This window comes from Vagococcus sp. 211 (assembly GCF_056322705.1).
The window spans coordinates 115,344-173,014 of record NZ_CM150475.1; the positions used below are offsets into that span (position 1 = coordinate 115,344).

Annotated in this window: 57 protein-coding genes and 3 riboswitches (2 of these 60 cut by a window edge); of the genes, 35 read left to right on the forward strand and 22 right to left on the reverse strand. The window is 37.5% G+C overall.

The features are described 5' to 3' along the window. The 7 genes from smc to gshAB all read left to right on the forward strand — a co-directional run. On the forward strand, positions 1 to 3,171 hold the 3' portion of the coding sequence (gene smc, locus ACVWM0_RS00660; protein WP_476472728.1) for a chromosome segregation protein SMC. The gene continues 426 nt to the left of window position 1, outside the view; the window shows 3,171 of its 3,597 coding nt (coding positions 427-3,597); its start codon lies off the left edge, out of view; the stop codon is at positions 3,169 to 3,171. Then, positions 3,164 to 3,982: a Cof-type HAD-IIB family hydrolase gene (locus ACVWM0_RS00665; RefSeq protein ID WP_476472729.1), complete on the forward strand. Its 819-nt coding sequence runs from the start codon at positions 3,164 to 3,166 to the stop codon at positions 3,980 to 3,982. The genes smc and ACVWM0_RS00665 overlap by 8 nt, the downstream gene beginning before the upstream one ends. Position 3,983: 1 nt before the next feature. Next, positions 3,984 to 5,279, forward strand: a complete 1,296-nt coding sequence (gene ftsY, locus ACVWM0_RS00670; protein WP_476472730.1) for a signal recognition particle-docking protein FtsY — start codon at positions 3,984 to 3,986, stop codon at positions 5,277 to 5,279. A 104-nt stretch (positions 5,280 to 5,383) separates the two neighbouring features. After that, the gene (locus ACVWM0_RS00675; RefSeq protein ID WP_476472731.1) at positions 5,384 to 6,133 is read left to right on the forward strand and encodes a DeoR/GlpR family DNA-binding transcription regulator; all 750 of its coding nucleotides are present in this window, start codon (positions 5,384 to 5,386) and stop codon (positions 6,131 to 6,133) included. Position 6,134: 1 nt separating this feature from the next. Then, positions 6,135 to 7,046, forward strand: coding sequence for a 1-phosphofructokinase (pfkB, locus tag ACVWM0_RS00680; protein ID WP_476472732.1), 912 nt, complete (start codon positions 6,135 to 6,137; stop codon positions 7,044 to 7,046). Positions 7,047 to 7,064: 18 nt separating this feature from the next. Then, complete coding sequence (locus ACVWM0_RS00685) at positions 7,065 to 9,023, forward strand: PTS fructose transporter subunit IIABC (protein WP_476472733.1); 1,959 nt, start codon at positions 7,065 to 7,067, stop codon at positions 9,021 to 9,023. A gap of 128 nt (positions 9,024 to 9,151) precedes the next feature. Continuing rightward, positions 9,152 to 11,431: a bifunctional glutamate--cysteine ligase GshA/glutathione synthetase GshB gene (gene gshAB, locus ACVWM0_RS00690; RefSeq protein ID WP_476472734.1), complete on the forward strand. Its 2,280-nt coding sequence runs from the start codon at positions 9,152 to 9,154 to the stop codon at positions 11,429 to 11,431. Between the two features lie 41 nt (positions 11,432 to 11,472). On the opposite strand, the gene ACVWM0_RS00695 is transcribed toward gshAB, so the two are convergent. The 3 genes from ACVWM0_RS00695 to ACVWM0_RS00705 are packed head-to-tail and all read right to left on the reverse strand — an operon-like array spanning position 11,473 to position 12,593. Beyond that, positions 11,473 to 11,736, reverse strand: a complete 264-nt coding sequence (locus ACVWM0_RS00695) for a hypothetical protein (protein ID WP_476472735.1) — start codon at positions 11,734 to 11,736, stop codon at positions 11,473 to 11,475. Positions 11,737 to 11,748: 12 nt separating this feature from the next. Beyond that, positions 11,749 to 12,126 carry a hypothetical protein gene (locus ACVWM0_RS00700; protein ID WP_476472736.1) on the reverse strand — a complete coding sequence of 126 codons (378 nt, stop codon included), beginning with the start codon at positions 12,124 to 12,126 and terminating at the stop codon, positions 11,749 to 11,751. A gap of 11 nt (positions 12,127 to 12,137) precedes the next feature. Continuing rightward, positions 12,138 to 12,593 carry a YueI family protein gene (locus tag ACVWM0_RS00705; protein ID WP_476472737.1) on the reverse strand — a complete coding sequence of 152 codons (456 nt, stop codon included), beginning with the start codon at positions 12,591 to 12,593 and terminating at the stop codon, positions 12,138 to 12,140. A gap of 153 nt (positions 12,594 to 12,746) precedes the next feature. Between ACVWM0_RS00705 and ACVWM0_RS00710 the strand changes: the two genes are divergently transcribed. The 4 genes from ACVWM0_RS00710 to ACVWM0_RS00725 are packed head-to-tail and all read left to right on the forward strand — an operon-like array spanning position 12,747 to position 16,404. Then, a complete protein-coding gene (locus ACVWM0_RS00710; protein WP_476473720.1) occupies positions 12,747 to 13,700 on the forward strand; it encodes an ABC transporter permease in 954 nt (317 codons plus the stop codon). Further along, positions 13,697 to 14,668, forward strand: coding sequence for an iron chelate uptake ABC transporter family permease subunit FitB (gene fitB, locus ACVWM0_RS00715; protein WP_476472738.1), 972 nt, complete (start codon positions 13,697 to 13,699; stop codon positions 14,666 to 14,668). The genes ACVWM0_RS00710 and fitB overlap by 4 nt, the downstream gene beginning before the upstream one ends. After that, positions 14,668 to 15,423: an iron ABC transporter ATP-binding protein gene (locus ACVWM0_RS00720; RefSeq protein WP_476472739.1), complete on the forward strand. Its 756-nt coding sequence runs from the start codon at positions 14,668 to 14,670 to the stop codon at positions 15,421 to 15,423. The genes fitB and ACVWM0_RS00720 overlap by 1 nt, the downstream gene beginning before the upstream one ends. 21 nt (positions 15,424 to 15,444) lie before the next feature. Beyond that, positions 15,445 to 16,404, forward strand: coding sequence for a siderophore ABC transporter substrate-binding protein (locus tag ACVWM0_RS00725; protein ID WP_476472740.1), 960 nt, complete (start codon positions 15,445 to 15,447; stop codon positions 16,402 to 16,404). A gap of 72 nt (positions 16,405 to 16,476) precedes the next feature. Here the strand turns inward: ACVWM0_RS00725 and ACVWM0_RS00730 are convergent, their stop codons facing one another. Together ACVWM0_RS00730 and ACVWM0_RS00735 are read right to left on the reverse strand one after the other, a co-directional pair. Beyond that, complete coding sequence (locus ACVWM0_RS00730) at positions 16,477 to 17,775, reverse strand: PTS sugar transporter subunit IIC (RefSeq protein WP_476472741.1); 1,299 nt, start codon at positions 17,773 to 17,775, stop codon at positions 16,477 to 16,479. 31 nt (positions 17,776 to 17,806) lie between these two features. After that, a complete protein-coding gene (locus ACVWM0_RS00735; protein WP_476472742.1) occupies positions 17,807 to 18,112 on the reverse strand; it encodes a hypothetical protein in 306 nt (101 codons plus the stop codon). Positions 18,113 to 18,401: 289 nt separating this feature from the next. Here ACVWM0_RS00735 and ACVWM0_RS00740 point away from each other — a divergent pair, with 289 nt between their 5' ends. Genes ACVWM0_RS00740 through ACVWM0_RS00770 form a run of 7 tightly spaced genes read left to right on the forward strand, consistent with a single transcriptional unit; the run spans position 18,402 to position 25,486 of the window. Continuing rightward, on the forward strand, positions 18,402 to 19,844 hold the full coding sequence (locus ACVWM0_RS00740) for a glycoside hydrolase family 1 protein (RefSeq protein ID WP_476472743.1): 1,443 nt from the start codon (positions 18,402 to 18,404) through the stop codon (positions 19,842 to 19,844). Between the two features lie 19 nt (positions 19,845 to 19,863). Next, positions 19,864 to 20,745, forward strand: coding sequence for an N-acetylmuramic acid 6-phosphate etherase (gene murQ / locus ACVWM0_RS00745; protein ID WP_476473721.1), 882 nt, complete (start codon positions 19,864 to 19,866; stop codon positions 20,743 to 20,745). A gap of 14 nt (positions 20,746 to 20,759) precedes the next feature. After that, positions 20,760 to 21,656 carry a BadF/BadG/BcrA/BcrD ATPase family protein gene (locus ACVWM0_RS00750; RefSeq protein ID WP_476472744.1) on the forward strand — a complete coding sequence of 299 codons (897 nt, stop codon included), beginning with the start codon at positions 20,760 to 20,762 and terminating at the stop codon, positions 21,654 to 21,656. Beyond that, positions 21,653 to 22,747 (forward strand): DUF871 domain-containing protein, encoded by a 1,095-nt coding sequence (locus tag ACVWM0_RS00755; protein ID WP_476472745.1) that lies wholly within the window; start codon positions 21,653 to 21,655, stop codon positions 22,745 to 22,747. The genes ACVWM0_RS00750 and ACVWM0_RS00755 overlap by 4 nt, the downstream gene beginning before the upstream one ends. A gap of 14 nt (positions 22,748 to 22,761) precedes the next feature. Continuing rightward, entirely contained in the window at positions 22,762 to 23,895 is a 1,134-nt protein-coding gene (anmK, locus tag ACVWM0_RS00760; protein ID WP_476472746.1) for an anhydro-N-acetylmuramic acid kinase AnmK, read from the forward strand. Between the two features lie 25 nt (positions 23,896 to 23,920). After that, positions 23,921 to 24,781, forward strand: a complete 861-nt coding sequence (locus tag ACVWM0_RS00765; protein WP_476472747.1) for a MurR/RpiR family transcriptional regulator — start codon at positions 23,921 to 23,923, stop codon at positions 24,779 to 24,781. A 54-nt stretch (positions 24,782 to 24,835) separates the two neighbouring features. Continuing rightward, complete coding sequence (locus ACVWM0_RS00770; protein ID WP_476472748.1) at positions 24,836 to 25,486, forward strand: HD domain-containing protein; 651 nt, start codon at positions 24,836 to 24,838, stop codon at positions 25,484 to 25,486. Positions 25,487 to 25,522: 36 nt separating this feature from the next. Here the strand turns inward: ACVWM0_RS00770 and ACVWM0_RS00775 are convergent, their stop codons facing one another. From ACVWM0_RS00775 to ACVWM0_RS00795, 5 genes are all read right to left on the reverse strand, one after another. Continuing rightward, positions 25,523 to 26,374, reverse strand: coding sequence for an AraC family transcriptional regulator (locus ACVWM0_RS00775; protein ID WP_476472749.1), 852 nt, complete (start codon positions 26,372 to 26,374; stop codon positions 25,523 to 25,525). 97 nt (positions 26,375 to 26,471) lie between these two features. After that, positions 26,472 to 27,164 (reverse strand): ABC transporter ATP-binding protein, encoded by a 693-nt coding sequence (locus ACVWM0_RS00780; RefSeq protein WP_476472750.1) that lies wholly within the window; start codon positions 27,162 to 27,164, stop codon positions 26,472 to 26,474. 4 nt (positions 27,165 to 27,168) lie between these two features. Beyond that, positions 27,169 to 28,236 carry an ABC transporter permease gene (locus ACVWM0_RS00785; protein WP_476472751.1) on the reverse strand — a complete coding sequence of 356 codons (1,068 nt, stop codon included), beginning with the start codon at positions 28,234 to 28,236 and terminating at the stop codon, positions 27,169 to 27,171. Between the two features lie 99 nt (positions 28,237 to 28,335). Continuing rightward, the gene (locus ACVWM0_RS00790) at positions 28,336 to 28,737 is read right to left on the reverse strand and encodes a DUF2871 domain-containing protein (RefSeq protein WP_476472752.1); all 402 of its coding nucleotides are present in this window, start codon (positions 28,735 to 28,737) and stop codon (positions 28,336 to 28,338) included. 18 nt (positions 28,738 to 28,755) lie between these two features. After that, positions 28,756 to 29,352 carry a TetR/AcrR family transcriptional regulator gene (locus tag ACVWM0_RS00795; protein ID WP_476472753.1) on the reverse strand — a complete coding sequence of 199 codons (597 nt, stop codon included), beginning with the start codon at positions 29,350 to 29,352 and terminating at the stop codon, positions 28,756 to 28,758. Positions 29,353 to 29,665: 313 nt separating this feature from the next. Here ACVWM0_RS00795 and ACVWM0_RS00800 point away from each other — a divergent pair, with 313 nt between their 5' ends. The 6 genes from ACVWM0_RS00800 (at position 29,666) to rsmA (ending at position 35,546) form a co-directional block, all read left to right on the forward strand. Next, a complete protein-coding gene (locus ACVWM0_RS00800; RefSeq protein WP_476472754.1) occupies positions 29,666 to 30,244 on the forward strand; it encodes a GNAT family N-acetyltransferase in 579 nt (192 codons plus the stop codon). Positions 30,245 to 30,464: 220 nt separating this feature from the next. Next, the gene (locus tag ACVWM0_RS00805) at positions 30,465 to 31,094 is read left to right on the forward strand and encodes a DUF1054 family protein (protein ID WP_476472755.1); all 630 of its coding nucleotides are present in this window, start codon (positions 30,465 to 30,467) and stop codon (positions 31,092 to 31,094) included. Positions 31,095 to 31,244: 150 nt separating this feature from the next. Next, positions 31,245 to 33,251 (forward strand): methionine--tRNA ligase, encoded by a 2,007-nt coding sequence (gene metG, locus ACVWM0_RS00810; protein ID WP_476472756.1) that lies wholly within the window; start codon positions 31,245 to 31,247, stop codon positions 33,249 to 33,251. 75 nt (positions 33,252 to 33,326) lie between these two features. After that, positions 33,327 to 34,094 carry a TatD family hydrolase gene (locus ACVWM0_RS00815; protein WP_476472757.1) on the forward strand — a complete coding sequence of 256 codons (768 nt, stop codon included), beginning with the start codon at positions 33,327 to 33,329 and terminating at the stop codon, positions 34,092 to 34,094. 2 nt (positions 34,095 to 34,096) lie between these two features. After that, a complete protein-coding gene (gene rnmV, locus ACVWM0_RS00820; RefSeq protein WP_476472758.1) occupies positions 34,097 to 34,678 on the forward strand; it encodes a ribonuclease M5 in 582 nt (193 codons plus the stop codon). After that, complete coding sequence (rsmA, locus tag ACVWM0_RS00825) at positions 34,662 to 35,546, forward strand: 16S rRNA (adenine(1518)-N(6)/adenine(1519)-N(6))-dimethyltransferase RsmA (RefSeq protein WP_476472759.1); 885 nt, start codon at positions 34,662 to 34,664, stop codon at positions 35,544 to 35,546. Before rnmV ends, rsmA begins: the two co-directional genes overlap by 17 nt. Positions 35,547 to 35,595: 49 nt before the next feature. Here the strand turns inward: rsmA and ACVWM0_RS00830 are convergent, their stop codons facing one another. Beyond that, positions 35,596 to 36,702: an ABC transporter ATP-binding protein gene (locus ACVWM0_RS00830; RefSeq protein WP_476472760.1), complete on the reverse strand. Its 1,107-nt coding sequence runs from the start codon at positions 36,700 to 36,702 to the stop codon at positions 35,596 to 35,598. 280 nt (positions 36,703 to 36,982) lie between these two features. Continuing rightward, a riboswitch (THF riboswitch) is annotated at positions 36,983 to 37,087 on the forward strand. Between the two features lie 39 nt (positions 37,088 to 37,126). Here ACVWM0_RS00830 and ACVWM0_RS00835 point away from each other — a divergent pair. From ACVWM0_RS00835 to ACVWM0_RS00845, 3 genes are all read left to right on the forward strand, one after another. Beyond that, positions 37,127 to 37,642, forward strand: a complete 516-nt coding sequence (locus ACVWM0_RS00835) for a folate family ECF transporter S component (RefSeq protein WP_476472761.1) — start codon at positions 37,127 to 37,129, stop codon at positions 37,640 to 37,642. A 123-nt stretch (positions 37,643 to 37,765) separates the two neighbouring features. Then, a complete protein-coding gene (locus ACVWM0_RS00840; protein WP_476472762.1) occupies positions 37,766 to 38,452 on the forward strand; it encodes a YjjG family noncanonical pyrimidine nucleotidase in 687 nt (228 codons plus the stop codon). A 70-nt stretch (positions 38,453 to 38,522) separates the two neighbouring features. Continuing rightward, complete coding sequence (locus ACVWM0_RS00845; RefSeq protein WP_476472763.1) at positions 38,523 to 39,050, forward strand: LURP-one-related family protein; 528 nt, start codon at positions 38,523 to 38,525, stop codon at positions 39,048 to 39,050. Between the two features lie 3 nt (positions 39,051 to 39,053). Here the strand turns inward: ACVWM0_RS00845 and ACVWM0_RS00850 are convergent, their stop codons facing one another. From ACVWM0_RS00850 to ACVWM0_RS00860, 3 genes are all read right to left on the reverse strand, one after another. Beyond that, positions 39,054 to 40,808 carry an ABC transporter ATP-binding protein gene (locus tag ACVWM0_RS00850; RefSeq protein WP_476472764.1) on the reverse strand — a complete coding sequence of 585 codons (1,755 nt, stop codon included), beginning with the start codon at positions 40,806 to 40,808 and terminating at the stop codon, positions 39,054 to 39,056. Next, the gene (locus ACVWM0_RS00855) at positions 40,808 to 42,544 is read right to left on the reverse strand and encodes an ABC transporter ATP-binding protein (RefSeq protein ID WP_476472765.1); all 1,737 of its coding nucleotides are present in this window, start codon (positions 42,542 to 42,544) and stop codon (positions 40,808 to 40,810) included. Before ACVWM0_RS00855 ends, ACVWM0_RS00850 begins: the two co-directional genes overlap by 1 nt. Positions 42,545 to 42,679: 135 nt before the next feature. Next, positions 42,680 to 43,159 (reverse strand): nucleoside 2-deoxyribosyltransferase, encoded by a 480-nt coding sequence (locus ACVWM0_RS00860; protein WP_476472766.1) that lies wholly within the window; start codon positions 43,157 to 43,159, stop codon positions 42,680 to 42,682. 147 nt (positions 43,160 to 43,306) lie between these two features. Between ACVWM0_RS00860 and ACVWM0_RS00865 the strand changes: the two genes are divergently transcribed. Further along, positions 43,307 to 44,413, forward strand: a complete 1,107-nt coding sequence (locus ACVWM0_RS00865; protein ID WP_476472767.1) for a 3D domain-containing protein — start codon at positions 43,307 to 43,309, stop codon at positions 44,411 to 44,413. An 83-nt stretch (positions 44,414 to 44,496) separates the two neighbouring features. On the opposite strand, the gene ACVWM0_RS00870 is transcribed toward ACVWM0_RS00865, so the two are convergent. The 3 genes from ACVWM0_RS00870 to ACVWM0_RS00880 form a co-directional block, all read right to left on the reverse strand. Next, on the reverse strand, positions 44,497 to 44,622 hold the full coding sequence (locus tag ACVWM0_RS00870) for a hypothetical protein (RefSeq protein ID WP_476472768.1): 126 nt from the start codon (positions 44,620 to 44,622) through the stop codon (positions 44,497 to 44,499). A 77-nt stretch (positions 44,623 to 44,699) separates the two neighbouring features. Further along, positions 44,700 to 44,869, reverse strand: a riboswitch (M-box (ykoK) riboswitch). 36 nt (positions 44,870 to 44,905) lie between these two features. Beyond that, positions 44,906 to 45,658, reverse strand: a complete 753-nt coding sequence (locus tag ACVWM0_RS00875) for a YibE/F family protein (protein WP_476472769.1) — start codon at positions 45,656 to 45,658, stop codon at positions 44,906 to 44,908. Next, the gene (locus ACVWM0_RS00880) at positions 45,648 to 46,748 is read right to left on the reverse strand and encodes a YibE/F family protein (protein WP_476472770.1); all 1,101 of its coding nucleotides are present in this window, start codon (positions 46,746 to 46,748) and stop codon (positions 45,648 to 45,650) included. The genes ACVWM0_RS00875 and ACVWM0_RS00880 overlap by 11 nt, the downstream gene beginning before the upstream one ends. 149 nt (positions 46,749 to 46,897) lie before the next feature. On the opposite strand from ACVWM0_RS00880, the gene ACVWM0_RS00885 reads away from it, so the two are divergent. Both ACVWM0_RS00885 and thiT read left to right on the forward strand, forming a co-directional pair. Next, a complete protein-coding gene (locus ACVWM0_RS00885) occupies positions 46,898 to 47,512 on the forward strand; it encodes a DUF5052 family protein (protein ID WP_476472771.1) in 615 nt (204 codons plus the stop codon). 80 nt (positions 47,513 to 47,592) lie between these two features. After that, positions 47,593 to 47,694, forward strand: a riboswitch (TPP riboswitch). Between the two features lie 56 nt (positions 47,695 to 47,750). Beyond that, complete coding sequence (gene thiT, locus ACVWM0_RS00890; RefSeq protein WP_476472772.1) at positions 47,751 to 48,308, forward strand: energy-coupled thiamine transporter ThiT; 558 nt, start codon at positions 47,751 to 47,753, stop codon at positions 48,306 to 48,308. A 75-nt stretch (positions 48,309 to 48,383) separates the two neighbouring features. On the opposite strand, the gene ACVWM0_RS00895 is transcribed toward thiT, so the two are convergent. The 5 genes from ACVWM0_RS00895 to ACVWM0_RS00915 are packed head-to-tail and all read right to left on the reverse strand — an operon-like array spanning position 48,384 to position 51,232. After that, the gene (locus ACVWM0_RS00895; RefSeq protein ID WP_476472773.1) at positions 48,384 to 48,569 is read right to left on the reverse strand and encodes a hypothetical protein; all 186 of its coding nucleotides are present in this window, start codon (positions 48,567 to 48,569) and stop codon (positions 48,384 to 48,386) included. Between the two features lie 58 nt (positions 48,570 to 48,627). Next, positions 48,628 to 49,260, reverse strand: coding sequence for an ECF transporter S component (locus tag ACVWM0_RS00900; protein WP_476472774.1), 633 nt, complete (start codon positions 49,258 to 49,260; stop codon positions 48,628 to 48,630). Position 49,261: 1 nt separating this feature from the next. After that, positions 49,262 to 49,813 carry a phosphopantothenoylcysteine decarboxylase gene (locus ACVWM0_RS00905; RefSeq protein WP_476472775.1) on the reverse strand — a complete coding sequence of 184 codons (552 nt, stop codon included), beginning with the start codon at positions 49,811 to 49,813 and terminating at the stop codon, positions 49,262 to 49,264. Between the two features lie 17 nt (positions 49,814 to 49,830). Further along, a complete protein-coding gene (coaB, locus tag ACVWM0_RS00910; protein WP_476472776.1) occupies positions 49,831 to 50,583 on the reverse strand; it encodes a phosphopantothenate--cysteine ligase in 753 nt (250 codons plus the stop codon). Between the two features lie 19 nt (positions 50,584 to 50,602). Next, a complete protein-coding gene (locus ACVWM0_RS00915) occupies positions 50,603 to 51,232 on the reverse strand; it encodes an NAD-dependent epimerase/dehydratase family protein (protein WP_476472777.1) in 630 nt (209 codons plus the stop codon). 177 nt (positions 51,233 to 51,409) lie between these two features. Here ACVWM0_RS00915 and ACVWM0_RS00920 point away from each other — a divergent pair, with 177 nt between their 5' ends. The 5 genes in view from ACVWM0_RS00920 to ACVWM0_RS00940 are tightly spaced (at most 21 nt apart) and all read left to right on the forward strand, a layout consistent with a single transcriptional unit that may run on beyond the window. After that, complete coding sequence (locus ACVWM0_RS00920; protein WP_476472778.1) at positions 51,410 to 52,210, forward strand: TIGR00282 family metallophosphoesterase; 801 nt, start codon at positions 51,410 to 51,412, stop codon at positions 52,208 to 52,210. Between the two features lie 18 nt (positions 52,211 to 52,228). Further along, positions 52,229 to 52,606, forward strand: a complete 378-nt coding sequence (locus ACVWM0_RS00925) for a YlbF family regulator (RefSeq protein WP_476472779.1) — start codon at positions 52,229 to 52,231, stop codon at positions 52,604 to 52,606. Between the two features lie 11 nt (positions 52,607 to 52,617). Continuing rightward, positions 52,618 to 55,209, forward strand: coding sequence for a DNA mismatch repair protein MutS (gene mutS, locus ACVWM0_RS00930; RefSeq protein WP_476472780.1), 2,592 nt, complete (start codon positions 52,618 to 52,620; stop codon positions 55,207 to 55,209). A 21-nt stretch (positions 55,210 to 55,230) separates the two neighbouring features. After that, complete coding sequence (gene mutL / locus ACVWM0_RS00935; protein WP_476472781.1) at positions 55,231 to 57,165, forward strand: DNA mismatch repair endonuclease MutL; 1,935 nt, start codon at positions 55,231 to 55,233, stop codon at positions 57,163 to 57,165. A gap of 13 nt (positions 57,166 to 57,178) precedes the next feature. Continuing rightward, positions 57,179 to 57,671, forward strand: partial view of a Maf family protein gene (locus tag ACVWM0_RS00940; RefSeq protein WP_476472782.1) — the 5' portion only. 71 nt of this gene lie beyond the right edge of the window; the window shows 493 of its 564 coding nt (coding positions 1-493); it begins with the start codon at positions 57,179 to 57,181; the stop codon falls past the right edge of the window.

Sequence of the window (57,671 nt, forward strand, 5' to 3'; positions counted from 1 at the left end):
CAAGGGAAGGTTGAAGAGATTTTTAATAGTAAACCTGAAGCCCGACGAGGCATCTTTGAGGAAGCGGCTGGAGTATTAAAGTATAAGACGAGAAAAAAAGAAGCCGAAAAAAGGTTAAGTGAAACAGAAGACAATTTAAGTCGATTACAAGATATTATTTATGAACTGGAGAATCAATTAGAACCACTATCAAACCAGAGTCGTACGGCTAAAGAATATCTAGCTTTAAAAGAAGAACTAACAGAAGTAGACGTCTTAGTGACGATCTCTGATATGGAGCAACATAAAAAAGAATGGTTAACTAGTAAGGCAACTTACGAAGAGATAGCTCAAATAGTTGAAACCAATCAAAAAGAATACGAACAATTTGAGGAGCGTTTAAGAACAGGGAAACAAGAACGCAGGATATTGGATGAACAATTAGAAAAATATCAGCAAGAACTCTTATTATTGACACAAAAAAAAGAACAATTAGAAGGTCAAAAAAGAGTATTAGATGAAAGAAAACGTCACTCTCATGAGAATCAAGACAGTCATTCCGAGGCCATGAAAGAGTGTGCTGATAAAATTCAAGGGTGTCAGGCTGAAATTAGTAAGTTAGAGAATGCGATAGCCGATTTTAAAGGGCAAATAGCACAGCAACAAAAGGCCCAAAAAGTGCTAGAAAAAGACATCGCCCGATACAGTAAATCTGCTAAGATTCAATTAGAAGAGTTGCGCAGTGATTATGTGGAAGTCATGCAGCAACAAACGAATGTGAATAATGATTTAAAGCATTTAGAAAGACGTTACCAACAAGAGCAAGCAAGAAGTAATAAAGAGTTAACAGGATACGATGCTTTAACTTTAGAAAAAACAGAAGTCTCTCGTGAATTAGAGAAAGTGACAAAAGCGTGCGAGACTCAAGAGCGTTCGGTTAAAGAACTAGTGACAGAATACCAAGAACAAAGTAAGGCCAGTGAGAGTTTGAAACAACGTATTGGTGCGAATGAGATTCAAATGTACGAAGCATTAAAAATCTTACAACAAGCCCAAGCAAGACAAAAAAGTTTACAGGAATTACAAGATAATTATTCAGGCTATTACCGAGGGGTTAAGGCTGTTTTGAAAGAGAAAAACAAATTGCCTGGGATTGTGGGTGCGGTAGCAGAATTAATTACTGTCCCGAGTGACATGAATGTGGCGATTGAAACGGCTTTAGGAGCTGCCTCGCAACATATTATCGTGACCGATGAAAGCAGTGCTCGTTCTGGTATACAGTTTTTAAAACAACAGCGTGTGGGGCGTGCAACGTTCTTACCCTTAACAACGATTAAACCGAGAAAGTTAACCGCAGACACGATAAAGAAAGTGACTACTTTTGATGGTTTTGTGGGGATTGCGAGTGAGCTTGTGACTTACCCAGAAAATATCACTTCTGTTATCCAAAATATATTAGGTTTGACCATTGTGGCAAAAGATTTACAAACGGCTAACCGACTAGCGAAAGAGTTGCGTTATCAATATAGAATCGTTTCGTTAGAAGGAGATGTTATGAATCCTGGTGGTTCAATGACAGGTGGGGCAAGCAAACAAGGCCAAAGCAACCCGCTGTTTTCTCAAACGAAAGAGTTAAACCAGTTAGTGACACAAATTGGTCAAATGGAGGTATTATATAAAAGCAAAGAAGCTGAAGTGAGCGCATTGAAAGAAGCGCTACAAAAGCTAGAAGTAAGATTGATTGATTTACGTAAAAAAGGGGAAGAGTCACGACTCCATGAACAAACATTAAAAAATCAATCGGAACGTCTTGTTCAGCGTTTAGAACAATTAGAAAAAGAACTCAAAGCGTTTGAGTATGAAGCCAATGAATTGAAACGATTTATGGAAGACTACGAAGAAGAAAAAGAACAGCTCTTAGAAGCAGAAAAAGCATTGAAGCTCAAGCGTTCTAAGTTAGATGACTTGATGAGTCGAACAGACCAGCTTGAAGAAGAGAACGCGCAACGAAGAGAGCAACTTCAAACAGAATGGAACCAACGTCATTCTGATTTAGCGGTACTAGTTACCAAACTAGAACAAGGAACGCAACGTTTAGCTGAAAAGAAAGAGTTGTTAGAAGAGTTAGACATCACACGACAAGGCTTGATGGTGAGGCTGGATTCTGAATCCAGTCAGAGTTTAAGTCATCTTGAATCCGCGGAGTCGCTCTTAAAAGAAGTGACACGTGTGGATGATGAAAAAGCCAAGTTAGAAGAAAACATGGCAGAGAAACGCCAGAAAAAAGAAGCTCTGGCTCTTGTGTTATCTGACTTAGAAGCTCATGTGGCCGCACTGACTAAAGATATCCAAGAGCAGTTAGATCTTAGAACCAAAGCAGAAGTGGCGAAAAACAGAACGGAAATGGCTTTGGATGCGAGTCTGACCTACCTTCAAGAAGAGTATCGCTTAACTTATGAGGGAGCGAAAGCAACCTATGAAAGTCAAGTTGATTTGGTAGATGGTAAGAGACAGATTCAGGACTTGAAACAACGGATTCAGAACTTAGGAGCGATTAGTTTACAGTCCATTGAGCAGCATGATGAAGTGAGAGAACGCTATGACTTCTTAGCGGGACAACAGGAAGATTTAATTACAGCAAAAGAAGAGCTATTTGAAACCATGAATGACATGGACGAGTTGGTCATTAAAAAATTCCATGAAGTATTTTGTGATATTAGAGAAGAGTTTCGAGTGGTGTTTCCTAACATGTTTGGTGGCGGTCATGCGGACTTAGTTTTAACAGACCCAAGTGATTTGTTGCATACAGGGATTGATATCGTCGCACAACCCCCTGGTAAAAAATTACAAAATTTAAGTTTATTATCAGGTGGAGAACGGGCGTTGACTGCTATTGCATTACTGTTTGCGATTATTCAAGCGCGACCTGTTCCGTTTTGTATTCTAGATGAGGTAGAAGCGGCTTTAGATGATGCCAATGTGACTCGTTTTGGTCAGTACTTGCGTAACTTTGGTGATGACATTCAGTTTATTGTTATCACTCATAGAAAAGGCACCATGGAAGCAGCTAACGTGTTGTATGGCGTGACCATGCAAGAATCAGGAGTATCGAAAATAGTGAGTGTTCACTTAGAAGAAATAGAGAAGCAAGTGGCGATGACGCCAGATGTAGGAGGGGAAGTCAATGATTAAACTTGTAGCGATTGATTTAGATGGTACCTTATTGAAGGACGATAAAACAATTAGCGATCGCAATAAAGAGGTGCTGCAACAAGCCAAAGCAGAAGGGGTTAAAATAGTATTATGTACGGGACGTCCTTTAGTGGCTATCGAGTCTTATTTAGACCGACTCGAATTGAGAGATGCTGGAGATTATAGCATTACTTTCAATGGGAGTGCGGTTCAAAAAAATGATACTGGAGAAGAATTAGTGTCCCACTCATTTGGGTTACAGGATGTACAGCGTGTTGCATCTGTGATGGCACAACTGAATTTACCTCTAGATGTTATTTCGGTAGATACTTGTATTCATTTAACAACGGCACCAGAGTATCCATCCATCTATCAAAGCATTAATCCAGTATTGAAGTATGAGACGAAAAAGGTATCAGACTTAACCGACGATATTATTTTTAATAAGATGGTCGTTGCTATTGAACCAGCTTACTTAGATGAACAGTTGAAGCAATTACCTCAGGAATTACATGAATCATTTAATATCATGAAATCAAGAGATTGTTTACTTGAAATCATTCATCCAGAAGGAAGTAAAGCTAATGGTATCGCCTTATTAGGAGAACAGTTAGGCATTACAGCTGATGAGGTTATGGCCCTTGGGGATGAGGAAAATGATGTATCCATGATAGAATATGCAGGTATGGGAGTCGTTATGGAAAATGGCAATCCAAGTCTAAAAGAAATCGCACAGTATGTTACTAAGTCTAACGAAGAGGATGGGGTAGCCCATGCTGTTGAAAAATTTGTATTAAACAAGGAGGGATAACATGGGATTTTTTGATAAAATAAAAAAAGCCGTCTTAGGCGATAAGGCGGTTGAAAAAGAAGAACCCGTTGTAGCGTTACCAGAAGAGGAAACATCACAACCGGAGCTTGATGCATCCGCAAGTGAGATGCAAACGCCTGTTGAAGTAGAAGTTGAGAGAGAAGAAACCCTAGAAAAAGAAGAACCTAGAGTGGAACCTATGACAACAAGTAAAGAAGTAGAGATAGTACCTGAGGTTGAAAAGGAAGCCGTTGTGGACGTTGTACCAGAACCAGAACCAAAACCAGAACTAAAACCAGAACCAAAGGTAGAACTAAAACCAGAACCAAAGGTAGAAGTAGTTAAAGAAGAAACAACCTTAGAAAAATACGATAAAGGGCTAGCGAAATCTAGACGTACTTTTGGTCAATACATGAACGACTTGTTTACTAATTTCCGTATGGTAGATGATGAGTTTTTTGAAGAATTAGAGGAATCTTTGATTGCTGCAGATGTTGGTTTTGAGACGGCTATGCGTATTTCAGATGAGTTACAAGAAGAAGTAAAAACACGTAATGTGAAGCGTCAATCAGACGTCCAACAGGCGATTGTTGAAAAATTAGTTCAGATTTATGAAGAAGAAGGAATCGAAGAAAATAACGAGTTAAACGTTCAAACTGATGGACCAACCATTATGTTGTTTGTTGGGGTTAATGGTGTGGGTAAAACCACAAGTATCGGTAAACTGGCTCATACTTATAAACAGCAAGGGAAAAAAGTATTACTGGCAGCTGCAGATACGTTTAGAGCAGGAGCAATCGATCAATTGGTTGTTTGGGGAGAGCGTGCTGGAGTAGATGTGGTGAAACATAAACCCGGAAGTGATCCAGCAGCGGTTGTATTCGACGCAGTGGAAAAAACGAAAAAAGAAGGCTATGATATTTTACTGGTCGATACAGCGGGTCGTTTACAAAACAAAGTGAACTTAATGAAAGAATTAGAAAAAATGAAACGAGTGATTGAAAAAGAATACCCTTCAGCTCCCCATGAAGTACTACTTGTTGTGGACGCGACAACCGGTCAAAATGCGTTGAACCAAGCAAAACAATTCAAAGATACAACGAATGTGACAGGGATTATTTTGTCTAAATTAGACGGAACAGCCAAAGGTGGTATCGTGTTAGCTATTCGTAATGAGTTACACTTACCTGTGAAATTAGTCGGGCTAGGTGAACGTATCACTGATTTACAACCCTTTGATCCAAACCAATTTGTTTATGGTTTGTTCAAAGATGTGATTGAGATGTACGAAGATTAAAATCAACCAGGGATGAAAATCTCTGGTTTTTTTACGTGGTTTAAACGGTTTCTGATTGATTTTGACCGTTTATGATGTTAATATGGTGTTAGGAGAGGATAAGTATGTTAACTGAAGAAAGACAGCGCTTGATTATCGAGCGTATAAATGAACAAGATATCATCAAATCGAGAGACTTGATGGAACAGTTAGATGTCTCTGAATCTACGATAAGACGGGATTTAAAAGAGATGGAAGAGGCTGGGTTGTTGAAGAGGGTTCATGGTGGCGCTAAGCGGATAATGAAATTAGAAGTGGAAGCTACGATGATGGAGAAAACGTTCATAAACGTCCAAGAGAAAAAGAAAATAGCTGAATATGCGGCGTCTTTGGTGAAGGATGGGGATTTTATTTATCTTGATGCCGGGACGACAACTTATGAGATGTTATCATTTTTGAAGGGCAAAGAGATCCATGTTATTACTAATTCGGTATACCACGCATCAACGGCGATTGATTACGGTATTCCAGTGATTAGTATCGGGGGCACCATTAGGGATAAGACAAAAGCTGCTGTAGGACAGGTGAGTATTGAACAACTCAAACAACATTATTTTGACAAAGCCTTTATGGGAGTCAATGGCATACACTTAGCTTATGGTTATACCACAGCGAATACAGAAGAAGCGGCGACTAAAACCGTTGCTATGGAACAAGCGCAATCAGTCTTTATGTTAACAGACCATTCCAAGTTCAGTAAGATTAATTTTGCTAAGATAGCTGATATCTCAGCAGCAACGATTATTACGAATCGATTATCAGCAGATATTTTACAAAAAATAACAGAAGCGACAACAGTCAAGGAGGTTTATTAATATGATTTATACTGTGACACTTAATCCAGCCATTGATCACGTTATCCGAGTTCCTGAATTAGAACTTGGGGCATTGAACAAAATAAAAGAAGAGTACAAATTCCCTGGGGGAAAGGGAATTAATGTGTCTCGTATTCTTAAGAAACTAGACCAAGAAAGTATTAATTTAGGGTTCATTGGCGGACGTAATGGGGAGTTTATCAATGAGGTACTGACACAAGAAGGTCTAGGAACAGAATTTGTTGTGGTTTCTGAAGAAACAAGAACAAATATCAAATTGAAAAGTACCACAGAAACAGAAATTAATGGTTTAGGACCAGTCATTAAAGAGGAAGAGTTGGCTGCATTAAAAGAGCAGTTGAGCCAATTGACCAAAGAAGACTTAGTTGTTTTTTCAGGAAGCATCCCACAAGGTCTTGGGGAAGACATTTATGTGGCGTTAGTGACTTTGGTTCAAGAAGCAGACGTGCCTTTTATTATGGATATTAGTAGTGATACGCTATTGACTATCTTGCCATTAGGGCCAGAATTAATTAAGCCGAATCATCATGAGCTAGCAGATATTTTTGGTGTCACGTTTGATACCTTAGAAGACATGTTGCCTTATGGAAAGAAATTATTAGATAAAGGGGCTAAAAACGTGCTCGTTTCTATGGGGAAAGATGGCGCAGTATTGTTTACAGCCGACAAGACATACCATGCACCAGGGATTAAGGGTGAATTAATCAACTCTGTGGGAGCAGGAGATTCTATGGTAGGCGGTTTTGTCAGCCAATACGCACAAGACAAAGATATTGTCACAGCATTTAAATACGGGGTAGCATCTGGAAGTGCTACAGCCTTTAGTCAAGATTTAGCTACAAGAGAAGACATACTTGCTTTAGTTGATGCTGTTACTATTGTTGAATTATAAAAATCAGGAGGAATTATAATGAAAATTGTTGATTTATTATCACCAGAGTGTATGATTTTAGACCTAAAAGCGACTGAGAAAAAAGCAGCTATTTCAGAAATGGTGAATCAGTTAAAAGCATCGGGACGTATTAGCGACCAAGAAGTATTCGAATCTGGTATTTTAGCAAGAGAAGCACAAACGACAACTGGTTTAGGTGATGGGATCGCCATGCCTCATGCTAAAAACAGTGCAGTGCTACAACCAACCGTTTTATTTGCTAAAAGTAACGTAGGAGTTGACTATGAAGCGTTAGACGGTCAACCAACACAGTTGTTCTTTATGATTGCTGCTCCAGAAGGTGCCAATGATACTCATTTACAAGCTCTAGCAAGTTTATCACGTTTATTATTGAATCCTGATTTAATTCAAACGTTGAAACAAGCGACAACACCGGAAGAAGTCATGAGGTTATTTAAGGATGCAGAAGTCGCTTATGAAGCAAAAGAAGCTGCAGAAGCGAAAATGGAAGCCAATAAAGTAGAGGAGCAAGTGACGTCAACTCGTCCTTATGTGATTGCAGTGACGGCATGCCCAACTGGTATCGCTCATACATATATGGCAGAAGATGCACTAAAAAACAAAGCAGAAGAGATGGGTGTCGACATTAAGGTTGAAACCAATGGTTCTGATGGGGTTAAACATCGTTTGACAGCAGAAGACATTAGCCGCGCTGTCGGAGTCATTGTTGCAGCAGATAAAAATGTTGAGATGGCTCGTTTTGATGGGAAACATCTTGTGAACCGTCCGGTGAGTGATGGTATTAAAAAGACAGAAGAATTAATCCAATTAGCATTGGATCAAAAAGCACCTATCTATCACAGTAACGGTTCAAATGACACGGAGGATTCTGGGGAGTCTAGTACAGGTAGTGTAGGGTCTCAAATTTACAAACATTTAATGAATGGTGTTAGCCACATGTTGCCATTTGTTATTGGTGGCGGAATCATGATTGCTTTGGCCTTCATGATTGACCAAATGATAGGGGTTCCTCAAGATCAATTAGCTAGCTTAGGTTCATACAATCAGGTAGCAGCTTACTTTAAAGAAATCGGTGGCACAGCCTTTGGGTTCATGTTACCTATCTTAGCTGGTTTTATTGCTTCAAGTATTGCCGAAAGACCAGGATTGATTGTTGGTTTCGCCGCTGGTGCTATGGCCTCAACAGGTATCGCTTTAGGTAACTTAGATAATCCAGTGTCTTCAGGATTCTTAGGTGCTTTAGTAGGCGGTTTCTTAGCGGGTTATGTTATTGTCTTCTTGAAAAAAATCTTAAAAGGCCTACCAAAATCTTTAGATGGTATTAAAACCATTTTATTCTTGCCAGTATTTGGTTTACTTATCACAGGCTTTTTAATGTTATTAGTTAACATTCCAATGGCAGCGATTAATACAGGGTTAAATGATTTTCTGACGAATTTATCAGGAGGTAACGCAGCACTTTTAGGGGCGTTATTAGCAGGAATGATGGCTATCGATTTAGGTGGACCAATTAATAAAGCAGCTTATGTCTTTGGGACCGGAACACTAGCAAGTACCGTAGCAACTGGTGGTAGTCCAATGATGGCAGCTATCATGGCAGGTGGTATGGTTCCGCCATTAGCGATAGCTATTGCAACAATGTTATTTAAAGATAAGTTTTCCAAAAAAGAACAAGAATCTGGCTTAACTAACTTAATCATGGGATTCTCGTTTATTACGGAAGGTGCGATTCCTTTTGCTGCATCAGATCCACTAAGAATGATTCCAAGTTTTGTTGTCGGTTCGGCATTAACGGGAGCACTTGTCGGTGGAGCGGGCATTAAATTAATGGCGCCACATGGTGGTATTTTCGTTATCATGTTAGTATCTAAACCATTCCTTTACCTATTATTCATTTTGATTGGTTCAGTAGTAAGTGCCTTAGTCTTAGGTTTTTTAAAAACAACGAATAAATAATGTGTTACATAATAAAAGCACGCTAATCCTTTGGGTTGGCGTGCTTTTTAAAATCAAAAAAATAGGGCTTATGAGCTTTAAATGTTATAATAACCTCATAATTAAAGACAAGTAGAGGACAAAATAATATGAGAGAATGGCAAACAATATTACAAAACCAAGGGATTCCCCCTTTATTTAAAGAAATGAGAATTGGTTTAGAGAAGGAGAGTCAACGTGTCACACCTAGTGGAGAATTGGCTAATACTGATCATCCTAAAAGAGTGGCAAGTCGTGACACACATCCTTATATACAGACAGATTTTAGTGAGACGCAAGTAGAACTCATCACCCCCGTTTTTGATACGAATCAAGAAGTGTTACAATTTTTGGGTGCTCTTCATGAAGTAGCATTACGTTCAATGGATGCTGAGGAACGGTTGTGGCCACTGAGTATGCCTCCTGTTTTACCTGAAGATGATAGAGAGATTATGATTGCTAAATTAAGTGATCAAGGGGATGTTAACTATCGTCGTTATTTAGCAAAAGTATATGGTAAACGCAAGCAAATGGTAAGTGGGATTCATTATAATTTTGAATTTTCTAAAGAGATGATTGAGTCATTATTTAAGACCCAAGAAGAGCATGAGACCATTGAGAGCTTTAAAACAGACATGTACCTTAAAACGTCTCGTCATTATATGAGATATCGTTGGTTGATTACCTATTTATTTGGTGCTAGTCCCTATGCTGAAGCAGGTTACTTTACTGAAGATAGTACGCCAGAGATGCCTGTTAGAAGTATTAGAAACAGTCATTTTGGCTACACCAATAGACCTGAAATAGAAGTGTCTTATGATTCTCTAGAGCGTTATATCACAGACATTACAGATTTAGTAGACCATGGTGATTTAATTGAAGCCAAAGAATTTTATGCATCGGTTAGACTAAGAGGTGGCAAGAATTTTGAGGAACTTTGTCACAATGGTATTGGTTACATAGAACTTAGAAACATTGACCTTGATCCATTTGCTCCGTACGGTATTACTAGCCAAACGTTGGAATTCTTACATTTATTTGTGATGTTGATGTTATGGATAGATGAGACTGAAACGGCTAAGGAATTACTGGATAGAGGAACTGAGTCTAATGAAGTGGTATCATTAGAACATCCATTAAGCCAGACAAGTTTCGTGGAAGAAGGACGCTGGTTACTTGAGGAAATGTCACACATGTTGGACAGTATTCAAGGGAGCAAAGAGCAACGCGATTTAGTTATTTGGGCCAAAGAAGCATTAGAACACCCAGAGATGACACTCTCAGGAAGAATGTTGACAATATTTGATGACACCCCCACAAGCAATCACGATTTTGCTGTAGCTATGGGCCAAAACTTCTATGAAAAAGCACAGGAGAAACCTTATCAGTTAGAAGGTTACCGTCATATGGAATTATCGACTCAAATCTTGATGTTTGATGCCCTACAACAAGGTATTAAAGTAGAAGTATTAGACGAGTCAGATCAATTCCTTAAATTAAAAGGCTTTGGACGTACTGAGTATGTAAAAAATGCGAACATGACAAGTAAAGACAACTATGTGGTACCATTATTAATGGAAAATAAAACAGTCACTAAAAAAGTGTTAGCACAAGCAGGATTTGTCGTTCCTTTAGGAAAAGAGTTTGGTTCTGTAGAGGACGCAATGGCAAGTTATGAACGATTTGAAGGTAAAGGAATTGTAGTTAAACCCAAATCGACGAACTACGGCTTAGGTATTTCCATTTTTAAAGAAGGCGCAACAGCAGAGAATTACCAAGTAGCTGTTGAGATTGCCTTTAGAGAAGATGACCATATTTTAGTAGAAGAATTTTTACCTGGTACAGAGTACCGATTCTTTGTTTTAGATGGTAAAACGCGAGCAATTATGCAACGAACACCAGCTAATGTGGAAGGTACAGGACATCATAGCATTAAAGAGTTAGTAGCTGAAAAGAATAAAGACAGTCTAAGAGGAACACACCATAGGTCTCCTTTAGAACTAATTCAATTAGGGGATATTGAGCAGTTGATGTTAAAGGAACAAGGCTATACTATCGACTCGGTACCTAATAAAGGCGACATTGTGTATTTACGGGAAAATTCGAATGTTAGTACTGGTGGAGACTCAATTGATGTAACAGATGAAATGGATGACAGTTACAAGAAAATTGCTGAAGAGGCAGTGAAGGCAATGGGTGCCACGATTTGTGGGATTGATTTAATTATTCCAGATCGACAGGTCCCAGGAGACATGACGGATGGACAAACATATGGCATTATTGAAGGGAATTTTAACCCAGCAATGCACATGCATATTTACCCATATGCAGGAGCTAGCCGTAGATTAACCATGGATGTCTTGAGATTACTTTATCCAGAAATTAAATAATAAACGAAAAGTGCGACTGGTATTTGCCAGTCGCGCTTTTTTTATTTTATCCAAGCTTGGATTTGTTTCAGATGTCCTGTTTGACTTACTTTGTCAGTACCACCAGACCCATCGTCTTTATTTTCCCAGTCTATGTAATAACTCTTCTTCTTTTCTGTAGAAGAGACAATGGTTGCTGGTCCTAAATGATTGGAATGTGTTTCTATTACGATTGTTTCAGCTTCTTCTTTAGACACTTTTGTGCCTAAAAAACATCCTGTGAGCAGAAGAAGTAAAAGACAAGGTAAGAGATATTTTTTTATCATAGTGAGCACCTCTTAATTAAGAATAAGGGTTTGTTTAGTTGGTTCCTTCACTTTGAGACCTGTTTTATTTTCCCACCATTGGTTTAAATCATCGATGTAAACTGTCGGAAAGTTAGCTAGTTTAGCCATCATTGTATGATCATAGGGGTAGTGTAATTGCAGGTTATGCTTTAGCTCTGTTAGTAAATTATAATACTGGAAAGCGGCATAAAGAGTATCTTCGTCATCACTAGAAATTAACGCATCAGGTATTCGTTCCAACATGAACCCTAAATGACGAACAACGAAAGGAAGAGCGTCCGTCGTGTTAGCAGAGTCAATGTCCTTTAGCAACATGATATGAGTGTGTAAAGCGGCGGCCAACTCTTGTTTAATTGAAGAAATCTCCATCCTGTTCACTCCTATGAAAATAATTTTTTTAGGAAACTCATCTTATTATTAGTTTGAGGTGGGGTAGGTGTTTCTTTTTTTTGGGTATCATCAAGTACTCGCCCTGATGGTAGTGAAATATCGTCTAGATCAACAGCATAGTCTAATGCATAGACTAGGCCAATATCAGTGGTTGATGTGTCAGTTTCAACTAATCTGAACGAGACACCAGCCTTTTGTGCTAGTTGCATCATCTTGTTTTGTTGTTGGGGGGTTAAGTTTGCATTAAGCAACACTTGTCCTTTTGGAAACTCTTTGAATTTAGATAGACATCCTGAAGGATATGATGTTTTAGCGATATCATCCATCGTTAAGGCAAGAACCACACGTTCTCTGTAAGTACCTAGATACTTTCTTTTTTCGTCAGGCTTGATCTGAGGCGTGCCGTACATTCCTTTTTCTAAATAATCTTGTACATCTTTGGACACTGATATCCTCCTTTCTACATAAAATAAATAACTCATGTCCAGTATATCACATTCTGTTACAAGCCTCTTTAAAAAAGAGTTTGCAATTAAGGGAGTGATTAGGTAAACTGTAACTTGTAATGAAAATCATTCTCAATTAAGGAGGTTGATAGCATCACTAAGAAACAAGTTTTCCCTTTATTTTTATTGATTAGTGTTTCTTGTTTGTCTTTGTTTGTGGGGGTTAAAAGTATTCCTTTTAGCCATGCTTTTTCTCTTGATCAAACAGAGTCTCTTGTTCTATTCAGTACAAGAATCCCAAGGACAATCAGTTTAATTATAGCTGGAGCGATCAGTAGTGTGTGTGGGTTAATTATGCAACATTTGACGCAAAATAAATTTGTCTCACCTACGACTGCGGGAACGATGGATAGCGCCAGATTAGGTATGTTAGTGGCTATGTTGTTTTTTCCAAATAGTTCTATTTTAAGTCGGTCTTTAGTGGCTTTTATTTTTGCCTTCATAGGCACGTTGCTTTTTATTCAATTGATTCAGAGATTGCCTGCTAAAAATCAAGTACTGGTTCCTTTGGTAGGTGTGATGTTTGGTAATATTATTGGCTCTATTGTGACGTTCTTTGCGTATCAATTTCAATTGATTCAAAATATGACCTCATGGCTTCAAGGAAGCTTCTCAACCATTACACGTGGCGATTATGAGTTGATTTATGTGTCTGTCCCGGTGTTACTAATCTGTTATTTTTTTGCTTACCGGTTTACGATTGTTGGGATGGGTGAAGAGATGGCAACGAATATAGGGTTGAATTATAAACAAACACAAATGCTAGGACTATTATTAATTGCCATAGCAAGTAGTGTGGTTCTTGTCACAATTGGTGGCTTGCCTTTTTTAGGGGTTATTATTCCTAATATCGTGTCCCTCTTTTACGGAGATCAGATGAAGAGGACCCTGTGGCCAACTGCAATTTTTGGTAGTTTATTTTTAGTCATATGTGATATCTTAGCTCGGGTGATTAATCCTCCTTATGAAATACCTGTTAGTCTTATTGTTGGTGTTATCGGTAGTGTCATTTTTATTATTTTATTAGTTAGAGGTGGTAAAAAATGAGACAACATAAACTGACGACAACGGGCAAGATAATGCTGTTATTGATCATTGTATTATTAAGCATTGCATTGTTTTTAACGTATAAGACCTATGGTAATTGGGAATTTGCTTTAAATTTAAGAGGTAAGAAACTATTAGCTTTTGCTATTGTTGGTATTTTGACAAGTTTTTCAACAATTAGTTTTCAAACCTTATCACAAAACCAGTTTTTGACACCTAGTATTCTGGGTCTGGATTCCTTGTATGTTTTGATTCAAACAATTCTCTATTTTTTTTGGGGAACAAACAGTCATTTATTCAGTGAACATAAATATGTTATTTTTACATTAAATGTTGGCTTGATGGTAGGCTTGAGTGTTGGTTTATTTCAAGCATTATTGAAAAAGGAAAAACACGATTTGTTTCTATTATTAATGATAGGTATGATTCTAGGCACCTTATTTAAAAGCTTAAGCACCTTTTTACAAGTGTTGATGGACCCTAATGAATACGATAAATTACAAGGAAAACTCTTTGCTAGTTTTGGTAATGTGGATGTGTCATTACTGATATATGTCTTACCCATCGTTGGTCTCGTTTTGGTCCTATTTTGGTCCCAAGCTAAACGCCTAGACGTGCTGCATTTAGGAGAAGCTCAAGCAGTGAATTTAGGCATTGATGTCCGGAAATTACGTCTGTTTCTTCTAATTCTAATTAGTTTATCTGTCGCTATTTCTACGGCATTAATTGGCCCAATCACTTTTTTAGGATTCATCGTGGCCAATGTAACGTACCAGTGGTTGGACACTTATCAACACCGGTATTTATTTATAGGTGGAGCATTGTTAAGTGTGCTACTTTTAGTTTTAGGTCAATTTATGGTAGAACAAATTTTTCATATGAATACCACATTAAGTGTTGTGATTGAATTTAGTGGGGGCATTTATTTTGTGTGGAAAATCTTACAGAATAGAGGAGGAACAGCTTAATGGATATCAAACAAGTCTCAAAAAAATACGGCGCAAAAGTTGTCGTTGAAGAGGTGGATATAACGTTGCCGCAAAATGAATTAATGGCATTCATTGGTCCAAATGGGGCAGGTAAGAGTACGTTACTATCCATGATGAGCCGTTTGATTGATAAAGATACTGGTGGCATTTATCTTGATGGCCAAGAAGTAAAAGCTTGGAATCAGCATGAACTTGCTAAGCGCTTATCCATATTAAAGCAAACCAATTCTGTTCAATTAAAACTGACAGTAAGAGAATTAGTCGCTTTTGGCCGATTTCCTTACAGTCAAGGTCGCTTAACCAAAGCAGACCAAGATAAAATTGATGAATCTTTAGATTATTTGGGTTTAAATGATCTAGCGGAAGAAAGAATTGATACCCTTTCTGGGGGTCAATTACAACGGGCTTATATCGCTATGGTATTAGCCCAAGATACAGATTATATCTTTTTAGATGAACCACTTAACAATTTGGATATGAATCATGCCGTACAACTGATGCAAACCATGCGTCGTTTAGTAGATGAAGCAGGGAAAACGATTGTTATTGTGTTGCATGATATTAATTTTGCATCAAGCTATGCGGATAAGATTGTGGCCATGAAAAACGGTAGAGTCTTTAAATATGGTCCAACGGATGAGGTTATTACTAAAGAAGTGTTAGATGATTTGTATGATATGAGTATCCGAGTGTGCGAACTCGAAGGCAAACGATTCTGTTTGTATTTTAATTAAATGTGAAGGAGCAAAACAATAATGAAAAACATGGTGAAATTTTTAGGATTATTAATGATACCCGTTTTATTTTTAGTTGGATGTGGCAGTAACCAAACAACAGATACAAAGGAAACATCATCAAGCACATCAAAAGAAACAACGGTGTTAACAGTGACGAATGGTCGTGGAGAGAAAGTAGAAGTACCTAATAATCCGCAAAAAGTCGTTGTCTTTGATATGGGTTCTTTAGATACGATGAAGGAATTAGGAATGAGTGACCGTGTGATTGCGACGCCATTAAAAACACTTCCAGCCTATTTAGATGATTTTTCTGGTGTTGAGAATGCTGGTGGGATTAAAGAGCCAGATATGGAAAAAATTAATGCCTTACAACCAGACTTAATTATTATATCAGGACGCCAAGAAGATTTTGCAGCTGATTTAGAAAAAATCGCACCAACGCTTTACTTAGGTGTAGACAGCACTAAGCCTTGGGAATCAGCGAAACAAAACATGACGACCTTAGGGACTATTTTTGCTAAAGAAGAGGCAGCTAAAGACAGTATTGCTGGATTAGAAAAACAAATAGCTGATTTAAAAACAATGGCTCAAGAAAGTGGCAAAAAAGGTCTTGTTAGTTTAGTAAATGAAGGATCGTTATCGGCCTTTGGAGAAGGCTCTCGTTTTGGTATTGTGTATGATACATTTGGCGTGACACCTGTTGATCCTAATATTGAAGTGTCACCTCACGGAAAAGAAGTATCTTATGAGTATGTATTAGAACAAAATCCTGATATTTTGTTTGTGGTTGACCGTACGAAAGCGATTGGTGGAGACAACAGTAAAAATAACGTAGCAGAGAATGAATTAGTGAAACAAACAACAGCAGGTAAAGAAGGTAAAGTCGTTTCTTTAACACCAGATGTGTGGTATTTATCGGGTGGTGGTATCAAGTCTACTGAGTTAATGATTCAAGACGTAGCACAAGCGTTTAAATAAGCGAAAAGTAATATATAGTAATTATTTTATAAAAAAAAAGACTCCACAACTAATTGTGGAGTCTTTTTTTGTTTAGTTAGATTCAGATAAACCTTTTTCTTTTGCTAATTCATTATTGTCATAAATTTTAACGAATGGATAATAGCATATAACAGATACTAAAATCAAAATCAAGTTTAGAACTGCTGCTCGCCAGTCTCCACCAGTTGCAAGGTAAGCACCGATTGGCCCAGGTAATGTCCAAGGAGCGGTAACGATTACTGGATTTACCATACCGGCTTTTGTCACAAACCAAGCGATGGTAGCCATAATCATGGGTGTAAATACAAAAGGAATCATCATAATTGGGTTTAATACAATCGGAACACCAAAGATAACAGGTTCATTAATATTGAATAACGAAGGCGTAATAATTGCTTTACCTAATTTCGAACCATATTCTGACTTAGCTGTGAAAGCTAAAAGAATAGCGAGACCGATTGTTGCACCGGAACCACCAACCCATACAAACCATTGAAAGAAAGGCTCTGCAGCGATATGTGGCAGTGTTTCTCCTGCGGCTAAAGCTGTAGTGTTACCTTCTAATAATTGTAACCATACTGGGCGTGCTAACGAACCAACGATAGATACACCGTGTATACCAAATACCCAGAAGAACGTAATCATAAAGATTAGTAAAAGAACACTAGGAAGCGAATCTGCTGCGCTGATAAGTGGTGTAACTATCTTAGCTACTGCAGAATGCCAATCAAATCCAATAAAGTAAGTGATAGTAGCCATACCTAAGATAACAATTAAAGTAGGTGTTAATGCTTCAAATGAACGAGCAACGGCAGGTGGTACTTGTTCAGGCATAGTGATTTTAAATTTGGATTTATCTGTCATTCGGTATATTTCTACTGCGATGATAGATGTAATGATACCAACAAACATGCCACCGCCCCCAAGATTAGCCATTGGTAGAACGAATCCAGCAGTTCCAGCAGCATCTAATGCTTCAGCAGGGATATTTACAGGTACAAATGTTAATAGAAATGCAATAGTAGCTAGTATACCACCTGATACAGAATCTAAATCATATGTTCTAGCTAAACTAGCACCAATACCGAATGTTGCATAAAGGGACATAATATACATAGTCATACGATACGGTAATAGGATTGTTGCGGCATTAGAAGTTAAGAATTCAGTAATACCCCAGCTTGCTGGAAGTGGTGGGAAAGCAACAATAAGGAAAAATGAACCGATAATAATTAATGGTAATGTAGCGATAATACCATCACGAATAGCTCGTAGATGTCGTTGATTAGCAATTTTATCCATAGGACCCGCTAGCTTAGAATCAACAAAATTAGTAAATTTTTCTAACATATTTACAACTCCTTATTTCAATAGTAATTTCTTAGAAAATAAAACCTTTAAACAACCAAAAATATGATAGTGTCTCTAGAATGACAAAAGCGACAGTAGCTATTAACCAAAAACGTTTATTTAAACCATCATTAGTTTCTATAAAACATTGACCATAAGCCATTGATAAAGAGATGAGAGCTGGTAAAAACATCATAACAGCGATACGTGTATCCCAGTTCATTTCATAAAAGAAATAAGGGAAAACAATACCACCAAGAATACCGGCTAATAAAATTAAGAGTGAACTTTTGATTGAAAATTTAGGAATCGATTGATTTCTATTTTGTGTCGTCATTAAATTGAGCACCTCCTATTATAATAGTTGTTATCCTGAATGTGTCTGATTGCAATCATATACTGACATTCATAAGGCATGAGTGAATGTAATATTAATAAAGAAAGCACTCACATCTTTATTATAAGTATACACCATAAAAAGTTTTTTTCAACTTTTTATTTGTTATTGTGTAACAATATTTCAATAACGATTTCAATATTTCTTGAATTTTTAAAATAAATTGAAATATTATTTCAAAAATGATAATATTAAAGGGAAAGAAGTTGAAAGGTAGGTAATGATAATAATGAGTTATATATTATGGGGAGGTGCAACCTCTTCGAGTCAATATGAAGGTGGTTTTGATGGTGAAAAAGGTATGGATACACAAGATTGTCGTCCGTATTTACCGAGAACAAGTCAAGCAACAACTGAAACGCGTTTGCTAACGCAAAAAGTGATTGAACAAGCTAAGGCTGGCACGACCGATTTGTTCTATCCCTTTAGATCAGGAACAGCAGGTATCGATCATGTAGAAGAGGACATTGAATTGCTGTCAGAATTAGGCTTAGATGTGTATAGATTTTCTATTAGTTGGTCTCGATTATTTCCGAATGGAGACGAATTAGAACCTAATGCCAGAGGTGTTGCTTACTACGACGAGGTTATAAACCGATTACGAGAAAAGAGTATTCGTATTTTTGTGACGATGAATCATTACGCAGTACCATTAAATATCGTTGAGACTTATGACGGATGGAAGAATAAAGAAACGATAAAATTATATGAGAGATTTGCAAAGTTTGTTTTAACACGTTGGGGCAAGTTTGTTGACTATTGGTTGCCCTTTAATGAAATCAATGCTGGTTACTTTAGTCCATATAATGGTGTAGGGTTAGTTAAAAGTGATGTTGCGGATGCTTATGATTTCCAAGATGTATTTCAAAGCTTACATCATCAGTTTGTTGCAAGTGCTAAGGCAATAAAATATGGACGCTCAATAGGTGTTAAGGGCGTATTTGGTTCAATGATTTCATGTTTTTGTTATTATCCACTAACACCAAAACCAGAAGATAATTTGAAGATGGTGCAAGATGAGCAAGTAAATCAATGGTTTTGTATGGATGTCCTATCAAAAGGTTACTATCCTTATTATATGACACCATTTTTTGAAGAGCATGATGTTCAATTAGATGCAACCGAAGATGAATTATTATTATTAAAAGATTATACTTGTGATTTTGTTTCATTTTCTTATTATTCATCTAGTATTAGTACGGTAGATGAAGCAGAGCAACAAACAGCAGGTAATTTAGTAGTAACGACTAAAAATCCTTATTTAAAAGCTAGTGAATGGGGATGGCAAATTGATCCTATTGGCTTACGAACTACACTGCATAAAGTCTACGATCGCTATCAAAAACCTGTCGTTATTTCAGAAAATGGTTTAGGAGCCAAAGATACATTAGAAAAAGATGGCTCTATCCATGACCCTTATCGTATTTCTTACTTTGATCAGCATTTTAAAGAAATACTAAAAGCCGAGCAGGAAGGTGTAGATATTAGAGCTTATATTGCCTGGGGAATTATTGATATTGTTTCTGCAGGAAGTTGCGAAATGGAAAAACGTTATGGTGTGATCTATGTAGAGGCGGATAGTGAAGGGCATGGGACATACCAAAGATATAAAAAAGACAGCTTTGATTGGTATAAATGTTACATAGAAAAAGAAAAAAAGAATAGAGGGTGAAGGTGTGTTAGAACATTTAATGACAGAACAGCGTAATCAGGAAACAGCTAATTTAGATCAATTAAGTATTGCAGATACTGTAAAAAAAATGAATGAGGAAGATTATAAGGCTGTTGATGCTATTCATGCGAAAGCAGATCAAATCACATCTGTGATAGAACAAGTGGTAGTAAGTTTAAAAGAAGGAGGTCGGTTATTTTATTTTGGTGCTGGGACGAGTGGCCGCTTGGGGATTTTAGATGCAGCAGAGTGTGTTCCTACATTTAGTACAGAGCCTGAATTAGTACAAGGGATTATTGCAGGTGGTGAGTCAGCGATGACTGTTGCTGTTGAGGGGGCAGAAGATTCTTTAACGTTAGCAGAAAGAGATTTCAAAGAACGTCAATTAACCAATAAAGACATTGTTATCGGTATTAGTGCAAGTGGTAGAACGCCTTATGTTATTGGGGGCTTACAATATGCTAACAAAATAGGAGCTACTACAGCGTCGATTTCATGTAATGAGCAGGCAGAGATGAGTCAATATGCTACATTCCCTATTGAAGTGTCAGCAGGACCTGAAGTTTTAACGGGCTCGACTCGATTAAAGGCTGGTACGATGCAGAAATTAATTTTAAATATGATATCTACTATTAGTATGATTCATTTAGGAAAAGTTTATGGTAACTTAATGGTAGATGTCAAACCAACTAATGAAAAATTGGTAGAACGAGGAAAAAATATAATTATGGAAGCGACAGGAGTTACTAGAGAAGAAGCCAGTTTTTATTTTGAAGATTCGAATCAACATGTAAAATTAGCTATTTTAAGAATTCTAACAAATACTTCCAAAGAGGAAGGACAGATATTACTAGAGAATCACAAAGGCTTTATCCGTAACGCGGTACAAGACATGGAATGAAAGGATGTGAGCTGATGGAGTACATAATTGGTGTTGATTGTGGGGGAACTAAAACAGAAGCTGCAGCTTATGATACATTCGGTAATTTACTGGTCTCGAATACTGCAGGAGTGGGCAATGTGGTAGTAGATTATGATAAGGGACTACAAAATATTAAAAAAGCTATTTTTAGTGTTGTAAATCAGTTGAAGAGCGATACTTGTCTAAGGATGACGATAGGAATAGCAGGAATTGATAGTGGAGGCTTGAGGGAAAGTATCACCAGTGATTTATCAGATATAAAGTCCCCGATAACGTTATTAAATGATGGGCAACTAGCTCATTATTCTATCTTAAAAGGCTGTGAGGGTATGACATTAACTGCTGGAACAGGGTCCGTTGTACTAGGATTGCGAGAAAATCAATTTTATCGTGTTGGAGGTTGGGGACATTTGCTTGGTGATCAAGGTAGCGCTTTTGATATAGCTAAGCAAGGAATTCAACAGGTATTATTAGAAGAAGATTCTGGTTTGGAATATAGTAGTTTATCCGAAAGTATCTTAGCCTTTTTTGAAGTTCACAATGCTTTGATGTTAACAAAAAAAGTGTATCAATTAGATAAAGGGGAGATTGCTGCTGTCGCTGTCGTTATTGCTGAAAGAGCAGAGAAAGACCAGCTAGCAAAAGACATAATCAATCGAGTGGGTATTTCTTTAGGTTGTTTACTCGACAGAATGATTAACAGATTACCAAAAAATGAATCGGTACAGTTAATTGGATTGAACGGCAGTGTCGTGGAAAAAAATAATCAAATACTAAGTGTGATAACAAAGTATCTTGAAGAGAGAAAACATGTAGTCAAGCTGATAAAAAAAGAAGAATCTTGTACTAAAGGTGCATACTATTTATATAGAAGGGAACAACTATCATGAGAAAATTAGGAATATCTGTTTACCCAAACCATAGTTCTGTCAAAGAAATAAAGGCTTATATGGATTTAGCTGCGAAATATGGTTTCACAAGAGTATTTACTTGTTTGTTGTCTGTAGATAAAGAGGATATAGAAAAAATAGTAGCGGACTTTTCGGAAACTATTTTTTATGCTAAAGAATTAGGAATGGAAGTTATTGCGGATGTGAGTCCAAAAGTCTTTGGAGACTTATCTATTGGTTATAATGACTTATCTTTTTTTAAAAACATAGGAGCTGATGGGATTCGATTAGACATGGGTTTCACGGGCAATGAAGAATCAATGATGACTTTTAACCCACAGGATTTAGATATTGAACTAAATATTAGCTCAGGTACCCGCTATTTGGAAAATATTTTAAGTTATCAAGCCAACGATAGTAAGTTAATGGGATGCCACAATTTTTATCCTCATCGTTATACCGGGTTAAGTTATGATCATTTTATAAGAACAACTCAAATTTATAAGGACCATGGGATTAGAACGGCTGCTTTTGTCAATTCACCAACGGCGACAATTGGTCCATGGCCAGTAGAAGAAGGATTATGTACATTAGAGATGCATCGTAATTGGCCGATCACAACACAAGCGAAACACTTGTGGGCTACAGATTTAATTGATGATGTAATCATAGCTAATTCATTTGCTTCTGAAGAGGAGTTGAGAGATTTAAGTAATATTGATCCATACAAATTGACTTTAGATTGCACGCTCCGAGAAGATACGCCTGAGCTAGAAAGGAAAATTGTTTTAGAAGAGTTTCATTTTAATAGAGGAGACGTATCAGATTATGTAGTTAGATCAACCCAGAGTAGAGTCAAATATAAAGGCCATCATTTCAAACCGTTTAATATTGACAACATAAATAAAGGGGATATTATTATAGAAACATCCTTATACGCTCATTATGCAGGTGAACTACAGTTAGCGTTACTACCTATGGAGAACTCAGGTAAGACGAATGTTGTTGGATCAGTTACTAAAGAAGATCAAGTATTGTTACCTTATATCAAACCGTGGCAGAAATTTACCTTTAATGAGGTAGTAAAATAAGGGAGGTCAGTTAGATGGTATATGGGATTGGTATCATGTCAGGAACATCTCTAGATGGTATTGATGTCGCTATAGTGAAAATAAGCGATAGAGATTCTAATCAAGCAACTTATGAACTAGTCGATTTTGATAGCTATTCCTTTGAAGAAGATACAAAAAAAAGAATTATGGCTTCTTTAGCAGCTGAGACTTCAGACGTGGCACTCATTTGTAGTTTGAATATCGAATTAGGATATTTGTTTGGTGAGGCCGTGATTAAACTATGTCATAAAAATGACTTATTATCTCAGGATGTATGGTTTGTATCTTCTCATGGACAAACCATCTATCATAATCCTATTAAAACATCAGATATGTACGCTTCAACCCTACAAATAGGAGAATCAAGTGTTATTTCTGAAGTTGTTAAAACAAATGTTGTATCAGATTTTAGGTATAGAGATATGGCTGTTGGAGGTCAAGGAGCGCCCATTGTACCTTATTCGGAGTATGTGCTATATAGAGAAGAAAACAAACTTAGAATTCTACAAAATATCGGAGGGATTTCCAATGCAACGATTATCCCCAAACATGCAGAACTACATGATGTGTTAGCATTTGATACTGGTCCTGGTAATATGATAATTGATGAATTATGTCGTCATTTTTACAATCAAGAGTATGATGAGGATGGTCTGTACGCTAAGGCAGGTTGTGTCAATGAAACTATATTAAATCGTATGTTGATGCATCCGTTTATCAAAAAATCAAGACCGAAGAGCACAGGAAGAGAAGATTTTGGTAAACACTACGTTTTGGAATTACTTGAAAATTACCCTGATATAGCAGCAAATGATTGGATAAAAACTGCCACGGTATTTACAGCAAAAGCAATAGGTATATCATTGAATGAGTATAATCAGATAGGAACAGAGCTTATTGTTGGTGGAGGTGGAAGTTACAATTCTGAATTAGTAAGATTGATTAAGAATGAACTGCCATTAATGAAGGTGATGATTCAGGAAGATATAGGGCTGTCGTCAGACGCTAAAGAAGCGGTTGCTATGGTAGTTTTGGGCCATCGAACAATGAATCATTTACCAAGTAATGTCCCAAGTGCCACAGGAGCACAACGAGATGTTATAATGGGTAAAATAACTTATTATTAGAAGAAACAACAGGAGGTATATCATTATGAAGAGTAAACTTGTGCATCATCGAGTTAGTAGTATATTTGATGATTTAACTCGATCAGAACGAAAAATAGCACAGTTGGTCATGGACGAACCAGAAGCAGTGATTAAAATGACAGCTAGTGAATTAGCGAAAGCCTCGAATACTAGTCCTGCCTCAGTCATTCGCTTTTGTAAGTCCATTGGTATACCAAGCTTTCCAGAGTTAAAGTTGATGTTATCGGCTGAGAAAGATGCTCCGGTGGCTATGAACTATTCAGATATTTCACCAGATGAAAAATTAGGTGACGTTAAAACCAAGCTATTAGGTAATGCCTACCAATCTATGAGGGAAACGATTGAACTTGTAGATGATGACATGTTATCTAATATTATTGACCTGATTATTGATTCTCCTTTTATTTATGTTTATGGTATTGGCTCATCTTATTTGGTTGCAGAAAATATTGCTCAAAAATGGAATCGAATTGGTAAAGTGTGTATTTGTATAGCCGATGTTCATATTTTAATATCTAGTTTAACTTCTGCGCCTAAAAGCTCAGTATTTATAGGTATTTCTAATTCTGGAGAAACAGCTGAGGTATTAACATTGAATCAAATCGCTCAGGAACATGGGCTCGTAACGATAGGTATTACACAGTTTGGCTCTAATTCTTTAAGCAAAAAAGTAGATGTTTCACTCCAAACTGTTAAATCAAAAGAAGCGGAGCTACGTAGTGCAGCAACAAGTTCATTGATGGCTCAATTTATTTTAATTGATTTATTATTTCATGCCTATGTCTTACAAAGCTATGATGAGAACATGGAAAATATTTTAATATCTAGGAAGTCTGTAGACACGTATAAACGTAGAACGAGTTAAGGTTTATGCTTGTCTCTTTTTCTCTGTAGAATAGAACATAGAGGGTGTGAATAGATGACAAAAAATGAAGAGCAACAATTAAGAGCGATTCGACGCTATGCAGAAAATGTTCTAGGACAAGATACAACAGGGCATGACATGACTCATATTGAGCGTGTGGTTCGTAATGCAAAGAAATTACAAGAGAAAGAGGGAGGTAGCCTATTCTTAATAGAGAGTAGCGCCTATCTTCATGATGTTCTGGATGATAAACTGGTGTCTGATGTAGAAAAAGCGAAACAGGATTTAATTAGCTTTTTAGTTTTAATAGGTGTAGAGGAAAGAATTATTGAGACTATTTTATTTATTATAGATCACGTGTCCTTTAGTGCTCAATTAGAAAATGACCCTATTGAATTAACAGTGGAGGCCAAAATTGTTCAAGATGCAGACCGATTGGATGCTATAGGGGCAATCGGCATTGCTAGAACCTTTTATTATGGGGGAAATAAAGGGCATAAAATGTATGACCCAACAGTAGTGCCGAGAAAGGCGATGACTAAATCAGATTATCGTCAAAATGAAACGGTTCTCAATCATTTTGATGAAAAGCTGTTTAAGCTGAAAGAGTTATTTCAAACGGAGGCTGGAAAAAAAGAAGCTGACATAAGGCATCAAGTAATGGTAGATTTTGTGACGCAATTCAAAAAAGAATGGGAAGAATAGTAAAACAGTCAGAAGAATGCCATTCTTCTGACTGTTTTAATTTTTTAGTGGTAGCCAAATTTCTGTGATGTGATTAGCTGAGAAAGGATCCAAATCAAGGGGATAAGATTCAAAATCAGGTCCCTCGCTAGGTTCATAATGAGTGCTTTGGAAAAACACGCCGTAGATATCTTGGTAAGTTTGTCTAATAGCATCAGGGACGGGGCCACGAGCCTGGAAAACAGCCCATTTTGTTTTTGGTAAAGTAATCGTTTCAAGGTCTTTATTAGCTGTTTTTGTAGCAGTTTGTACACCAATGAAATAATCATAGGCTTGATTTAGGCCAGGTAAACAGATACCTAATACATGATTAGGACCAGAAGCATCTTTTTCAGCTACGACTTGGTGAAATAAATCATAGGCATTAAATCTATCCCAAAACGTTGGAATCTTACGTTGTCCTTCCTCTAAATTGAGATAAGATTCTCTCGTTCCTGTGACTAAAAAAGCTGGTTTTGTTACAATGTGATATTCCATAAGATCTCCTCCTTGTATGTCGACACGAATCCTTAATCGGGGATAGAGAGTTAATTGCTCTATTTCCTTTCGCGCATAAGAGGGTGACACATGAAAAAGTTGTTGAAAGGCTCGACTATAAGCTTCAGATGATTGATAGTTGTATTTGAAAGCGATATCAATAATTTTTGTTTTCGTTTCTTTCAAATCGTACCAAGAATGAGACAAACGTCTCTTTCTAATGTATTCTCCTAAACTGATACCAGATAGGATAGAAAAAACTTTTTGGAAATTAAAGATGGACATATTAGCGAGTGTCTCGATATGACGCATATCAATAGTATCTGACAAATGTTCCTCAATGTAGTCAATAATTATTGCTAGTTCTTTCATGATGTAACCTCCTCTTATCTCCAATATAAAATACTTCTTATCATGTTACTGGATAATCTTTGGCAAATTATATCATATTTTATAAAAAAAGAGAGAGCTATTCAGCTCTCTCGAAATCTTTTACTTCTGTTAACATGCCATCTTCCATACGGAATACACGGTCGCTCCAACCAATCATACGTTGGTCATGGGTTACCATAACGGTTGCTTTTTCTTTTTCGTGGGCTTCTTTTACAAGTAATTTAACCACGTTGTAAGCATGTTCCGTATCTAAACTAGCAGTCGGTTCATCGGCTAGAATTAAACTAGGATTGTTGAAGAGCGCTCGGCCAATAGCGACACGTTGGCGTTCTCCCCCAGAAATTTCATTTGGGTATTTATTTTTAAGCTCAAATATACCAAGAGATGTTAATAATTCATCTAATTTACTTTCATCCATTTTATCTTTAGTCACCTTGTTAACCAATCTAAACTGATCTTTGACAGTTAAGAAAGGAATTAAGTTAGAACTTTGTAAGATAAAACCAATTTCATCAAAACGTAGAGCGGCACGTTTTTTCTCAGGTAAATCAGAGAAATCATGCTGATTAATACTAATATCCCCAGAAGTGGGTGTTTGTAGGCCCCCAGCAATGGTTAGAAAAGTACTTTTTCCAGAACCAGAAGGACCGATAATGCTGACAAACTCTCCTTTTTTTACAGTAAAATCAACGCCTTTAAGGGCAGTTATTTCATTTTGACCTTTACCGAATTTTTTTACGATTTGTTTCATAACTAATATGTCTCTCATGATTTTATCCTCCTATGGCATTGATTGGGTCTACTTTAGTAACAGTGATGGTTGAGAATAACCCACCAATGATGGAAACGAAAATTAATGTGATACCATACAACAACCATTGTTGTGGGAAAATAGCGAATGGCATTGCTTTTGGTAACACAAAGCTAATAGCGTAGCTTAAAGCACCTGCTAAGCTTGCACCAATGACACCAACGACAAATGATTGAGCAATAATACTTGTTGAGATGAAAGAGGTGCGAATACCTTGGACTTTCATCACGCCGAAAATTGAAATTTTTTGTAGTGTAATAACATACATGAAAATCCCAATAACAGCCGCTGCAATAAAGAATAAGAAGTAAATCATGGCATTAAGGGTTAGATTTTGGGCAGAGAAACCAGGAAGGTGTTCAATGAAGTCTGTGGTTGTCATAGACTCTAAATCTTTGCTCTTAATGTCTGTGCTTTTTTTGTTTGTTAGAATGGCATTGATTGGGTAATCCTCTTCTGATTTAAAGGGTTGCCCACCGTATTTAACCTCTACGACAGTATCTAAAGTAGTATAGATAACAGGAGTGATAGTGTAGTATGTCGCCGGAAAAATCCCAACGACGCTTAATTTAGTGTCATCTTTACCAACTGTTAAGGTATCACCCACTTTAACACCATCATCTGCTAAGTTTTGTGAGATAATTGCTTCATTTTTCTTTGTAAAGGTAGCACCTTCTGTTGTATCTGGGATGAAGAAGGCATCTTGCTGTGTCCCAAACATGGATACATTGATTTTGTCTTTACCAACTGTGATAGCACTACTGTAAAGGTTGATTGATGCTTTGTCCTTTGATACAACGTTGTCCATTTCTTTTTGTGTCAGTTGTGAAGCACTAAGCATTTTATTTGATTCTTCCGATAGAACAATCTCTGTGGCATCCCAATCTTCCACCACTTGTTTAAATTGTGTTGCTAAGCCATTAGCAAGTCCTGATAACATAAACACAACAAAGCTAAGAAGAAGCATGATACCAATAATTAAACTGTAACGTAATTTTGAATATTTCATTTCTTTTAAGGCTAAAAACATATAAATATCTCCTTTCTGTGCCCTTTTAGTGACAAAGTGTCACCGTTTAGGCCTAAAACAAAGTGACAAATTGTCACTTTGAATACATTGTGTCTTATTTTATTTTTTGATCGCATTCAATAATGAATGGAAGAAGAAGCCTAATCCGATGGTAATCGCAATATGACCTAATCCAGCGATACCACTGATAGCTGCTGATGATTCTTTTCCTAAAACAGTTAGTGTTCCATGAATAGTCATCATGAGTAACGTGATACCTAATCCACTATTGTAAAAAATAGAGAATTTTTTGAAGTGTTTTTGTTCACTTAACTGGAACGCATTTTCTAATAGTAAAACAATTAAGAAAAAGAACATACCTAAAATCAATGTATGAGTATGTAGTACGCTTAGTTGAGTCGTTCCTTCAAAATCCATTATTTTAGTAAACTCTCGGTAAAAGACCCCAAAAATTAAACCAAAAATCATATAGAACATACTTGTTCTTGCAAGTTTTTTCAACGTGTTTTCCTCCTTTTATTATTGAAGACCTTGTTTTAACCAACGAATTCGATACTGATAATCAGTCATCAAATCTTCCAAAGACCAATCATTCACGACGAAATCAGACATAGCATTCATGACCACTTGCATAATGAAGTAAAGAAAACTAACAGCTTCTTCATCTGTTGTGATGTTTAGATTGTTAAGATCTAATAGATTATGCCACTCTAACATCATAGGAGAGTCATAATCAATATTGATCCGTTTGAATGTGTACTGAGGATCGGCTTTTGTCAGTAATTGGACGCTTTTCCAATAATCTTCTGTTTTGCTAAGTGATCCACACCAACGAAGGTATTCTTCAATACCAAAGAAAAAATCATTTCTATTTTCATTAATATAATCAAGAATATCTTGATGTATTTTAATGGCATATTTTGTAATGACATAACTATAAGCATCCTCTAAGTCCTTGAAATACTTGTAAAAAGCGCCTCGTGACATTTGCATTAAATCCACAATCTGAGAAACTTTGACTTGGCTCATGGGTTGTTCAGAGAAAACGTCGAGTAAAATATGGTCGATACTTTCCTTCTTAGATGAAGGTAAATTTAGAAATGTTTCTTTAGGCATAATAAGACCCCTCCTGGTGACAAAGTGTCACTGCTAATAGAATATAACATAGAATAAAACCCTTGTCATCTTTTTTGGCCACAGATAACATAGGAAATAAAGGTATGTAAATAAAACGAATAAAGAAATCGCTTTTATACTATCATACCATGAAATAAAAACGAAAAATAACAAAAAAAGACTGTCCTGAGACAGTCCTCGCCTAAAATATGATGCATGCACATCACAAGATAAAATTATAGTGTATAATAACCCATAAAACAACATGAATTTCATTAAAAAGAAGCAAAAAACAAGAATAAGGGGGATTTTCATGAAAGAAACCTTAGAAATAGGACTAATTCTAGCGAGAAATGAAAAAATGACAACAGAAAGACTAGAACTTAGACCGGTGCATCTATCAGATGCGAAGGACTTATATGAGTATGGATCGGATGAAGAAACGACTCGGTACGTGTTTCCTACCCACCAAACGATAGAAGAAACAGACACATCCATTGCTAATTATTTTATGGCAACGCCTCTTGGTAAGTGGGCAATAGTATGGAAGGAAACACAAAAAATGATAGGAACCATTGATTTAAGAGTGGATGCTTCTAATCGTGTGGGAGAGATTGGTTATATCTTGAACAAAGCTTATTGGGGACAAGGTATTGTTCCAGAAGGATGTAAAAAAATACTTAGACTGAGTTTTGTTGAGTTAGAATTACTTAGGGTGTGTGGGTATCATGACAGTCGTAATCCTAATTCAGGTAAGGTGATGAAAAAAATAGGTATGACGCATGAAGCGAGTATACCAAATCATAGTATCCACAAAGGTGTGAGTATTACGATGGAACAGTATGGTATCACAAATGAGAAATACCTTAGTATATTTTCAGAAAAAAGTTAATAAACTTTTCAATTAGAAAAAAATGGGGTATGATTCTAACATTGCTTCTCTTAAGGGAAGAGAAGAACTTGCGTTAATGGAAGGGGAACACAATGTTAATGAATCAATTATTAATAGTCGTTTTAGGTTTAGTTGCTTTAGTAGGGCTTGTTTATATCAGCTCAGCTATTGACAATAAACGAAACGCATAAACCAAACAGGATACGAGTGGAGGACGACAATGTTTACATCTGATAGTTTTGATGTGTTTACAATAGAAGGTTTGGATAATAGAATGGTAGCTATAAGAGAACAGATTCAACCTGTTTTTCAAGAATTAGATACTTATTTTGTAGAATGTTTATCTTCTGAAATAGGAGAAACACTGCCTATTCATATTGCACAACATAGAAGAAGGACAGCCAATGCACCAGACTTTACATGGAGTGCAATGGGTGGAGATAAGAGAGGCTATAAGAAGTACCCTCATTTTCAATTGGGAATTACAGGAGATTATGTGGTGATGTGGTTGTCTTTCATTGATAATCCAGAATTTGAAAAAGAGATGGCACGGTCGTTTTTAGCGCACCCAGAGTTATTTGAGGGATTACCTAAAGACATGATGATAAATCATGACCATACAGTGAATACCTATGAAGCTTTGACAGAGACGTCCCTTGTTAAAGTGTTAGAACGATTTGAAAAGGTTAAAAAAGGGGAGTTCCAAATAGGTCGTATAGTGACAAAAGAAGAGATCACTCACTTGTCAGGTACCGAAGCTAAAGAGTACATGCGAGATACTTATTTAGCCCTTTTACCTATTTATCAACACAGTATGGCTATTCGTCAGAACGCGTTGTCTGAGAAATAAAAGATAAGCAACAAAGATAAGCTATGCCGTGAATTTACGGGGTAGTTTATTTTTAGTTCATGGATAAAATTAGCTAAAAGATATGCTATAATGAAACGTGATTAACAAGTATGGGAAGAACTTATTCCAATAAAATTAGGAGGTTTACAAATGGAGGATAACAAAACATTTTATATAACAACCCCCATTTATTATCCAAGTGGAAAATTGCACATTGGTAGCTCATATACAACCATTGCATGTGACGCTATGGCAAGATATAAAAGATTGAAGGGGTTTGACGTCTTTTATCTAACAGGGTTAGATGAGCACGGTCAAAAAATTGAACAAAAAGCCAATGAAAAAGGAATTGATCCACAAGAATACGTGGATGATATGGCTGCAGATGTTAAAAAATTATGGAAATTATTAGACATTGATTACACCAAATTTATCCGTACCACAGATGCAGATCATAAAGAGGTTGTCCAACAAATATTCCAACAATTAGTCGATCAAGGGGATATTTACCTTGGTGATTATGAAGGGTGGTATTCTGTATCAGATGAAGAATACTTTACTGAGAATCAGTTAGCTGAAGTATTTAGAGATGAGACAGGTAAAGTCATCGGGGGTAAAGCACCGAGTGGTCATGAAGTAGAATTGGTGAAAGAAGAAAGTTATTTCTTCCGTATGAGTAAGTATGCCGATCGATTATTGGCACATTATGAAGACAATCCGGATTTTATTCAGCCAGCTTCCCGTAAAAATGAAATGATTAATAACTTCATTAAACCAGGCTTAGAAGATTTAGCTGTGAGTCGTACGTCATTTACATGGGGCGTTCCTGTTAAATCAGATCCGAAACACGTGGTTTATGTGTGGATTGATGCGTTATCTAACTATATTACTGCCTTAGGTTATGGTACAGATAATCCTGAGAATTTTGAAAAATATTGGCCAGCTGATGTTCATATGGTTGGGAAAGAGATTGTCCGTTTCCATACTATCTATTGGCCAATCATGTTAATGGCTCTTGATTTACCATTACCAAAACAAATTTTTGCGCATGGTTGGTTGGTCATGAACGATGGAAAAATGTCGAAATCAAAAGGAAACGTTGTTTATCCAGAAATGTTAGTTCGTCGTTATGGGCTAGATGCACTGCGTTATTATTTAATGCGTGCCATTCCATTTGGTTCAGACGGTGTCTTTACACCTGAAGACTTTGTCGCTCGTGTCAATTATGATTTAGCCAATGATTTAGGGAATTTATTAAATAGAACCATTGCCATGATTAATAAATACTGCGAGGGTGTTGTGCCTAAATATGCATCCCAAGTGACAGAATTTGATAGTGAATTATCGACAACTGCTGCAGATGTGATTGGTAAATATAATAAAGCCATGGAAAAAATGGAATTTAATATTGCTTTAAGTGAGATTTGGAAACTTATTTCGCGTGCCAATAAATACATTGACGAAACAGAACCTTGGGTATTAGCTAAAGATGACGAGCGTCAAGCTGAACTTGATAGCGTGATGGTGCATTTAGCTGAAACATTACGTATTACAGCCATTCTTTTACAACCTATGTTAACAGAGACGCCAAAAGAGATATTTAGACAGTTAGGCTTGCCACAAGAAACGGTTCGAATGATGGATATTCGTTTTGGTGAGTTTCCTGCAGGGACGAAAGTTATCAGTAAAGGAACACCTATCTTCCCTCGCTTAGACATGGAAGAAGAGGTTGCGTATATTAAAGATCAAATGGCCCAAACAGCTGGAGCTTCTAAAGAGGAAACAGCATGGGATCCAAAAGAGACAGAGTTAGTGTCTAGTAAAGATAAAGATGTGAAATACGAAGACTTTGATAAAGTTGAAATGAAAGTAGCAGAAGTGATTGATTGCCGTAAAGTCAAAGGCGCAGATAAATTACTACAATTTCGTTTAGACGCTGGAGATAAGGCGCATCGTCAAATTTTATCAGGTATTGCAGAGTTTTATCCTGAACCAACAGAATTAGTGGGTAAAAAAGTAATGATTGTCTCTAATCTAAAACCACGTAAGATACGTGGCGAAATTAGCCAAGGCATGATCTTATCAGCTGAATCTGATGGGAAATTATTTGTTGTTGAAGCACCAAAAGCCGCTAAAAACGGATCAATTATTGCTTAGTATAAAACGATTGAAAGAGAGAGGTTAGTCTTTCAATCGTTTTCTTTTAGGTTAAACAAAGAAAGCGTGAAGAAAATGATATTTGATACACACACACATTTAAATGTGGAACAATTTGCAGAAGATGCCCCAGAAGTCATTGAGAGAGCAAAAGAATTAGGCGTGACAGAAATGGCCGTCGTAGGGTTTGATACGCCAACGATTCAAAAAAGTTTGGCGTTAAGTAAAGAGTACGATGCGATTCATAGTATTATTGGCTGGCACCCAACAGAGGCCGGCAGTTACACTCCGGAAATAGAGAAACAGTTGCAATTAGACTTAGTGACGCCATCAGTGGTTGCCCTAGGTGAAATCGGCTTGGATTACCACTGGATGGAAGACCCAAAAGATGTCCAAGAAAAAGTGTTTCGTCGTCAAATAGCAATAGCGAGAGAAATGGGCTTACCTTTTAGTGTCCATACACGGGATGCTATGGAAGACACTTATCGTATTTTAAAATCAGAGAAAATTGATGCCATTGGTGGCATCATGCATAGTTTTAGTGGGGATGAAGAGTGGGCGAAAAAATTCTTAGATTTGGGCATGCATTTATCTTTTAGTGGCGTAGTGACGTTTAAAAAAGCGGTGGATGTGCAAGAGGCTGCTAAGATTGTGCCACTAGATAAACTGTTAGTGGAAACAGATGCCCCTTATTTAGCCCCTGTTCCTTATAGAGGGAAACGAAATGAGCCTGGTTATACGCGCTATGTGGTAGAGAAAATAGCTGAATTGCGTCAGGAAGAGATGGCTTTTATCGCTGAAACAACGATGAAAAATGCGCATCAATTATTTAGGTTGGTGTAAAAATGAAACCTAAAATAGAAGAAATTATTGTCGTTGAGGGAAGAGATGACACGAAACGTATTCAACAAGTCCTTGAAGCTGATACGATTGAAACAAATGGCTCTGCCTTAAGTGATGAGACCTTAGAAAAAATAGAACACGCACAACAGGTTAGAGGAGTTATCGTGTTTACGGATCCTGATTTCTCAGGTGAAAAAATCAGAAAACAAATCATGGAAGTAGTGCCTGATGCCAAGCATGCGTTTATTTCTCGTAAAGAGGGCGAACCAACGAAACGAGGGAACAGCCTAGGTGTGGAGCATGCTAGTGATGAGGTTATATTAGATGCCATCAAGCGTCTCTCTACGGCCAGTAATGAGACGTTTGAAAGCACGATTACAGGAGAGGACTTAATACACTTAGGTCTAGTAGCAGGCCCTAAGGCTAAGAAGCGTCGGGAAGCCTTAGGCGATAAATTAAAGATTGGTTACACAAATGGAAAACAGTTGAAAAAACGTTTAAGTATGTTTAAAATTACTGAAGAGATGTTTGCAGAAGCCATGAAAGAAATTCTAGAGGATGAAAAAAATGACGGAATATCGTGATATAGCAACACCAAGCCGTACCAAAGAGATTATGAAAGAACATGGTTTTTCATTTAAGAAAAGCTTAGGACAAAATTTTTTAACTGAACCAAATATATTAAGAAACATTGCAGGGACAGCAGAATTAACGAAAGAGGATTATGTGATTGAAATCGGACCAGGGATTGGTGCGTTGACTGAGCATTTAGCTCGTAATGCTGCTCACGTGTTAGCTTTTGAAATTGATCAACGCTTAATTAGCGTGTTGGATGATACGTTAAGTCCTTATGATAACGTCACAGTGATTAATGAAGACATTTTAAAAGCAGATGTTGAAACCATCGTTTCTAAAGTATTCCCAGAGAATGCGAGAATTAAAGTCGTTGCTAACTTACCTTACTACATTACAACACCGATTATGATGCATCTATTGATGTCTAAGCTTGATATTGAGATGATGGTTGTCATGATGCAAAAAGAAGTAGCAGACCGGATTACAGCTGTACCAAAAACGAAAGCATATGGGTCTTTATCTATTGCTGTTCAGTATTATATGGATGCAGAGTTGGCTTTTATTGTGCCTAAAACAGCATTCGTTCCACAACCTAATGTGGATTCAGCCATTATTAAATTGGTGAAACGTGAGATGCCAAGAGTAGAAGTAACGGATGAAGATTTCTTTTTCAGAGTATCTAAGTCAGGTTTTGCTCAGCGTCGAAAAACATTATGGAATAACCTAGTAAGCCATTTTGGTAAAGAAGAAGAAACGAAGAAATGGTTAGAACTAAGTTTAGAAGAAAGTGGTATTGATCCTAAGCGCCGGGGAGAGACGTTAAGTTTAGAAGAATTTGGTGCATTAGCTAATGCCTTATTAAAAACAAAAAAATAACACTTTTGGGACATTGTCTCTAAGTGTTATTTTTTTGTTTTTATTTAGCTTAACGAATCGCTTGTTCTGTTTCAGTATCAAAGAAGTGAGCTTTGTTTAAGTTAAACGCAAGATGAATGATTTCACCAGGCGTATAAGTTGAACGAGCATCTACTTTTGAAATAAATTCAGTATCACTTGTACGTGTGTAAAGCATAGTTTCCGCTCCTAATAATTCAGACACCACCACTTCAGATTCTACGACACTATGTGGTGCAGCTTCTTGAACAATCGGCTCACTGTGGATATCTTCAGGACGAATACCAAAGACTAATTGCTTACCAACGTAGCCTTGTTCTTTCAAGACTTTTAATTTTCCTTCAGGTAACTCTAGGTTTAATTGTTTGCCATCTGTAATGTAACCATTGTCGTTTAACGTAACGTTGAAAAAGTTCATCGCAGGAGAACCGATAAAACCGGCAACAAAGATGTTATTTGGTGTGTTATAGACTTCTTTTGGTGAACCGATTTGTTGGACAAAACCGTCTTTCATAATAACAATGCGGTCAGCCATCGTCATGGCTTCTGTTTGGTCATGGGTTACATAGATGGTCGTTGTTTCTAACCGTCTGTGTAATTTAGCGATTTCAGCACGCATAGCCACACGTAATTTAGCATCTAAGTTAGATAAAGGCTCATCCATTAAGAAGACTTTAGCATCACGAACAATCGCGCGTCCTAAAGCCACACGTTGTCTTTGTCCACCAGATAATGCGGCAGGTTTACGTTGTAAATAGTCTGTTAGCCCTAAAATATCAGCAGCATCTTCCACACGGCGTTTGATTTCAGCCTTATCGTATTTACGTAATTTAAGTCCAAAAGCCATATTATCATATACTGTCATGTGAGGGTATAAAGCATAGTTTTGGAATACCATGGCGATATCACGGTCTTTTGGTGCAACGTCATTCACCATACGGTCTCCAATCCACAACTCACCTTCACTGATATCTTCAAGTCCGGCTACCATTCTAAGTGTGGTTGATTTACCACATCCAGAAGGACCAACAAAGACGATAAATTCTTTGTCTTCGATGTTTAAGTTAAAGTCTGTTACTGAATAATTTGGGTTACCATCGTATTTTTTATGGATCCCTTTTAACGCGATTTCTACCATGTCTATTCCTACTTTCTTAGCACTCATTTATTAATTAAAGTATAGTATATAAACTAATACGCTTACAATGTCAGACTGCCCAAAAGTATTCGTCACATTGCCCAAAGAACAATATGGTTTATTTTTCGTCAAAAAAAAGTCATATTAACTGATAAGAATCTTTCAATATAACGATTCTTATTTATTTAACTAGCTTGTCTTATTTGTCGAAAAATAGACTGGGATACTCTTCATTGTGATTTCTGAAAAATATGATATAGTACATTTGTAGTAATAAAAAAACAGAGTAAGAAGTATAGCGTCAAGTGCCGAGGAGATGGGATGTTGCTCATCGGACGAAAAACACTAGTGGAGTGTTTGCGACCATATTTCTGCATTCGCTGCATATTGGATGTAGCAACTCTAAATTAAAGGAGATGCTAAAATGGAAAAGAAACAAATTACTGCACGATCAATCGCACTGATGGGGATTTTAATTGCAATGCAAGTTGTTTTGTCACGTTGGTTATCCATACCGACTCAGTTTGTCAAAATAAGTTTTGCTTTTATACCAGTTGTCTTTATGGCAATGACCTTTAGTCCACTGTTAGCTGGGGTTGGAAATGGATTTGCTGATTTTATAGGAGCTAGTCTATTTCCATCTGGGCCATTTTTCCCAGGATTTACCTTAACTGCTTTCTTAGCAGGTGTTATTTATAGTAGCTTTTACTATAAGAAAGAGATGACTCTAAAGAGAATCATTCTAGCCAACGTGACAGTGACAGTATTCATGAACTTGATACTTAACACACTGTGGTTATATATCATGTTTGGGTCAAGCGCCTTAGCGTTTATTCCAGCAAGATTAATCAGTTCGAGTATCATGTTAGTCGTGCAAGTGACGATTACTTATTCAATGTCAAATGTGAAAGTATTACAACAGCAATTAGTTAAATTTTAAGAATTACTTACTGACTTCCCTAACACATGTTGGGGAGTTTTTTTGTTATAAGTAAAAATGATGGCATCCTGTATTTAAAATATGTTATCGTTTGATAAGACTAATGGTAGAGGGGTTTTTTTTATGAAAGAATATAAACATTTAATTTTTGATATAGACAACACTATTTTAGATTTCACTGAGTCAGAAAGACACGCTCTACGAGCAGTATTTACTCAGTATGGTGTAATCTACAATGAAGAGAGTGTCGCAACTTATAGTAAAATTAATGGTGCATTGTGGGAACAACTAGAAGAAGGAACCATAAAAAAAGAAGTGTTATTATCGCAACGCTTTTCTACGTTTTTTCAAACACAAGGAATCAGCGTTGATGGCGCTGTGGCCGATGATGCGTTTAGAACAGGTTTAGAAAATCGGGTCGATTTAATTGAGGGAAGTAAGGAAGTATTAAAAACCTTAAAAGAACGAGGGTATCGTATTTACGCAGGAACAAATGGCGTGGGACGAACGCAAAGAAATCGATTGGAACGAGCGGGATTAATGCCTTATTTTGATGAGTTGTTTATTTCGGAAGAAGTTGGTTTTGAGAAACCAGACGTTCGCTTTTTTGATTTTGTTTTCAATCAACTACAACTGACAGACGTTCAGAATGCATTGATGATAGGGGATAGTTTGACCTCAGATATTAGAGGAGCTAATCGCTATGGCATTGATTCTGTCTGGTTAAATGAAAGAAATATGAGGGCAGATGATAACAAGCCTGTATATACAGTTAAAAAACTCACAGAATTGGTTGAAATGTTGGTGTAGATAGGTAAAAGATGCTATTATTAACTTGTATAGGGAAATATAAAGGGGTTTCTTGGAGGAGGAATCGCGTATGAGACAACTTTTTGTAAAGAATGATGATTTTAGTTTAGAAAAACCGTTTTCTTTTTTTAACCGTCCAGGAGATGCAGAGTATCATTTAGAGCAATATGAAGACGATGACACAGCTTATCTCGTACTGTTGAATGAAAAAAAGGAAATGATCGGTAAAGTGTCGAAGGAAAATACAAAAGGAGCAACTAAATATGTGGGAATGACTGGTGTTGGTGAAGAGTTATTTCTATTAAGACAAGAAAAAACGGATACATCCAATGGTTTTGTTTTTTCAAGTCCTGTATTTGAGCTGTGCGGTCAGTGGTGGGAGTTTAATTATGATGTGATGTATGGCTATCGCAAAGTTGCTAAAGTACGGAAAAGATGGGTTCATTGGGGGCCCTCTCATGAGATAACCTTATTCGAAGAGCAAAGCGAGTTGTTTACATTGTTACTTGTCGCTGCTTTCCTATATTTGGAAAATGAAAAAAATAATAATAGTGCATTGTATTTTATAGAAGAGAAAAAAGAGAGAGCTAATCTTTAAAGATTAGCTCTCTTTTTTATGTGTGAATTGAGCATTATAAAGCTGTTGATAGTAGCCCTCTTGTTTGGTGATAAGTGAGTCATGGTTTCCGATTTCAACAATGTTTCCTTGATGCATGACCAAAATAGTATCTGCTTCTTTTATTGTTGCCAACCGGTGAGCGATAATGAAGCTAGTTTTTCCTACCATGAGCTTAGCAAATACGTTCTGAATGGTTTTTTCAGTTAACGTGTCAATCGAACTTGTAGCCTCATCTAAAATCAGCATATTAGGTCGGCTAATAATGACACGGGCAATGGTCATTAACTGACTTTGTCCTTCTGACAAAGTCAGGCTTCCTTGTCCAATAATGGTATCAAAGCCCTTAGGAAGAGTGGTAATAAAGTGGTAGATTGCCGCTTCTTGACAAGCCAAAATAACGTCTTCTTTGGTTGCATCTGGTCGTCCAAAAGTGAGATTATCCCAAATGCTCCCCTTAAATAACCATGTCTCCTGAAGAACCATACCAAAGGATTGGCGTAGGTCTTTCCTAGACATTTCTTGGATGGGAATGCCATCAATGGTGATAAGTCCTTGGTCTACTTCATAAAAACGCATGAGTAAATTGACCAAGGTCGATTTACCTGCCCCTGTTTGCCCAACAATTGCCACGGTTTGTCCAGATGTGACCGTTAAATTAAACTGTTGAATAAGAGGTTCAGTCGGTAAATAGGAAAAAGATACATCTTGGAATGTAATGTTCCCTTTTAAGGGGGACAAGGTTTGTAGCTCCTGTTTTTCTTGTGATTCTGTCGGTTCTTGAGTCAATTGAAAGACTCTTTGGAGGCAAGCAAAGGCTGTTTGTATTTGCGTCAAAATACCAGATAGTTCTATAAAGGGCTTAGAAAATTGAGTAGAATAAATAATAAAACTAGAGATAACACCGATTGTCATGCCAGGTGTCTGGTTGATGACTAACCATCCACCTATGACACCAATGCTTAGATAACTCAAATGATCGACAAAGCGAGACAAGGGGTTTGTTAAGGAAGACGTAAATTGAGCTTTTTGTCCAACCTCTTGAAGTGTTTCATTGAGCTGCTTGAATCGATTAAGGCTTTCTTGCTCGCCTTGAACTCCTTTGATGATTTTTAGACCAGTCACATCTTCTTCTAGGAAACTAGAAATAGAGCCTAAAATAGCTTGTTGCTGTTGAAACGCTTGCTGGCTTTTTTTTGCGACAACCCAATTAACTAAGAAGATAAGAGCTGTAGACAGTAAGACAACGGTTGTTAACATAGGACTTAATAACAGCATGCTACCTAAAGAAATTAAAACAATGGTCACACCAGAAAAAACACTGTTAAAGACAGCCGTCGTAGCTTCTGCCACTTGATCCAAGTCGTTACTGAAACGACTGACCAAATCCCCATGTGGGGTTTGATCATAGAAGTTAATGGGTAGACGGTTAAGGTGATGAAAGGTATCCTTTCTAACCCTTGCAACAGCTGTATAGGCAACCTTGTTCCCCATGCGTTGAATGCTCCATTGGGCCAGACTATTAAGTAGAGTTAGGCTTCCAAATAGGACGAGTATCTTAAATAGCAGATCAAATTGGACCTTATCTTTACCAATCATAGTATCGATTCCTAGGCCAATAAGTCTTGTCATATATACTGCGATAACACCATTAGCAATACCTAATATGCTTGCTAGAAGGGCTTCTTTTTTAAATTGCTTTAGGTAAGTAAGATAGAAACGCAAAGGTGTTTGACCCATTAGTCCATCCCCCCTTCTACTAACCCTTGAGAGCGTGCTAAATCGTAATAGACAGGGCAGGTTGTGAGTAATTCTTGATGTATCCCTAAACCGACACACTTTCCTTCTTCTAAAACTAAGATCTCATCGGCGCCTTGGATAGAAGACAGGCGTTGGGAGATGATAATCAGAGTGGTATGGGTCAGATTTTCTTTTAAAGCCCCACGAATCGCTAAATCTGTTTTATAATCTAGGGCACTAAGAGAGTCATCTAGGATGAGTAAATCAGGTTGCATCATAAGTGCCCGAGCGATGGTTAGACGCTGTTTTTGTCCTCCTGAAAAATTATTCCCACCAGCGAGTACGGGCGTATCTAATTGCTTGGGAAGTTGTTGAACAAATTCTGTGCATTGAGCAATCTCAAGAGCAGTCCAATAGTCTGCATCACTGGGTGTATGTGTCATTCCTAGTGATAAGTTACTGCGAATGGTTCCGCTAAATAATTGACTTTTTTGAGGGACGATAGCTATTTTTTCACGTAATTCACTTGTAGACAAGGTTGTAATATCCGTCTCATTTACATATAGGTGCCCCTTAGAAGGTAGATAAAACTTAGGGATTAGCTGAATGAGCGTGCTTTTACCACTCCCGGTTGGTCCGGTGATACCTAGTGTGTGATGTTTCTTCAATAAAAAAGAAATGCGATCTAAGGCATAGCCACTTTCTTCAGTATATTTGAAAGAAACGTCAGAAAATTGTAATAGATTTTGTTGTTCCCAAAGTTTTTCCCCTTCCTGTGAATCTGTCAGAATACTAGGCTTTACATCCAAAATTTCTTGGACACGATCAGCTGAAACGGAAGCTTTGGTGAAAATAATGACAAGATTAGAGACCACAATCAAAGCCAATAACATTTGGGTCATGTAATTGATGAGTGCAAAGACATCCCCAGCTTGGAGTTCTCCAATAGTAACTTGTACCCCACCAAAGTAGAGAATTCCCATAATAGAAGCGTTCATAATAAGTAAGGTCAGCGGGTTTAATAAAGCGGACCACGAGGTAACATTGATATAGGTATGAGCTAAGTTATCACTGACTTCTGCTACTTCTTTTTCTTGTGATGTTTGTTTAGAAAAAGCTCTTATCACACGAACACCGCTTAAATTCTCTTGAATGGTTAGATTCAACTGATCAATTTGTTGTTGAACAGCTAAATAAATTGGGCTTGTCCGCGTCATAATAAAGTACAGAATAAATGAAAAGACAGGCAAAGTGAAGACGAAAATCAACGTCATCTTTGGTTGAATAAGGTAGGCCATGACTAAAGACCCAATGCTTAAGAAAGGAGCTCGGATGACTAAGCGGATGAACATAGCTAAAGCTAGCTGCAATTGACTCACATCATTTGTCACTCGAGTGATTAACGTAGCTGTCCCAAAAGCATCGATTTCTTTATGAGAGAAGGTATAAATTTTAGCCATTGTAGCTTTTCTAAGTTCTGTCCCAAAGCCTTGAGAGGCAATGGAAGCATAATATTGACAAATTAACACACATATCAGACCGACGACAGACATGCCAATCATTTTCCCGCCAATGACGAATAAGGCTTGTGTATCATTTCCTTGAATGCCTTGATTGATTAATCGAGCCATATATAAGGGTAGGAATAGCTCTAATACAGCTTCTAGTAACTTGAAAACTGGTCCTAAGATGAGTTCTTTTTTATAGTCTTTTGCGTAGGATAGTAAGGAAAACATGGTGAGGCATCGACACCCTTTCTGTAACGTAATTAGTGTTATTGTACGCTAAGTTATCCAATATTTAAAGAATGAGAGATTCAATTGTTTCAATTATGTAACAAAACACCTTCAAAAAATGAAGGTGTTTGTTTATTATAGGTAATTTTTTATTGTGTCTAACCAGACATCTTCGTCATTGAGGACTAAACCATTGAGTTTGATGAGGCCAATGGTATAAAGATTAGCATAAGGAAACTGTGATTCTGCAATATCATGAAGGGCGGCGATTTTTTTAGTGTTATTTGCTCCTTGCTGTCTACTATCTGTAAATAAGGCAAGGATAGGTATCCCCGCTTGATAGGCAACGCCAATCTCTGAAGCCACGCCAACATCAATAACTGGCCCATCGATAACAGCGAGCATTAATTTGCTTTCTAAGAGGGCATTGGTGTCATAAGTAGCAATCATTTTAGCATCTGCAAAGCTTTCTTTGTCGTTGATATCTCCTTGTTCTTGAGGAAGGTAGACGACTTGATCAGGGTAGCGTTCACGAATTTTTTTAACGAGATACTCATTATAAAAACGCTCCATATTTGAGAATAAAGGACTGGCAAAATAAAGTTGCTTTTCCATAAAAAAACTCCTATCTATAATGTATTACTTATAGATTAGACCAAAATGTAACAATTTGTAAAGGGTTTGTTACATAGAGTGATTGTTATTTTTGTATAATGGGTAGAGAAAGTAAGAACGGACGAAATAAGAAAGGTGTTGTCATTGTTGAAAGGGAAAAAGATAGTAAGCGCATTTTTATCATTGTTGATGTTAGTCCTATTTCCATTAAATGTCTTTGCAGCGGCAAAGGAAGAAACAGTTAAAAAGGAAAGCTCTGAGATTAGCGCAAAAATTGATAGTGCACTAGATTCAGTCAATGCAAAATATCAAGAATTAGAAACCATTAAATCTAATGTTACTAATACAGAAGAAACGATTAAAGAAACGTTAGTGAGTATTTCTGAGACAGAGAAAAACATCGAAAAAAGAACAGAAGCAATGGCAGGACGCATGCAAGATATTCAAGCAAATGGTTCTTCATTCAATCTAGTCGATGCAGTGATGACTGCAGAAAATATGTCTGATTTTGTTAACCGCGTGTATGCTGTCACTGTATTACAGGGGGCTGAAAAATCAAAAGTAGAGTCTTTAGCAGCGGATAAAGAGCAACTAGAAACACTGAAACATGATTTAGTAACGAATCAACAAGCATTAACGGAACAAAAAGAAGCCATGGAAGTTGAGACGATTAACTTGGAGCAAGAAGTGTCATCGTTAAAAACAGAACTAGCAGATAATGAAGAATTATTAACTAAATTAGCCAACGACCGTATCGCAAAAGAAGCGGTAGAAAAGAAAGCAGCAGCAGAGGCTGTGAAACAAGAAAAAGCAGCTAAGAAAACAGTGTCATCTGAGGCTAAAGCACCAGAAAAGAAAGTAGCATCAGAACCTGTTACTAACACAACAAGTGAAAAAGAAGCAACAGTGACACCTGAACCGACGCCAGAACCTACCCAAAACACACCATCAGAACCAAGTTCTAACGGTGGGGGTCAAACCTTAACAATGGAAGCAACAGGCTATTCATATACAGAACCAGGCCTCAGCTTTTATACATCAACAGGAATTGACTTACGTCAAAATTCACGTGTCATAGCTGTGGATCCAAGCGTTATTCCACTAGGCTCTCTAGTAGAAGTGTCTGGTTACGGCTTAGCTGTGGCTGGTGATATTGGTGGAGCAATTGTGGGTAACCGCATTGACTTACATTTCAATACAGTGGACGAATGTTTAAACTGGGGACGACGCACAGTTACTGTAACCATTAAATAATCGATAAAAACACCACGAAGGGTAATGTGACCCTTCGTGGTGTTTTTTTTGTGATTGATTTTTGTTGGATGAGGAGCTAATTGTTAGTTTTGTGTGGCTGGTCTAACAGTTTTGTATCTCCTCTGATGTGGCTTAGACTCAGAGATTTCTGTTGCATTGTGTCCCACGATATGGGCGACTAAAATAGCAATAGCGATAATCGTCATCATATTAACCACCTCCCTTTCCAATCAAATAAGAGCAGAAACCTATCATTAAATAAGACAGGTACCCACTCTTAGACATATTACGTTACTAACATGTTGAGCTTTAGCACTATACAACGTAAAGACCAGGTCTTAGCTATTTTGAGAAAAGCCTTCTTGACGACAATCCTTGTTCTACCCATTGGTGTCTCTCGACGTTTTTGGGCAATAGCCTGTGTTTGTATAGGAGCCTCACCTAACAAAATTCAATTATCGTAGTTAAATTTAACACGTTGTAGGAAGGATGTCAAACCTTAAGCTTGTATTCTCGAACAATGAGCCATGTAGTTACAGGTATTGTTAAGGTAATAGCTATTCCACTGGTTAAAATTCCCACCCATTCAGTTACCAGAAGATTTGTATTAAACAATTGATAAAAAGAATAATCCACATCTAAAAACCAAATAAAGACAGCGATTTGACTTCCTAAAGTTGCGAACAATAAGGTGTTGATAGTGGTATTAAGAACGTCAATGCCAATACGCTTACCAGATTGAAACATGGCTTGTTTTGTAATGGTTGGTTTTTGATAGTACAACTCGCCTAAAGCAGAAGCGATAGAGACGGTAATATCGTTAATAGCACCGATGGTAGCCATCGTTAAGACCGCCATGCTAATAGATAGGAAAGAGCGGTTAATTTGTAGGGAATACATATCCATCTCCATTAGTTCTTCTGTCGGAATACCTTGGAGATTAAGCATAGATGACACGGTAAAAATAACTAGAGTCATGCTGATTAAAATAAGCATACTACTAAGAAAGGCAGGTCTTGTCCATGTCGCTCCTTGGTTGATGTAATAGATATTTAACCAACTAATCATTAAGCAAGCAATCAACGTTAATAGGAACGGAGATAATCCCCAATGTATTCCAATCAAGAGCGTGAAGAGAATGAAGGTATTTAAAAAAAGAGAAAGTAAAATATGTCGTCTCTTATCGCCTGAAATCCAACTAATCAGTATGACTAAAACAATGAGTAAGACGGCATTAACTGACATATGGACGCTCCTTTCCTTTGTAAAAATAGGTAGTCATAAAAGTAGTGATAGGAATGGTTAGAACAATACCTATGCTACTTACTAATGCGCGGGCTAATTCTAAAGAAATAGATAAAGAAAAGGTGTAAGTAAGGGACATCTGATTACTCAAAAAAATAATCATTAAGGGAATCGAACCGCTCAAATAAGAAAAAAACATGATATTAATCATGGGTCCCATGACCTCTTGACCGATACGGGTAGCAGATTGTTTAAGCTCTAACGTTGTGACATCTGGTTTATTGGCTACGACTTCTGTCAAAGCAGTGCTGATGGTCATAGCGACATCCATAATAGCTCCAAGAGAGCCCATCAATAGACTTGTGAAGAAAATGATTGGACCAGGTCGTGTAATAAGATCCATGGATTCGTAGTGCAGTCCTTTGTGATCGAGTAATGTGATGACAATAGCGCCAATAAAGAAGGTACTATAGGTCGTAACAAGAGACGCTGTCATAGCAATCCTTGTTTTTACTGACCAACCACTGAATAACATAAGGCTTACTATGATGAACAAAGGTGTCAGTAATAAACTTGCAATAAGCAATAATTGGCTGTTAGCTTCTTTATACCACATTAGTAATCCTATCAGTAGACCCGCGTTGATACCAAAAACAAGAAATAATTTGATTCCGTGATGCTTGGCAACCACTAATATCAATAGCACCGTGAGAAGGATGAAAATAATCAAAGAGCTATCTCGTTTCGTTTCAATGATACTAGATTCAGCTAAATCTGTGTGATTGATATCCATAAATAGAACATCTCTTATGTGATAGCGTTGCGTGCTAATTTGAGATTGATCATAGTGATTGATGAGTGTAATCTGTTGGTCTTTATGCTCTCCTGATAATAAGAGAATAGAAAGACGTTGTGTGGTTAAAACATCTTGATTACCGTGTTGATCCATTGTATCTACCTGACTTATTGTCTCTGTGTCTGTCACTTTTCCAACACTTAAGGAGTAATTGGGGTATTGGAAAGATTGGTATAAGATGATAAGTAAGAAAGTGATGAGGCCAACACCTATAAATGAGTACACAGGTTTCATCGTTAAAAGGCTCCTCTCTAAGATTAAATCAAAGTTTAGCACAGATAAAAGGAAAGAATCAAATGAGGTAACGGTCATTTATTCTTCCGTATATTTAGGGATAAGTGTTACAATAAAAAGGAATAACTAAGAATATGGGAGGTTAAAAAATGTCGAAACATAAAAAAATAATCCGTGTCATACTATTAGGTGGCCTTATTGTAACCTTGAGTGGTTGTACGGATATGTTTAACTGGATGAAGGATTTTAAACAAGACTTTGCAGGATTAGAAATGGTTGTCCAAACGTATGATACTAATTCTCAGCTTATTGATAGTGTCAGTGGAAAATCTGTCAAAATTGAGCGAGACACCAAATTTGATAAGACAGGATCTGATGGTGAAGTTCGGAAGGATTCTAAAGTTATCGCATTGACAGTAGGCGGGAAATCAATGACTCATGTGGGTTCTTCTCTTATTGCCTACGAGCAAGGAATGGATAATATCTTTGAAGATTATGCTAAAAAGGTAGACATTGATAATCAAAATAAAGCGGTTCCTGTGATGAATAGTATGTACAATGAATTTCAAAATAAATTTACAGGAAAAGCGAAAACGATTTTAATTAGAAGTCAAGATGGTAACCCCTTGGCGACATTTAGTGGCGATAGCATTCGTATATCAGATACAGAAGTTCCCTCATCTACTAATTTTTTAGTAGATGGGAAACGATTATTTGTTTATCGGTGTGATTACACTGTTTATGACAATGATTTATTGAAATAAAGGTATTTAATAACAAATAAACGCGTTAATTTGACAGATATACCAATGAATGAGAGAATAATAGATAACTAAATACCGTTACCATCACAAAGGGGAGCTTCAGCTGAGATTGAATTCAGACATTCTAAACCCTAGAACCTGATTTTGTTAGTACATTCGTAGGAATTGTGATGGAGTAATCTCAAGGACATTACTCCCTTTTTGTGTGGTCGGCAAACATTAAAAGGGGGATTTTTTTATGTCACAACAGAAAAATAGAATTTGGTTAGAGGGAGCAATTGTCGCCGCTCTATCTATGGCACTTTCCTTTATACCGCTAAAGTTTGGTCCAGGTTTTTCGATTTCAATAGGTATGTTTCCTTTGATTGTTTATGCTTTTAGAAGGGGAACTAAGCCAGCTCTAATGTCAGGATTGATGTGGGGATTACTGCATTTTGTCATGGGGAAAGCCCATATTTTGACTGTATCACAAGCTTTAATTGAATATTTATTGGCCTACACCTTTATCGGAATGGCAGGTGTGTATTCTAACAAAATAAAAGAGGCAGTTAGGTCTAACAGTCGTTCTGTTTATCTCTATTTGGGCTTGGGGACAGTGGTAGGAATCATTAGCCGATATGTTTGGCATGTTGTTGCAGGTGTTATATTTTGGGGTAAATATGCAATGTGGGGCTTAAGTCCGCTGATGTATTCTCTCGTTATTAATGGAACAAGTGCTATACTAACAGGATTAGCTACATACGCACTGCTTATTTTAACCATGAAAAAAAATAAAAAGTTATTGTTACCATCATAAATAAAATAAAAAGAACCGATAGGGGGACTATCGGTTCTTTTTGTGTCGTTTGTTACTATCTTTTGTTTGTTATATTCAGCGATAAGGTTTCCTGTTTCTGTGACGTTGGACCATTTGGACCACCATTAAAAGGATAAGAATAGGAAAGAATAATTTAATGATGATGGCTAGAATACCACTTACCAATTGAAGAATTAGCCACAGACCAAAAATGAGAGCAATTATTGCTACAACATAGGTCCAATCTCTAGATTGTCTCATGTCACACCTCCTGTATCACTTGATGTCTCAATTATACCAAGTGAGAAGAGAAGATACGTCAACCTCTAGACTGATTTTTATAGTAGACCTTTAGTAGGACAAAAGCCACAGTACTAGTTGCAATCCCTGCCACGATGGCTTCTGGGATACCATTAATAAAGATGACACTTAGAACGGCTTTATATAAGCCACTCCCGACAGTGATTCCTTTAGCACTAGCATAAGCATCTTGGAATAAAAAGAAAATGAGATTCATCACTAGGATAGTATTCACTAAAGACCCTGTGACTCCTGCTGTAAATAAAGCGATTCTTTTCGATTCCTCTTTTTTAGGGTTAACGAGTCCTTTGTATACATAGTAAGGAACGACTCCTGTTAATATACGAGGAATCAAAGCGATAACAATGGCCCATAAGCTCCCTTGCGTTGTCCCTAGAACAGGGATAAAAGGAGAGAAGGCGAAAGACAAGATAGAAGGTGTAATCGTATTAATCAACATACTACTTAAACCAAAAACGAGTCCTAATAGGGCACCGATTTGAGGCCCTAAAATAATAGAACCGATAATCACTGGCACGTGCACCAAGGTTGCTTTGATAAAGCCTAAATTAATGAATCCAAGTGGTGTAAAAGAAAAAAGAATAATAATCGCTATAAAGATAGCGGTTAGGGTTAACTGTTTGGTTTTCATGTTACTTCTCCTTTAATTCTTGAAAATAAGCCACGATTTTTTCGACAATGATAGAAACATCCTCAAGGGCACCTTTGCCGTAATCCCCGCAAGCTAAAAGACTTTCTTTTGGTTCAATGATGTCGTAACCGTAGCGTGTTAGAGTGGCTAAATTATCCACCATGGCAGGGTTTTGATACATGTACGTATTCATAGCTGGTGCAATCCATTTTGGAATATCATGGACAGCCAGTGCTGTTGTAGACAACATGTCGTCTGCAATGCCGTTAGCAATTTTTCCAATAATATTGGCAGAAGCAGGAGCGATTAAAAATAAATCGGCTCTTTTGACCATATCGATGTGATTAATTTCTAAAGGGTTATGTTCTAACATGACATCTGTGTGTACTCTGTTTTTAGATAATACTTGCAAGGTAAGTTCAGGTATAATTTGTGTGCTATTTTTTGTCATAATAATTTCTACATTAATGTTGTGTTTTTTTAGTTGGCTCGTCAGATCGGCTGCTTTATAGGCAGAGATACTGGCCGATACGCCAAGTAAAACCGTTGGCATAATAATGTCACTCCTTACTATTTGATGATAAGTTGCTTGATTCCTTGAGCAATGTCTTTTTTCGTTGTGAAGCGTTGTCTCACACCTGATGTATCTACAAGTAGACCAAGGTGTTCTTCCTTTGTAATGTTTTCTAAGTCATTAGCTAGGATAAAATCGGCTTGATTTTTGATGATACTCTCCCTTGCCACTTGGACCAATTCTTCTTCTTTCACACCCACTAGTAGTTTGAAACCAATAAGAGTGGTATTAGGTTGCCATTTTTTGATGTGTTGAATGACTTTAGGTGCTTTATCTAAGATTAAGACAAGTTGTTCTCCTTTGGAACTGATTTTTTTAGCTGTTTGATCCGTGAATGTGTCCGGGTTATGTAGGATTTGTTGAATAGCAGTTACTAATTCATCCTCTGATAAGTCTGGCTGTTTTTTTAGATTTTTTGCTAATGTGCGAGCTAGCTCGTAATCACTTAAGGCTTGGTTGGCCTGGTAATCACTCACCGCCATACTGTGGATAACATAATCAACGGGCGTGGTTGTTAGTAACTTCTCCATCTGTGTGTATAACTCTTTGACAGAGTGAATGGGGATTAGCTCCACGTTATCTCCTGTTGGTAGTACCGCTTGAGGACCGTGAACGTAGTAGATGTGCACGTCTTCTTTTTTGAACGCATCAGCTATTTCTTTTCCTAGACGCCCTGTGGCTTGATTTGTTAGTACACGAACCTGATCAATTTTTTCAGACGTACCGCCCGCTGTGATGAGTATATTCATGTCGTAAGCTCCTTAATTATTATCGAATGTCAGAAACAAGCAACGAGGTTGGTTGTTCCATATGGTTGAGAATACATGGTACAAGTACCTTTAATGGTGTGGGATATACCTTATTGGCTTGTTTTTTTAAGAGAGGACAGTGAGTGAGTCCTTTAATGCCTACCCCTTGTAAATAAGTTATCGGTTGTCGCTTTGTCACCACAAGCCCCGATCTTATAATGATAGTGGTAGTTGTTAAAGTCATCGCTTCCTGCTCTGCTTGTTTTTTTGCTTTAACATAGCCAGAAGGTCCGCCTTTTGCTGATAGAAAAAGATAATTTTTTTTGTGTTTTTGTGCTTCTTGAGCAATGAGGTGGTTACTATGGACAATCATTTTGTCATAAGTAAGGCCCTTTTTTGGTTGTTCAAAAAGAATCCCAATTAAATTAATGCAACAACGGCAGTTTTTTACATAGTCACGCCATTCTGATTCCCGAAAGATATCCATTGTTACCCATGTTAAGAGAGGGTGTGTCATCCATAGATCATGTCCTTTGGGTTTACCGTGTTTTGAGATGCTAATAACTGGAATGTTTCGCTGGATAGCTTCTTTACAAAGTGCTTGACCAATAAAACCGCTACCACCGAAAATAAGGATAGGTTGTTTCATAGATAACGCCTCCTTTAGGTTGTTTGGATATCTTGTGTATCATTTTAACATAGAACGGTTAAAAATTGGGAAGCAAGATGCTGATAGGAATCGAGGCTAATTGGAGAGGTTTCCTTTTATTTGTCTCAAAATATTGATAGAATGTAGCAAGTAGTTAATTAGAAAAGAGGACAAAATATGCGTGTATTATTTGTAGGAGATGTTGTAGGGTCAATGGGAAGAGATGCCATTACGACCTACTTACCAAAATTAAAGAAAAAGTATCGTCCACAAGTGACAGTAGTGAATGGAGAGAATGCTGCTGCAGGTCGTGGGATTACTGAAAAAATATACAAAAAATTGTTACAGGACGGGGCAGATGTAGTGACCCTAGGGAACCATGCGTGGGACAATCATCAAATCATGGACTTTATAGATGATGCTAAAAAACTGGTACGACCAGCTAATTTCCCAGTGGCAACGACACCGGGACAAGGCATGGTCTTTATTAAGGTGAATCAATTGGAAATCGCTGTGATTAACTTACAGGCGAGAGTCTTTATGACAGCTATAGATGATCCTTTTACGGTGATTGATGAATTAATCGAAGAAGCGCGTGAGAGAACGAATCATATCTTTATTGATTTTCATGGAGAAGTAACCAGTGAAAAACAAGCCATGGGATGGTATGTGGATGGGCGAGTATCCGCGATTGTGGGCACACATACTCATGTGCAAACCAATGATGCTCGTATATTACCAGGAGGAACGGCTTATCTATCAGATGTAGGAATGACGGGTCCTTATGATGGTATTTTAGGGATGCAAAGACCCGCTGTGATTGACAAATTTATAACAGCCTTACCTCACCGCTTTGAAGTGGTGGAAGAGGGACGAGAGTTGTTGTCGTATTGTGTCATTGATATAGACGACACCACAGGTAAAGCTAAAAAAATAGAAGCGCATATGATTAATCCAGATCGACCATTTCGTGATTAAAAAGAAGAGGTGAAAAGAATGGAACGTCCTGATGTGTATACAAAAGCAGTACAAACGTCTCTTAACCAGTTTCTAGAATTATTGAATCAACATCCCGTTATTAAGGATTATCAAGCCATAGAAGCTCAAATCGGGTCTCATGAAGGACTAACAAAAATGGTAGAGGACATTAAACAACTGCAAAAAGATGCGGTTCAATTCGCTCATTACGATAAGCCAATTGCTGAGCAAGAGGCAGTAAAAGCGGCCAATGACTTGCAAAAAGAATTTGATGAACATCCTTTAGTAGTTACGTTTCGTGAGCGACTGATAGAAGCCAATGAATTGGTACAATATATGACAGGTAAGCTAGAAAAAAGTGTTAATGAGGATTTAGATAATAGGTTAGATAGATAAGGAGTGATACTGTGCCTCAAAAAACCAAACACACCCCGATGATGGAGCAATATCTAGGCATTAAGGCACAATACCCTGACGCCTTTTTGTTTTATCGTTTAGGTGATTTTTATGAAATGTTTTATGATGATGCTGAAAAAGCAGCTCAATTATTAGAATTAACATTGACTAGTCGCAATCGGAATGCGGATGACCCAATTCCTATGTGTGGTATTCCCCATCATGCGGCAAGAGGTTACATCGATAATCTCGTTGAGCGAGGGTACAAAGTTGCTATTTGTGAACAAGTGGAAGACCCTAAGACAACCAAAGGCATGGTTAAGCGAGAAGTTGTCCAGTTAGTGACCCCAGGAACCGTCATGGAAGGAAAAGAAGTCGAAGCCAAGACCAATAACTACCTAACAGGATTAGTGATTGAGGATGGGCAATATGGTTTTGCTTACGCTGATTTAAGCACAGGGGAATTGAAAACCAGTGTGTTATTCGATGAAGAAAGTGTTATGAATGAGTGTAGTAGCTTACAAACCAAAGAAATTGTTCTTGGAACACCTATTTCTGACACCTTAGCAGAGCAATTTGAGCAACAGGCTATTTTGATATCAGAGCAGTCTGACATACTCAATCATTCAGAGCTCAATTTCTTAGTAGAAGAGTTAGCAGAACCTTTATTAGTAAAAGGAACACTAACCTTGCTCTCTTATTTATCTGAGACTCAAAAAAGAAGCTTAGGTCACATGCAACAAGCAGAAGTATATGAACCCAAACATTTTTTGAAAATGGATTATTATTCTAAATACAATTTAGAATTGATTCAATCCATCCGTAGCAAAGACAAAAAAGGGACGCTTCTATGGTTATTGGATGAAACCCAAACTGCTATGGGGGGTAGGCTATTAAAACAATGGTTAGACCGTCCTTTAATTCAAATGAAACAAATTGAAGCCAGACAAAACATGATTGAAAGTTTACTAGGCGCTTATTTTGAACGGATGGACATCAAAGAGAATTTGAAAAGAGTGTACGATTTAGAGCGATTAGCCGCTAAAGTAGCATTTGGTAATGTGAATGGTCGCGACTTGCTACAACTAAAAGTATCCTTAGAACAAATACCTGGGATGAGACAGATTTTAATCGGGATAGATGAGGGACAGTGGCAAGATTTATTAGAAAACTTACTACCTATGGAAGAGTTAGTGGCCTTAATAGAATCTGCCATTAATGAAGAAGCCCCATTGAGTATTACAGAAGGTAACGTCATATCAGATGGTTACAACGACCAGTTGGACACGTACAGAGATGCTATGAAAAATGGGAAAAAATGGATTGCGGAACTAGAAAGTAAAGAACGAGAAGCCACAGGAATTAAAACACTTAAAATCAAATTTAACCGAGTATTTGGTTATTTCATCGAAGTGACAAAAAGTAATATAGGCTCTCTTCCAGAAGGTCGCTACGAAAGAAAACAAACGTTAGCAAACGCTGAACGCTATATTACGCCTGAGTTAAAAGAAATTGAAACCTTGATTTTAGAAGCAGAAGAAAAATCACAAGAACTAGAGTATCATTTGTTCTTAAAAATTAGAGAAGAAGTAAAGGCGTCAATTGAGCGATTACAACAATTGGCTAAAGCGATTGCTAGTCTGGATGTCCTGCAAAGTTTAGCGTTTGTGAGTGAAACGTATCATTACGTCCGCCCAACCTTAACACCCAACCGCCACACGTTACTTGTGGAAAATGGTCGGCACCCAGTGGTGGAAAAAGTATTAGGTCATCAAGAATACGTGCCAAATACAGTATCCTTAGAAGAAGAAACCATGATTATGCTTATCACAGGACCCAATATGTCGGGTAAGAGCACGTATATGCGTCAGTTAGCCTTAACGGTTATCATGGCTCAAATTGGTTGTTTTGTTCCGGCAGAGAAGGCCGTCTTGCCTATTTTTGACCAGATATTTACTCGTATCGGGGCCTCAGATGATTTGATTTCAGGTCAAAGTACCTTCATGGTTGAAATGATGGAAGCCAATCAGGCACTCCGTCATGCGACACCGAATAGTTTGATTTTATTTGATGAGATTGGTCGAGGAACCGCAACGTATGATGGTATGGCTTTGGCTCAGTCAATTATTGAGTACATACATGAAGAAGTGAAGGCCAAGACACTATTTTCCACGCATTATCATGAGCTGACACAACTCGATACAGAGCTTAGTGGGTTGAAAAATAATCATGTAGGAGCTGTGGAACAAGACGGGGAAGTGGTCTTTTTACATAAAATGATGGAAGGACCAGCAGATAAGAGTTATGGGGTTCATGTTGCCAAATTAGCTGGACTCCCAAGTTCTTTATTAGAAAGAGCGAGCGTTATTTTAGAAGCGTTAGAAAAAACGAGCCCTACTGCTACTCTGACCACGTTAGAAAAACCAAAAGCGACACCTACTCAACCTGTCAAAACACAAGTTGAAGAAGGTCAATTGTCTTTATTTAGTGGGTTAGAAGCACCAGAACAAGAAGTCATCGATGAATTAAAACAATTGAACTTACTAGATGTTACAGCGTTACAGGCTTTGACAATCTTAGTAGAATTACAAAAAAAATTATAACAAAAGGGGGAACAGGATGACATGGAACGTATTGAAGAGTTATCTCAAACATTAGCGAATCAGATTGCCGCAGGAGAAGTGGTGGAACGCCCTGCCTCAGTTGTGAAGGAACTCGTGGAAAATGCCATTGATGCCAATAGTACCCAAATAGATATTTTTATTGAAGAAGCCGGATTGAAAAAGATACAAGTGGTGGACAATGGTGATGGGATTGTCAATGAGGATGTACTTAACGCTTTTAAGCGCCATGCTACAAGTAAAATTCACACAAGAGATGATCTGTTCCGTATTCGTTCTTTAGGCTTTAGAGGCGAGGCGTTGCCAAGTATTGCGTCTGTATCTGAGCTGATTTTGGAGACGTCAACTGGAGAAGGAACAGGTACTTATTTGGAGTTATCTGGAGGAGAGGTCGTACATCATAGGCCTCATTCATTGCGAAAGGGAACGAGTATCACAGTATCCCACTTGTTCTTTAATACGCCGGCTCGCTTGAAATACGTTAAAACATTGCCTACAGAACTAGCTAAAATTGGGGATATTGTCAATCGACTGGCTATGAGCCACCCGAGTATTGCCTTTCGCTTAGTTCATGACGGGAATGCTATGATGACCACTATGGGTAAAGGGGAATTGAAACAAACCATTGCAGGCATTTATGGCGTCAGTACGGCAAAAAAAATGCTACCGGTCTCAGAAGAAGATTTAGACTTTAAGTTAGAAGGGTATATTTCCTTGCCAGAAGTAACTAGAGCTAGTCGAAATTATGTGTCCATCATCATCAACGGTAGATACATTAAGAATTACCTTCTAAACAAGGCCATTATTGCTGGTTATGGATCAAAGCTCATGGTAGGTAGATTCCCTCTAGTAGTTTTACAAATAGAGATGGATCCGCTTTTAGTGGATGTGAATGTTCACCCAACCAAGCAGGAAGTTCGCTTAAGTAAAGAAAAAGAATTAATGGAACTCATTGAAAGAGGGATAAAAGCGACACTAAGTAAAGAGTTACTTATCCCAAATGTTAAAGACACAGCCCCCTTTAAACGCCGGGTGTCACCTGAACCGAAAATGGAGCAAATTCAATTACCTATTGGAGAGCGAAAGGTGACACCCGCTCAAAGTATCAAAAGACCAACGAACACTAGTGGGTTGAACTATGACTCAAAAAGTGGTGAGTTTTATATGACGCCTAAGGATTCTGACACGGATCCGATAACGGATGTAAATGAAAAAGGGAAGCAACCCATGCCGATACTAGAGGACCAGGTAGCAAGTCACTCAGTCCCTATCGTGGAAGAACAAGTAGAACAAGAGGTTACGATAGAGGACCGTGTAGAAGACGTTTCGGAAGAATCATCGAAAGAGTCTTTTCCACAATTAGAGTATTTTGGTCAGATGCACGGAACGTATTTGTTTGCTCAAAGTGACGAAGGGCTCTATATTGTGGACCAACATGCGGCTCAAGAACGGATAAAGTACGAGTATTTCAGAGAACAGATTGGTCAAGTAACCGATGATTTACAAGATCTTCTTGTCCCTATTGTGTTAGAATATGACAAATCTGATGTTATGACGATCAATGAGCATTTGGACGGTTTAGCCATGATTGGTATTCATTTAGAAGAATTTGGAACCAATAGCTTTATTATTCGTTCACACCCAACGTGGTACCCTGTGGGTGAAGAAGAAGCCATTATGAGAGACATGATTGATATCTTTTTAGAAGAAGGTCAAGTGGATGTGGCAAAATTTAGAGAATCTAAGGCGATTATGATGAGTTGCAAACAATCCATCAAAGCCAATCATTATTTAGATGATAAACAAGCGAGGGCTTTACTTTTAGAACTACAAGAATGCGAGAATCCCTTTAATTGCCCTCATGGAAGACCGGTCTTGATTCATTTTACCAATCAAGACATGGAGAAATTATTTAAACGGATTCAAGATCCTCATTAAAAGGAGAATACAAATGGCCCTTATATTAGCGTCAGCCTCGCCGAGACGACAAGAATTGTTACAAAAAGTGACCGCAGACTTCTTAGTGAAGCCAGCCAATATTGATGAACGTGTGAGAGAGTCAGAAACGCCTGAAGCATACGTTGAGAGAATGGCTTTTGAGAAAGCCAACCATATTAGACAAGAGAGACAGGACGACGTAATTATTGGCTGTGATACGATTGTGGTAGATAAAGGACGTATTCTAGGGAAACCACTCACTGAAGTGGTTGCTATGGAAACGTTGCGTTCGTTAAGTGGTGGGACACACCTTGTGATGACAGGGATGTGTGTACTATTTTCCAACGAGCCACCCATTGTACAAACAGAAATAGTTGAAGTGACGATGTTTGATTTAACAGAGAAAGAGATCACAGAGTATGTAGCGACCAAAGAGCCTCTTGATAAAGCGGGATCTTACGGTATTCAAGGTCAAGGCGCTTTACTAGTAAAAAGGATTAAAGGCG

Bases quoted from the DNA above. Each gene is read 5' to 3' on its own strand.
- ACVWM0_RS00665 (WP_476472729.1), top strand. From the start codon at position 3,164: ATGATTAAACTTGTAGCGATTGATTTAGATGGTACCTTATTGAAGGAC.
- ftsY (WP_476472730.1), top strand. From the start codon at position 3,984: ATGGGATTTTTTGATAAAATAAAAAAAGCCGTCTTAGGCGATAAGGCG.
- ACVWM0_RS00675 (WP_476472731.1), top strand. From the start codon at position 5,384: ATGTTAACTGAAGAAAGACAGCGCTTGATTATCGAGCGTATAAATGAA.
- pfkB (WP_476472732.1), top strand. From the start codon at position 6,135: ATGATTTATACTGTGACACTTAATCCAGCCATTGATCACGTTATCCGA.
- ACVWM0_RS00685 (WP_476472733.1), top strand. From the start codon at position 7,065: ATGAAAATTGTTGATTTATTATCACCAGAGTGTATGATTTTAGACCTA.
- gshAB (WP_476472734.1), top strand. From the start codon at position 9,152: ATGAGAGAATGGCAAACAATATTACAAAACCAAGGGATTCCCCCTTTA.
- ACVWM0_RS00695 (WP_476472735.1), bottom strand. From the start codon at position 11,736: ATGATAAAAAAATATCTCTTACCTTGTCTTTTACTTCTTCTGCTCACA.
- ACVWM0_RS00700 (WP_476472736.1), bottom strand. From the start codon at position 12,126: ATGGAGATTTCTTCAATTAAACAAGAGTTGGCCGCCGCTTTACACACT.
- fitB (WP_476472738.1), top strand. From the start codon at position 13,697: ATGAGACAACATAAACTGACGACAACGGGCAAGATAATGCTGTTATTG.
- ACVWM0_RS00720 (WP_476472739.1), top strand. From the start codon at position 14,668: ATGGATATCAAACAAGTCTCAAAAAAATACGGCGCAAAAGTTGTCGTT.
- ACVWM0_RS00725 (WP_476472740.1), top strand. From the start codon at position 15,445: ATGAAAAACATGGTGAAATTTTTAGGATTATTAATGATACCCGTTTTA.
- ACVWM0_RS00730 (WP_476472741.1), bottom strand. From the start codon at position 17,775: ATGTTAGAAAAATTTACTAATTTTGTTGATTCTAAGCTAGCGGGTCCT.
- ACVWM0_RS00735 (WP_476472742.1), bottom strand. From the start codon at position 18,112: ATGACGACACAAAATAGAAATCAATCGATTCCTAAATTTTCAATCAAA.
- ACVWM0_RS00740 (WP_476472743.1), top strand. From the start codon at position 18,402: ATGAGTTATATATTATGGGGAGGTGCAACCTCTTCGAGTCAATATGAA.
- murQ (WP_476473721.1), top strand. From the start codon at position 19,864: ATGACAGAACAGCGTAATCAGGAAACAGCTAATTTAGATCAATTAAGT.
- ACVWM0_RS00750 (WP_476472744.1), top strand. From the start codon at position 20,760: ATGGAGTACATAATTGGTGTTGATTGTGGGGGAACTAAAACAGAAGCT.
- ACVWM0_RS00755 (WP_476472745.1), top strand. From the start codon at position 21,653: ATGAGAAAATTAGGAATATCTGTTTACCCAAACCATAGTTCTGTCAAA.
- anmK (WP_476472746.1), top strand. From the start codon at position 22,762: ATGGTATATGGGATTGGTATCATGTCAGGAACATCTCTAGATGGTATT.
- ACVWM0_RS00765 (WP_476472747.1), top strand. From the start codon at position 23,921: ATGAAGAGTAAACTTGTGCATCATCGAGTTAGTAGTATATTTGATGAT.
- ACVWM0_RS00770 (WP_476472748.1), top strand. From the start codon at position 24,836: ATGACAAAAAATGAAGAGCAACAATTAAGAGCGATTCGACGCTATGCA.
- ACVWM0_RS00775 (WP_476472749.1), bottom strand. From the start codon at position 26,374: ATGAAAGAACTAGCAATAATTATTGACTACATTGAGGAACATTTGTCA.
- ACVWM0_RS00780 (WP_476472750.1), bottom strand. From the start codon at position 27,164: ATGAGAGACATATTAGTTATGAAACAAATCGTAAAAAAATTCGGTAAA.
- ACVWM0_RS00785 (WP_476472751.1), bottom strand. From the start codon at position 28,236: ATGTTTTTAGCCTTAAAAGAAATGAAATATTCAAAATTACGTTACAGT.
- ACVWM0_RS00795 (WP_476472753.1), bottom strand. From the start codon at position 29,352: ATGCCTAAAGAAACATTTCTAAATTTACCTTCATCTAAGAAGGAAAGT.
- ACVWM0_RS00800 (WP_476472754.1), top strand. From the start codon at position 29,666: ATGAAAGAAACCTTAGAAATAGGACTAATTCTAGCGAGAAATGAAAAA.
- ACVWM0_RS00805 (WP_476472755.1), top strand. From the start codon at position 30,465: ATGTTTACATCTGATAGTTTTGATGTGTTTACAATAGAAGGTTTGGAT.
- metG (WP_476472756.1), top strand. From the start codon at position 31,245: ATGGAGGATAACAAAACATTTTATATAACAACCCCCATTTATTATCCA.
- ACVWM0_RS00815 (WP_476472757.1), top strand. From the start codon at position 33,327: ATGATATTTGATACACACACACATTTAAATGTGGAACAATTTGCAGAA.
- rnmV (WP_476472758.1), top strand. From the start codon at position 34,097: ATGAAACCTAAAATAGAAGAAATTATTGTCGTTGAGGGAAGAGATGAC.
- rsmA (WP_476472759.1), top strand. From the start codon at position 34,662: ATGACGGAATATCGTGATATAGCAACACCAAGCCGTACCAAAGAGATT.
- ACVWM0_RS00830 (WP_476472760.1), bottom strand. From the start codon at position 36,702: ATGGTAGAAATCGCGTTAAAAGGGATCCATAAAAAATACGATGGTAAC.
- ACVWM0_RS00835 (WP_476472761.1), top strand. From the start codon at position 37,127: ATGGAAAAGAAACAAATTACTGCACGATCAATCGCACTGATGGGGATT.
- ACVWM0_RS00840 (WP_476472762.1), top strand. From the start codon at position 37,766: ATGAAAGAATATAAACATTTAATTTTTGATATAGACAACACTATTTTA.
- ACVWM0_RS00845 (WP_476472763.1), top strand. From the start codon at position 38,523: ATGAGACAACTTTTTGTAAAGAATGATGATTTTAGTTTAGAAAAACCG.
- ACVWM0_RS00850 (WP_476472764.1), bottom strand. From the start codon at position 40,808: ATGGGTCAAACACCTTTGCGTTTCTATCTTACTTACCTAAAGCAATTT.
- ACVWM0_RS00855 (WP_476472765.1), bottom strand. From the start codon at position 42,544: ATGTTTTCCTTACTATCCTACGCAAAAGACTATAAAAAAGAACTCATC.
- ACVWM0_RS00860 (WP_476472766.1), bottom strand. From the start codon at position 43,159: ATGGAAAAGCAACTTTATTTTGCCAGTCCTTTATTCTCAAATATGGAG.
- ACVWM0_RS00870 (WP_476472768.1), bottom strand. From the start codon at position 44,622: ATGATGACGATTATCGCTATTGCTATTTTAGTCGCCCATATCGTGGGA.
- ACVWM0_RS00875 (WP_476472769.1), bottom strand. From the start codon at position 45,658: ATGTCAGTTAATGCCGTCTTACTCATTGTTTTAGTCATACTGATTAGT.
- ACVWM0_RS00880 (WP_476472770.1), bottom strand. From the start codon at position 46,748: ATGAAACCTGTGTACTCATTTATAGGTGTTGGCCTCATCACTTTCTTA.
- ACVWM0_RS00885 (WP_476472771.1), top strand. From the start codon at position 46,898: ATGTCGAAACATAAAAAAATAATCCGTGTCATACTATTAGGTGGCCTT.
- thiT (WP_476472772.1), top strand. From the start codon at position 47,751: ATGTCACAACAGAAAAATAGAATTTGGTTAGAGGGAGCAATTGTCGCC.
- ACVWM0_RS00895 (WP_476472773.1), bottom strand. From the start codon at position 48,569: ATGAGACAATCTAGAGATTGGACCTATGTTGTAGCAATAATTGCTCTC.
- ACVWM0_RS00900 (WP_476472774.1), bottom strand. From the start codon at position 49,260: ATGAAAACCAAACAGTTAACCCTAACCGCTATCTTTATAGCGATTATT.
- ACVWM0_RS00905 (WP_476472775.1), bottom strand. From the start codon at position 49,813: ATGCCAACGGTTTTACTTGGCGTATCGGCCAGTATCTCTGCCTATAAA.
- coaB (WP_476472776.1), bottom strand. From the start codon at position 50,583: ATGAATATACTCATCACAGCGGGCGGTACGTCTGAAAAAATTGATCAG.
- ACVWM0_RS00915 (WP_476472777.1), bottom strand. From the start codon at position 51,232: ATGAAACAACCTATCCTTATTTTCGGTGGTAGCGGTTTTATTGGTCAA.
- ACVWM0_RS00920 (WP_476472778.1), top strand. From the start codon at position 51,410: ATGCGTGTATTATTTGTAGGAGATGTTGTAGGGTCAATGGGAAGAGAT.
- ACVWM0_RS00925 (WP_476472779.1), top strand. From the start codon at position 52,229: ATGGAACGTCCTGATGTGTATACAAAAGCAGTACAAACGTCTCTTAAC.
- mutL (WP_476472781.1), top strand. From the start codon at position 55,231: ATGGAACGTATTGAAGAGTTATCTCAAACATTAGCGAATCAGATTGCC.